Genomic DNA, 54,621 nt, shown 5'->3' with positions numbered 1-54,621 from the left:
TGATTTCGGCGACCGACGCCGGCGTCTTGAACGTCGTCCCGCCGTAGTGGGTGCGCGAGGCGGGGTGGCCTGCCGCCCGGAGTCGGCCGAGGAACTCCTCCATCGCGACGGCTGATACGCCCCAGTTCCCCGATAGTTCGTGTTGGTCGTAGTGGGTTGGGTCGTGGCGTTCGTCAGCAAGTCGGTCACAGAGCCGCTTTGCCTTCGTCGCCTCGCCCATCGACTCGTCGACCCGCTCGCCGACTGCGGCCGCGAACGCACGGTCGTGGGTCGCCCCGAGCCACAGCGGCCCGGCCGTTGTCGTCCCGGTCCCGCAGTTGGGACACGAGTCCGTTGGGGCAGCGATGAGCCCGCGCTCGTGGTCGCGCCAGTAGCAGTCGCGGCACCAGTCGACGTAGCCAAGCTCGCCGATGCGCTCGTCGGCCGCCTGTGCGCCCGACGTCACCGCGAGGTACGTGCGAACGTAGTGGCTCGTCGCATGGGTGAACACTGGCGTTGCGGCCACGTCGTAGCGAGCGGCTGCCCGGATGCACGCCGACAGTAGCACGCGCACGCCCATCTCCGGGTGGAACTCTGTGTTCCGGGGGACGGTGGCATATTTGCGGACACCGCTCTCGAAGTGGGCACCACACAGTGGTGCGGTGTCGGTGGCGGTCACACAGAGCAGCTCTGTCGTTCCGTTGAACGCCGCGTCGAGGAACGGTGCCGGCGTGCCGAACGGATCGAGATCGACCACATTGTAGTGGTGTTGGTAGAGGTGCGGCTTGGCGTCGACCTGTTCGCAGTTGCCGTCAAGCCCGTTTCGTTCGAGGTTCTCCGCTGCCAGCTTGACTGCCGTCTCATCCACGTCGGTGCACGTCACATCCCACCCCTCGGCGGCGGCTCGCACCCCCCTGACGCCGGAGGCGCACGTCGCATCGAGATACGTTCCCCGTCGGCCGCCACCGTCTTCGTACCCTCGGTCGGCCCACGTCCGGAGAACGGCGACAGTAAGATCGCGGTTGAGTTCCTGCGCAGGATTAAAAAACACCCCCTCGCCAGCCCCTTCGCTGGCGCCGTGCCGGACCTCCGGCACTGTTAACCGTACGCCTCCTTCCGTCAGTTCCATACACCACGTCGCGCATGGCCGGCGAAAAGCCATACGGATACCGTCCCGGATGGCGTCGGCCCCTGCAGTCACCGAACCCTTTTGCACCGGCCCCGAGAATCGGCGTCCGTGAACGCGGTCGAGGAGTGGCAGACCGCCCTTGCGGAGGCGGGCGAACTCACCCCCGAGATAGTCGACCGTATCCTCGCCACTCACGGCGAACGGGGCGCCCGCGCAATCGAGGCCGTCGCCGAAGAGCGAGTGAAAGAGTACAACGACTTCACCGTCGTCGTCGGCCACTCTGAGGAGCACGTCGTCGAGGACGGCGCTTGCCGGTGTCGTGACGCCCAGTACAACCTCGATGACGACGACCCGACTGAGCGGTGCTGGCACGCCATCGCGGTGGCCGTCGCCCAACGAGTCGATCGGGTCGACCGTCACGATATGTGGTACTCCGAGGTACGAGAGTTCCTCTGAGTGCCCCTCACAACTGATATTGTGGGCTTTCTCCGCGCTATCACTGCAGCTGTCCGCCGTCGGCCGACGGTGTGACCGGCCGAACTGCGGCGCTTCTCACTCGCGCAGATGCGACTCGGATGTGCGGCGTTCAGGAAACATATCGTCGCTGAACTATCCGAGCGCGAGCACCCGATTGGCGCTCGTCTCCGTCGCCGTCGCTGTCGATGTGGTCGTCGTCAGGTCGGCACGCAGTTCCGACTCGCTGTCCTCATACTTGACCGTCACCTCGAGTTCCTCGGCGTCCTCGGCCACCGCGAATGTCACCTCGCCGTTCGCGTCGGTCGTGTACGTCTCGCCACCGGCCTCGACGGTCGCGCCCTCAACGGCGGAGCCGTTCTGAGTCACGCGGACGGTGACGTTCTCGCCGGCGGTCACGTTGCCGACGAACGTCGCGTTCAGCGCGGCCGCCTCCTCGCCGTCCGTCTCGTCGTCCTGTTGTTCGTCGATTTTATTGATGGGCACATCCGTGCCGGACTCGCCGACGACTGGCTTGATGTTATATGCGCCCGACTTGCCCCGCTTCACGACCGTGATATCGTAGACGAACTCGACGGTGGCGTTCGCCTCGACGCTAAACGGCTGGTTCAGCTGGAGCTTCTCGGAGGGAAGCTTCACCTCGGCGCTCTCTCCGCTCGTGAGCGTCCCGTTCACCTCGCTCACGCTCACGTACACCTTCGAGTAGTTGCCGGCGGGGAGGTCGTACGTCTCAAGTAGTGTCGCGTTCGCGCCTTGGAGGCGAGTGAGATCGACCGTCCGGTTGTCGACGTTGTACGTCGTCCAGTTGCCGGACTCGCCGCCCCGCTGGAAGCCGACCTTCGAGACCGTCACGTTCAGATGCTTGAAATCGTCAATCGCATTCTGTTCGTCGCTCAGATAGAAGGCGACCGACCCCTGTGTCTCCGTTTCGGCGCCCCCATCGCTCCCGTCGCGTGCGGAGGCGCCAGCGCGGGCGTCAACCTCGTTAATCTCGACGTCCGTACCAGACTCGCTGGCGACCGGCCGGATGACATACATGCCGGAGCCGCCTGCCTTCGTCACCATGATGTCGTAGACGAAGTCGATATCTCCGCCGTCACCGACGGTGAAGTTCTGGTTGAGCTGGAGCCGCTCGGAGGGAAGCTTCACCTCGGCGGAGCCCCCGCTCTCGAGTTGGCCGTCGATCTCGCCTACAGAGAGGAACACCCTCTCGTAGTCGCCGCTCTCAAGCTCGTACTGCTCGACGAGCGAAGCATTTGCTCCCTCAAGCTTGGTGAGGTCAAACGTCGCGTTTGCCTGCTTTGTCGTCTGGTTCCCGTCTGCCCGCACGAACGTTACCTCGGTGACAGTAACGTTCAGATGTTCGAAATCCTCGAGGGCGCCGGGCTGGTCGCTCACGTAGAAGTTGACCGTTCCCGTGCCGCTGGCTGGGTCGACGCCGGTCGAACAGCCCGCGAGCGCGAGCAGTCCGGCCAGCAGTACCGCTGCAACTGTCTGTCTCATGGGAGTGAAGCGAGGTGTCTCGATGGCATAAAGGGGGGACGCCGTTCCGAACCGTTCGCGGGTGCTCACGGGCGTGAACGGTCTGAACGGTTCCGATAGCCGTTTACGCGGCCGACCGCTTCTCCCAACGATGACGCTCTCCGTGACCTTTCTCGGGACGAGCGGCGCCGTCCCTACGCCGGCCCGTAACACCAGCGCCGTGTTCGTCCGCCGGGAAGGCGATCGTCTCCTCTTTGACTGCGGCGAGGGGACCCAGCGACAGATGATGCGCTTCTCGACGGGGTTTGCCGTCTCGCACGTCTTCCTGACGCACACCCATGGCGATCACGTGCTCGGGCTCCCCGGTCTGCTCCAGTCGTGGGACTTCAACGACCGTGAGGCGCCTGTCGCGATCCACACCCCGAACGGCACCCGGCAGACGGTACGGAACCTTGCAAGCGCTACCGGCGCCAGCCCCTCCTACCCAGTCCGCATCAACGAAGTAGGCCCCGGGGATATCGCGCTGGACGCCGACGGCTACGAAGTCCGGGCATTCCACACGGACCACCGCACCCGGTCGGTTGGCTACGCACTCGTTGAGGCTGACCGGAAGGGGCGGTTCGACCGTGAGCGGGCTGAAGAACTCGGTGTGCCTGTCGGCCCAAAATTTTCCCGGCTCCACGACGGCGAGTCGGTCGAACTCGAGGATGGTACTGTTGTCCACCCGGACCAAGTGGTCGGCGACCCCCGGCCGGGCCGCCGTGTCGTCTACACTGGCGACACCCGCCCGACGGGCGCTACTGTTGAGGCCGCAACGGACGCGGATCTGCTCGTCCACGACGCCACCTTCATGACCGACCGCGAGGAGCGGGCCAGCAAGACTGGCCACTCGACGGCCGTGCAGGCGGCCGAAATTGCCAACCGCGCGGGCGCGAAACGGCTCGCGTTCATCCACGTCTCCTCGCGGTACGCCGGCCGCGAGGGCGATCTTGAAGCGGAGGGGGCAGCCGTCTTCGAAGGCGATGCATTCCTTCCCGACGACGGCGATGCCATTGACGTGCCGTACCCCGAAACCTGACGGCTGGGCAAGAAACTTATCAGCCGCAGCGACCAACCAGTAGCTGTGAGCACCCGCACGACTGCGCTTGACGCCCTCGTGTTCGGCGTCGACGTGCAGAGCGGCGATGTCCGGGGGGATGCTCCCTCGTATGCTGTGGTTGCCTTCGACGGCGAACGGGTCGACCGCGACGTCGTCTCCCACCGGAAGCTCCGGCGGCTTATCGACCGCGAGGAGCCCGATATCCTTGCGACGGACAACGTCTACGAACTCGCCGAGGACAAGGACGCACTCGTGCGATTTCTCGAGGAACTCCCCGCGGCAACGACGCTCGTGCAGGTAACTGGCGCTGAGCAGCCAGAACCGCTCTCGCGAGTGGCCCGGCGACACGGTGTTCCATACGGCAAAAAACCCATGAAGGAGGCGGAGGCGGCTGCCCGCCTCGCGGCCGCGAACGTCGGTCAGGAGGTGTCGGCGTTCGCCGACACAACCCGTGTAAAGGTGTCGCGAGGCCGCTCGACCGGTAGCGGCGGCTGGAGCCAGGACCGCTACACCCGCCGTATCCACGGCAACGTCCGCAAGCGTGCCCGCGAGGTGGAGGCACAACTCGAAGCAGCCGGACTCACCTTCGAGCAGGAGGCCACCGAGAAGTACGGCGGCTACTCGCAGGCCGTCTTCACCGTCGAAGCACCGCCTACGGACATTCCCGTTTCTGCGGAGCGGAGCGGTGACGTCCGCGTCGAGATTGACCGCGAACGACACGACGGCATCGAGTTCTCGCCGCTCGTCCACCGGCGTGATCATGTGCTCGTCGGCATCGACCCTGGGACGACAACGGCCGTCGCGCTGGTTGATCTCGATGGTACGCCGCTTGATGTCTACTCGACGCGGACAGACGATACCGCCGCGGTGACAGAGTGGATTATCGAGCGAGGCCGCCCGCTGCTGGTGGCCGCAGATGTCGAGCCGATGCCCGAGACGGTGGAGCAGTTCCGCCGCTCGTTCGACGCCGCGGGCTGGGTGCCGCCGACAGATCTTCCCGTTGACGAAAAGAAACACCGCACCCGCGAGACGACGTACGACAACGACCACGAGCGGGACGCGCTGGCGGCGGCTCTGTCGGCATTCGACGCCCACGCTGACCAGTTCGAGCGCATCGCGCGCAAAATACCTCCACAGTTCGACCGCGGCGAGGTGACCGCGGCTGTGCTTCGCGAGGAGGAATCCGTCGAGACGGTGCTCGACCGGATGGTTGTCGACGACGGCGACGACGAAGAGGAGACGGAGCCGCAGGCTCGCGAGCTTACCGCCGAAGAGAAGGAGATACGCCGGCTCCGCGAGCGCGTCGATCGGCTGGAGTCGCATGTTTCGGATCTTGAAGCGACCGTCGAGGAGAAAGACGCTGAAATCGAAGAGTATGAAGCGGAGCTGTCGGCCGCCCGCCGAGAGGAGCGTCGCGAGGCCCGCGAACGCCGTGAAGTGACCCGGCTCCGTCGCGAAAACGAGCGGCTTGAGGCGGAACTCGCCGACCAGCGCGAGGAGACTGAAGCCGTCGAGGCGAAGCTGGCCGAGCTGAAACGGCTCTGGAAGCTCGACCACTCCAACTTCGCCGATGTTGCCGGCGGGGAGACGGACCTTGTCCCGGTGAAGCCCGTCGAACAATTCACGACGAACGCCATTGAGGCGGCCGACGAGGCGTTTGGGCTCGCCGAGGGCGATGTCGTCCTGCTGCGTGACGCATCGGGCGCGGGCCGGTCCTCGGCTGAGCGGCTCGCGGCCGTTGAGCCGCGGGTCATCCTGAAGGACGGCACGCTTCCTGAGCAGGCGCGCGAGGTGCTCCACGAGCACGAAGTGCCGTACGGTCCCAGCGAGGACGTGACAATCCGCGAGATTGACGAACTGGCGGTTGCAGAGGAAGCGGCCATTGAGGCCGTCGTCGCCGACTGGAAAGAGCGGGCCGCCGAGCGCGAACAGGAGCGGACGGAGTCGATGGTCGACGAACTCATCAGCGAGCACCGCGCCGAGCGGAAGAAAGAACAGCGTGGAGACTGACGCCCGTAGCTCGAAGAGTTATACGTCACGACGCGCAAACCCCGGATATGAGCGATAACGAGGGACGCCAAGACCTCCGTATGCCGGATGACGACGAGGTGTTCGCCGTCGTCACGGAGATGCTCGGTGCGAACCGCGTGAAAGTACGGTGTATGGATGGCACCGAACGGACCGCGCGCATCCCCGGCCGGATGCAGAAACGGGTGTGGATACGTGAAGATGACGTCGTGCTTATCGAGCCGTGGGACTGGCAGGACGAGAAGGGCGACGTGACGTGGCGCTACGAGAAGAGCGAGGCCGACCAGCTCCGCGAGGAAGGACACATCCAGGCATGACCGGGCGGCCCGCATGAGCGAGTTCGACCTCGTCGACGAGGCCGATGTTCCCGGCGACGAGTGGGAGTCGCTCGATGTCTCCGACGATGAGGCCGACCGCATCGCCCGCCGACAGGACCGCGAGTTTCTGGAGTTCCGCAAGCGCATCAAAGACACGGAGCAGTTCAAGGTCACCGACTCCGTCTTCGATGACGCGACACTGGGTGCACTTTACAAGCTCGTCCAAGACGGACACGTGGCGGCCTTCGGCGGCCCGCTCTCGACGGGGAAGGAGGCGAACGTCTACCTTGCGGAAAATGACGATGGCGGCGACCTCGCGGTGAAGATCTATCGCATCAACGCCTCCGATTTCCGGGCGATGCGGGAGTACCTCGACGGTGATCCACGGTTCGAGGGAATCGGCTCGGACAAGAAGAAGGTAGTCGTCGCGTGGACGAAAAAAGAGTTCGCTAACCTCCGGCGGGCACAGGCCGCTGGCGTGCGAGTGCCGGCACCGGTCGCTGTCCAGCGGAACGTGCTCGTGATGGAGTTTCTCGGCCACGTAGGCCAGCGAGCCCGCCGGCTCAACGAGGTGGACGTCGAGAATCCCGAGACGGCCTTCGAGGTGGTCCGCGAGTACATGCGCCGGCTCTACCGTGCCGGTCTCATCCACGGCGATCTCTCGGAGTACAACGTCGTCGTCCACGATGACGCTCTCTACCTGCTTGATTTGGGACAGGCCGTCACTGTCCACCACCCGAACAGCCGAGAGTTCCTTGAGCGGGACTGCGAGAACGTCGCGGCGTTCTTCACCAGACAGGGATACGACGCGGCAGGTGAGGAGCTGCTGGAGTACGTCACCGAGCCGGAGCCAGAGCCGTAGGGAGAGTCGCTTTTGACCGTGGGGGGACACGTCGGCGTATGAGCGAGCTCACCGTCGAGCGTCGGCCGGCAGAGGAGGTGTTCGGCCTGTTGGGCAACGAACTCCGCGTCGATATTCTGCGCGCACTTGCCGACGGCGACGGGCTGTCGTTCTCACAGCTCCGCGACCGAGTCGGCGAGCCAGACTCGGGGAAATTCAACTATCATCTTAGACAGCTTCTCGGGACTTTCGTCCGTGACGGAGAGGCTGGCTACGAGTTGACGCTAGCAGGCGAGCGGATTGTCGGGGCGGTTATCGCTGGCACCTACACGGCCGACGCGGCACTGCCGGCGGTGGCCGTCGACGACCCGTGTCCTGTCTGTGGGGTCGCAGAGCTGTACGCCAGCTATGAAGATGAGCGAGCGCGCGTGGTCTGCCGAGCTTGCGACGAGTGGCAGAACACGTTCCCATTTCCGCCAGGAACGCTCGACCAGTATGACCCGGCGGAGCTACCAGCGGCGTTCGACCGCTGGATGCGGGCGCAGTTCGAGCAGGTGACCGCCGGCTTCTGCACGAACTGCGCCGGTCGGCTAACCGGCGAGCTCGAACCAGAAGACGCCCCGCCGACAGTTGTGTACCGCTGCGACCGGTGTGGCGACACCGTCCGGGCGGCCGTCGCGATGCCCGTGCTCTTTCACCCGGCAACCCGTGGGTTTCTCTACGACCACGGCGTCGACCCGAGTACGACTCCCTCTTGGCGACTCCTCACATGGGATGACCTCGAGCAGAGCGCAGACGCTGAGGGGGCGCTCGTCCGGCTCAGCCTCGATGGCGAGATGCTGTCCGGCCGGCTTGACGCCGCTGGCCAGGTGACATCCGTGGAGCGGGAAGGGACTGCCAACGCCCATTAGGCTGGCGCCGAACCGCCGGTATGAAGCTGAGACCGGCGACGCCGGCGGACGCCGACGCGATTCGGGCGGTCGCAGACGCCGCGTGGTGGGACGTCTACCCGGGCGTGCTCGGGCCCGACCGTGTCGAGACGGCGCTCGACCGGCTGTACGACCCCGATTTCCTCCGCGAGGTGCTCGCGGATGGTGAAGAGCTGTTGTTTGTCGTCGCCGAGCGCGGCGGCGAAGTTGTCGGGTTCGCCTCTGCGGCCCAGACGTTTGCCGACGAAGTGGAGTTGTACACGCTGTACGTCCACCCCGACCACCAGCAGGAGGGCGTCGGTACGGCGCTGCTGGCTTCGGTGGCCGACTCGGCCGATGAGGCCGGCGCCGGCCGGCTCCGCGCGGGCGTGCTCTCGGGCAACCACGTCGCGCGAGCCTTCTTTGAGGGACACGGCTTTGAGCGCGTCGAGACAGTCCAGACAGAGGTGGGTGGCGAGACCCACCCAGAGGACATCCTCGAGTCCCCTGTTGCGACTGTTCAGACTGTTCACGACGGGGAATCGGCCTAAAGCGTCCGAACGGCCGGTCCCGTTATTACCCATCCCGCCGATAGGGAGAGATGCGATGAACTTCCAAGCAAAGACGGTCGCGGTCGCGCTGGCGGCCCTGCTCACTGTGGTCGGCGGCGCCGCCGCCGTCTCCGGCGGGACAGGCGCACTGACCGACGCGGGTGCGGCCGCGTCCGGTGAGGTAAACGTAGAGACAACCTACACCAACGGCACCGTCACCGTCGAGGTGACACAGAACGGCAGCGCCGTCGAGGGTGCGGCCGTCGAGGTGGCTGGCGAAGAGTACACGACCGACGCGAACGGCACCGTCACCGCTGAAGAGGTTGAGGCTGAGAGCGGTGACGAACTCGATGTCGAGATTGAGGCCGACGGCTTCGAGGCGGAACTGTCGTACGTCCTCCAAGACGGCGAGCTGACGCTCCTCGAAGAAGAGTACGAGTACGAGCAGGCCGAGGAGCTGGACAGCGACGAGGCCGACGAAGAGTCGGAGACAGCTGACGAAGAAAGCGACGAAGCCAAGGACGACGCAGACGATTCCGACGAGCCGGAGGAATCTGACGACGAACCGGAAGAGTCCACCGAAGACGACGAAGATGAGGAGGCTGACGACGCGGACGACGAGGACGAAGCCGAGGACGACGACTGACGCGGTCCTTCGCTGACCGGCTCTCCACGCCGAACCAACGCGTGAACTACCCCACCCTACTCGCTTTGCTCGTTGCGTTACTGCTTGAGGATGGGGACTTAGCCTGTAAGAGTTAAATCTCTCCGGCAGGTAGCCGACGTATGCAACACGTGACGATTCCGCAGGACCGTATCGGTGCGCTCATCGGTGCGGGTGGAGAGACGTTACGCGAGATCGAGGAGCGTGCGGAGGTGCGGCTCAACGTCGACTCGGAGACCGGCTCGGTCGAGATTGAGACAGTCGGCGACCCGGTGGTGGGGCTGAAGGGACCGGATATCGTGCAGGCCATTGGCCGTGGCTTCCACCCCGACGACGCGCTCACACTACTGGACGACGAGATGCGGATGTTCGAGCTGGTTGATCTGTCGGCCGCAACCCGCAATAAGAACGACCTCCAGCGACAGAAGGGCCGGCTCATCGGCGAGGACGGCCGCACGCGCGAGCTGATGGAAGAGTTGTCGGGGGCGTCGGTTGTCGTCTACGGGAAGACTGTCGGCATCATCGGCGGGCCTCAAGAGGTCGAGGTGGTGCGCTCGGCAGTAGAGATGATTCTCGACGGCGCACCCCACGGCGCCGTCTACTCGTTCCTCGAGCGAAAGCACAACGAGATGCAACAGCAGGGGATGGGCTATCACCGCTATCCTGGCGGCGAAGGGCAGCCGGAAGCCGAGGCGGAATTCGAGGTGGAGACGGACCCCGACTCGGACGTGAGCTTCGAGGAGCCGGAGCCGTAGTATATCAACCCCGGCGTCTGTCACGGGATACCACGCCAGCGAGCCGCGACCCGTCTGGCGGTTTCCTGCCGCGCCGGTTCAAAGGCTTTATATAGAATCACGGACAATCTCTCTTTGACTATGGCTCAGCAGATGGGTAACCAACCCCTTATCGTACTCTCGGAGGACAGCCAGCGGACGTCCGGGCAGGACGCCCAATCGATGAACATTACGGCCGGCAAGGCCGTCGCCGAGTCCGTTCGGACGACGCTCGGCCCGAAAGGGATGGACAAGATGCTCGTGGACGACTCGGGTAATGTCGTCGTCACGAACGACGGTGTCACCATCCTTCAGGAGATGGACATCGAGCACCCCGCGGCCAACATGATTGTCGAGGTCGCGGAGACACAGGAAGACGAGGTTGGCGACGGGACGACCACAAGTGTCGTCATCGCCGGTGAGCTCCTCGCGAAGGCCGAGGACCTCCTCGAGCAGGACATTCACGCCACCATCCTCGCGCAGGGGTACCGGCAGGCGGCCGCGAAGGCCAAGGAGATTCTCGATGATATCGCCATCGAGGTTGACGCCGAGGACACCGAGACCCTCCGCCAGATTGCCGGCACCGCCATGACCGGGAAAGGCGCGGAGAACGCCAAGGACACCCTCGCAACGCTCGTTGTCGACGCCATCCGCGCGGTCGCCGACGAGGACGGCATCGACACGGACAACATCAACGTCCAGACGGTTGTCGGCGGCAGCGTCGCTGACTCCGAACTGGTCGAGGGCGTCATCGTGGGCAAGGAGCGCGTCCACGAGAACATGCCCTACTTCGTCGAGGATGCTGACGTGGCACTGCTCGACACTCCCATCGAGGTGAAGGAGACAGAGATTGACGCCGAGGTCAACGTCACCGACCCAGACCAGCTCCAGCAATTCCTCGACCAGGAGGAACAGCAGCTCCGCGAGATGGTCGACAAGCTCGTCGACGTCGGCGCGGATGTCGTCTTCTGCCAGAAGGGTATCGACGACATGGCCCAACACTACCTCGCACAGGAGGGTATTCTCGCCGTGCGGCGGGCCAAGAAGTCCGATATCAAGGCGCTCTCGCGGTCGACGGGCGCCCGTATCGTCTCCAACATCGACGACATCACGGCCGACGACCTCGGCTTCGCCGGCTCTGTCGCCGAGAAGGAGATTGGCGGCGACACCAAGATCTTCGTCGAGGACGTTGAGGAGGCCAAGTCTGTCACGCTCGTCCTGCGCGGCGGCACCGAGCACGTCGTTGACGAGGTCGAGCGCGCTATCGACGACTCGCTGGGCGTCGTCCGCACCACCCTCGAGGAAGGGCAGGTGCTGCCCGGCGGCGGTGCGCCTGAGACGGAACTCGCGCTCGGTCTGCGAGAGTACGCCGACTCTGTCGGGGGCCGCGAACAGCTGGCTGTCGAAGCGTTCGCCGACGCCATCGATGTCATTCCGCGCACGCTCGCGGAGAACGCGGGGCTCGACCCAATCGACTCGCTGGTTGACCTTCGCGCCCAGCACGCCGACGGCGACACCACCGCAGGGCTCGATGCCTACACTGGCGACGTAATCGACATGCAGGAGGATGGTGTTGTTGAGCCGCTCCGCGTGAAAACCCAGGCTGTTGAGTCCGCCACCGAGGCGGCCGTCATGATTCTCCGCATCGACGACGTCATCGCGGCTGGTGACCTCGTCGGCGGGAAGACCGGCGAAGATGACGACGAAGGCGGCCCCGGTGCCGGCGGCCCCGGCGGCATGGGCGGCATGGGCGGTATGGGCGGTATGGGCGGCATGGGCGGCGCGATGTAAGCCCGGCCACGACCCACCCGCCTCGTCCGCGGCCGAATTGCCACGCGACTACCTGCCGCGTCGACCCTTTCTTTTCCACTTTTCTGCGAATGTCTCTCTACGATGGGAGTGCCACGTCTCGCGTCACCACCACTATCGGTGGCTCATCTTCCCGTTCGCGATGCCGTGGAGCGTCGCCACGCACGGCTGATTGAAGCAACAGACAGAGAAGTTGGCCGGTGTTCCGAATTCCGCAGAGTCGACGCAGCGTGACGTGTCAGTCGTCAGCAGTAAGCGGCTCCTCGGTCTCTGTTGCGTCCTCGGTGGTCCGGTGATCGGCGTCTTCCTCTTCTTCCTTCTTCGCCTTGATCTTCTTCATCCGGAAGATCTCCTCTCGCTCCTGCTCTTCGAGCTTCTGCTCGATGTACTCCTGCGAGCTGTAAAGGTCAGGGAGCAGCTTGAACTCTAAAGCGTTGACCCGCCGCTTCGTCTTCTCGATTTCCTCGAGCATCTTCTTCATCGCCGTCTCAACCTCAGCAGCGAGAATGATAGTCTCGAGAAGGTCCTCGTATGCCTCTGCAGCCTCGTCGATACGCGCGCTCGTGCCGAGGACGCCGTAGCCCCGTTCGTCGAGGCTCTTTTTCACCTTCGAGGACTCGATTTGTGGGACGACTACGCCCATGATATTCTTTGACTCGGAGGTGATCTCCGGGTGCTCTTTCAGCGCGCTTGCGGCGCCGCGAACGGCCACGTCACCCTCCATCGCCCGCGCCATGTTGATGGCCTGCTGGGCTCGCTGGTACTGATCGTCGACATTCTCGCGGACCTCCTGGGCCTGGTCGAGGATGTCCATGAACTCCATGATGAGGCCATCACGCTTTTTCTCCAACGTGTCGTGGCCCCGCTCGGAGAGTTCGATGCGGTCCTCAATCGCCATCAGGTTTTTTCGAGTGGGCTTGACGTCCTTGGCCATTTGCGTGCTGCTAGCGAGGGGAGGGAGTTAGTCGTTTCCTTCGGGCGGCGCTCCGGCCGCCACAGCAACCTGGTAGTCAGTGACGACCGCCGGGCGAGTCGGCGCCGACAGGGTGTCCGGGTCGGCCGCGACAGCCGCATCGAACAGACCCGCGAGCGCGCGCACTGTTGACGGGCCGTGGGCCGCCGGGTCGAGATGGACGTGTGCCGGGACGCCGGCGAGCCAGAGCCGGCCAAGCAGGTCGTTGAGGAATCGGTAGGCGGCTGGCGGGTCGACGTACTGGAGCAGTGTGGTGAGTGAGTCGAGACAGAACACCCCCTCGCCGGCGAGCGGAAATGCCTCCGTCAGCGCAATCTGAATGCCGGTCAGGTCATCTGGGGCAGCCGTCCGAACGGCCGTCCCACCGGTCCCTCGGTCGGAATCGCCGCCGGCGTCGACGACCCGTGCACCTGCCGGCTGGCTCCCAAGCGCGCCTGTTGCGTCAGCGAGCCACTCCTTGCCCGAGCGGTCGTACGTGACCGCCAACAGGGTCGGCGACTTGTCCCCTCTCGCGAGCAGCGCATCACAGACCGCCTGCTTCCGGTCGTCAAGGCTGCCGGCGACGACAAGCGTGCTGCGTGCGTCGCCAAGCGCGTCCGCGAGTGGTTGGGAATCGGCCATTCGGCCGGTATACTGGCCGCAGCGACAAAGAACCGAGGGGGTAGTCAGTCGGCGGTAACCTCTTCGGCTGCCTCTTCGTCGTAGTACTCCTCGATGAGCTCTTCGTCGATACGGTTCAGCTCCGACTTGGGGAACATCGACAGCAGGTCCCAACCGATATTGAGTGTCTCCTCAATGTCGCGGTTGCGGTCGAAGCCCTGGTCGATGAACTCCTCCTCGAACCGGTCAGCGAAGTCGAGATAGCGGTTGTCGCGCTCGGAGAGCGCTTCACGGCCGACGATGTTCACCAGGTCACGCAGGTCTTCTCCTTCCGCGTACGCGGCGTACAGCTGGTCTGAAACGTCGCCGTGGTCCGCGCGGGTGAGCCCCTCGCCGATACCGTCGTCCATCAGCCGTGAGAGGCTCGGCAACACCTGAATCGGCGGCTTGAGCCCCTGGCTCTGGAGGTCGCGGTCGACGTAGATCTGTCCCTCCGTGATGTAGCCGGTCAGGTCTGGAATCGGGTGGGTGTCGTCGTCACCGGGCATCGTGAGGATGGGAATCTGCGTCACCGACCCCTCGCGGCCTTCGATACGGCCGGCCCGCTCGTAGAGCGTGGCAAGGTCAGTGTACATGTACCCTGGGTACCCACGGCGGCCGGGAACCTCTTCGCGGGCGGCTCCGATTTCGCGGAGTGCCTCACAGTAGTTGGTCATGTCCGTCAGGATGACCAGCACGTGGTAGTCTTTCTCGAAGGCGAGGTACTCGGCGGTCGTCAGCGCCAGCCGCGGAGTGATGGTCCGCTCGACAGCTGGATCGTCTGCAAGGTTCATGAACACGACCGACCGCTCGAGCGCGCCAGTGCGCTCGAAGTCGTCCATGAACTCGTTCGCCTCTTCCTGGGTGATACCCATCGCCCCGAAGATGACGGCGAACTCGGAGCCGCCTCCCTCCTCGTCTTCCTCCTCCGGCACGGTCGCCTGCCGGGCAATCTGAAGTGCGAGGTCGTTGTGCGGCAGCCCTGACCCGGAGAAGATGGGGAGCTTCTGGCCCCGGACGAGCGTGTTCATTCCGTCAATGCCGGAGACGCCCGTCTGGATGAACTCCTCGGGGTACTCCCGTGCCGTGGGGTTGATAGCTGCGCCGACGATGGACCGCTCCTCTTCAGGTTCGATATCTGGCCCGCCGTCGATGGGCTGGCCCGACCCAGAGAGGACGCGGCCGAGCAGTTCTTCCGTCAGCGGCATCTGGAGCGTCTCCCCGAGGAAACGCACCGACGACTCGCGGTCGATGCCGTCCGTCCCCTCGAACACCTGGATGGCGACGTATTCGGAGGTGGACTCCAGCACCTGGCCGCGGCGGATGTCGCCGCTGGGCGTCTCGATTTCGACGATCTCGTCGTATCCGACGGGCTCGTCAACCTCGGCGAACACCAGCGGACCGCTGATCTCCGTGATGGTCTTGTATTCCTTTTGCATTGTCAGTACTTCTCCCGCAGCTCAGCTGCGATATCCTCCTCGATCTGGTCGATGAACTCCTCGTACTCCTCGGTCGTCCCGATGCGGTTGAGCCGGGGCGCGGCGTCGATGTCGATAATCTCCTCGACGGGGACGCCCGCCTCCAGCGCCTCGAATGCCTCGTCGTTGAACGTCTTGATGGCGCCCAACATGCGATAGGTTTTCTCCGGCTCGCAGTAGGTGTCAACCTCGTGGAGTGCGTTCTGCTGGAGGTACGCCTCACGCAGGTAGCGCGCCACCTCTAGCGTGAGCTGTTGGTCCTCCGGCAGGGCGTCCTTGCCGACGAGCTGGACGATCTCTTGGAGTTCGTCCTCTTCGTCGAGGGTGTCGACGGCCCACTGACGCTGCTCGGGCCAGTCGTCGGCTACCTCCTCGCGGAACCAAGGGTCCAGCTGATCCTGGTACAACGAGTAGGAGTCGTTCCAGTTGATGGCCGGGAAGTGACGCCGCTCGGCGAGGTCCGCGTCCAGCGCCCAGAACGTCTTCACGATACGCAGGGTGTTCTGGGTTACCGGCTCCGAGAAGTCGCCGCCGGGTGGCGACACGGCGCCGATGACTGAGATGGAGCCATCGGTCCCGTTGATGTTTTCGAACTTGCCGGCCCGCTCGTAGAACTCCGAGAGCCGCGCCGCCAGGTACGCCGGGTACCCCTCTTCGCCGGGCATCTCCTCCAGCCGGGAGGAAATCTCCCGCATGGCCTCTGCCCACCGCGAGGTGGAGTCGGCCATCAGCGCGACGTCGTAGCCCATGTCGCGGTAGTATTCTGCGATAGTGATGCCCGTGTACACACAGGATTCGCGTGCCGCGACGGGCATGTTCGACGTATTTGCAATGAGACACGTTCGGCTCATCAGCGGATTCCCGGTAACGGGGTCCTCCAGCTCCGGGAAGTCCTCGATGACTTCCGTCATCTCGTTGCCCCGCTCGCCACAACCGACGTAGACGACAATGTCCGCATCGGCCCACTTGGCGAGCTGGTGTTGAGTGACGGTCTTGCCGGAGCCGAACGGGCCCGGGATGGCCGCCGTCCCGCCCTTCGCCAGTGGGAACATCCCATCGAGGATGCGCTGGCCGGAGACGAGTGGCGTCGTCGGCGTCTGCTTTTCGGCGGCAGGACGAGCCTCACGGACGGGCCACTCCTGGCGCATCTGTATCTCCTCGCCGTTCTCCAGCTCGACGACCGGTTCGTCGACGGTGAACTCGCCCTCTCGGGCCTCGGCGACGGTACCGCCCTCGTAGCCCGGCGGCACCAGCACCTTGTGGTCGATCTGAACCGTCTCCTCAACAACGCCGACGACATCGCCGGAGGCAACCTCGTCGCCCGCCTCGACGGTTGGCTCGAAGGCCCACTCCTTCTCGAGGTCAATCCCTGGCGCATCGACCCCGCGGTCGAGGAACGCGCCCATCTGCTCCTCGAGCACGTCCAGCGGGCGCTGGACTCCATCGTAAATGGAGTCCAGCATCCCCGGCCCGAGGTCGACCGTCAGTGGCTCGCCGGTGTTCTCGACCGGCTCGCCGGGCGCGACGTCCGACGTCTCCTCGTATACCTGGATCGTCGTCACGTTCCCTTCAATCTCGATGACCTCGCCCATCAGGCCTTCGTCGCCCACGTAGACGACATCGTTCATCCTGGCGGCGAGGTCCGTGGCGGTCACGACTGGACCGCTCACGCTCTCGATGACGCCATCTTCCGTAACGTCAGTTTCCTGTGCTTGGCTCATGTTAGTCTTCCTCCATCAGGTCGATCCCGATTGCTCGCTTGATCTGCTCGCGAAGGCCGCCCGCGGCGGCCCCCCCGCCCAGTGTGACGAGCACGGGCTCGACGCTCGTTTCGACATCCTGTCGCACGGTACGCGAGAGATGCTCGAGGTCATCATCGTGCATCACGACGATACCGACACCGTCATCGGCCAGCATCTCTTCGACGGCGTCGTCGAGCCGCTCCGGCTTCTCTTCCTCGGGGACGTTCGCGAAGCGCCGCACGCCCGCGAGCCGGAATCCCGTCGTGAACTCCGGACTGCCGATGACACCGATTTCCTGGCTCATGCGATTATCAGCTCCGCTTCAATCTCCTCGGCGTCGAGACCGGCCTCGCGCCCCCGGGCGATGGCCCGGATGTTGTCGACTTCGCGCTCCTTGGCGAGCACATACGCCAGCACCGGACACACGGACAGCGGATACCGGTTCGACAGCGTGTCCGAGTACTCCAGCAGCGCCGCGTCAAGCGCGTGCTCGAACCCGATGAGGTTCTCGGCGTCGGCCAGTTCATCGAGCGCCGCGTCGAGTTCGTCACCGTAGACGGAGTCACGCACGCGAGCGACTAATTCGTCCGGGTTCGCAGCCAGCTGGCGAAGCGTCCCCGCGTCGAACAGCCGCCCCCCTTCGATGTAGAACTCTGCCGGATCGATATCGGCGCCCGACCGCGAGATACGGAGCGCGTTCCGGAGGTTCCGGAAGTCGATTTCCGCCCGCAGGAACTGGATATACAGCTCCTCGGCACGGTTTGGCTCACTTGGGAGGTTGGCGATGAGGTCTGCGTAGTATGCGCGATCGATTGCGTTCTCCAGCGGCACGAGCACGGCCTCCTGCTCGTAGACCTCGTACGCCTCCGCGAGTCCGTCGGCGAACAGCGTCCCGCCGAGCAGCTCAACGACGTCTTCGATGGAGGTTGCCTCAACCAGACGGTCGAGCAGTGACTCCGACAGCTCGCCGGCTGTGATGAGGTCGTCCTCGATTTCCGCGGGGGCCGCGTCGGAGTAGATGCCTCGCAGCACCGTCTTCACGTTCCAGGCGTCGAACTTCCGCAGATAACGGGCGACGTAGTCGTACAGCGGACCGTCGGCCCAGCCCAGCAGGTCGTCAAAGTGCTTTGCGAGATTCCGGTTGAGCGCGTACTCGATGAGGTCGACGCCCGAGAACCGGGCCCCAAGCGCGTTCATCTCCATCTCGTACTCCGTCTCCTCCATGAAGCGCGCGATTTCGCCGGGACCCATCCGCACCAGCTTCCGGTAATCGTCCTCATCGAACAGCGACGCCCGCCGCGAACGGACCCGGGCCGTGACGTACTCGTAGTTAGCGGTGCCCAGCTCGGCGCTCATCGTTCCTCGAACAGTTCGTCGGATATCTCGCGGAGGTTCTCCTCCCAGACCTCCTCGAGCACGGAGTCGAAGGTGTTGTTGACGCGGACTCGCGATCCCTCGGCCTCAACGACGACACCGCCCAGACACTCCGTCTCGCCGGCCAGCTCGAAGCTCTCGTAGTCCGTGAGGATGTCTTCGAGAAGGTCGGCGTCGTCGGCGCGGCCGTACACGTGGACCGTCTCCGCGCCTGCGAACTCTGTAGCGGCCGCGTCAAGCAGCGCGCGGGTCAGCTCCTCGCGCTCCTCGCCGTCGATATCGGCGACGGCCTGCTCGACGCTCTCGTGTATCTCCTGAAGCGCTTCGCGACGGGCCTCAAGTCGGGCCTGCTTCGCCTCCAGTTTGGCCGACGAGAGCCGCTGTTCGCGCTCCTGTTCAATCTCCTGTTCTGCCTCCCGTTCGGCCTCCGCGACGATGTCGTCGGCGTCGGCCTCGGCCTCGGAGATAATCTCCTCGGCGCGGGCCTCGGCCTCCTCACGCAACTCTTCCGCACGCGCGCGGGCATCGTCCCGGATGTCCTCTACGACCGTATCAAGACTCATTGGTGGAAAAGGGGAGAGCGTTTAGACCACGAAGATGGTGACGAGCGCGAGGATGACGAGCGTCTCCGGCAGGACCGTGAAGATGAGCCCACGGCCGAACATCTCGTCGTCCTCGGCGACGGCACCGACCGCCGCGGCGCCGATACCGCGCTCGGCGATTCCCGCGCCCAGCGCCGCAAGCCCGACCGCGAGGGCCGCGCCGGCCGACCCGGTGATGCCGGGGGCGGAACTCTGGAGAATGGGTGCGAAACTGACGATACTGCTGAACAGCGCGAGTGTGGTTGCAAGCATTGTTGATAGTCCTCTGTAGTTGGCTCCGAACGGTCGAACCGTATCGCAGCCGACTCATAAAACTTCCCAAACGCGGCAGCGAGCGGCTCAGCCGCCCCTCAACAGACTGTTGCCACTCTGCGTCTGTGGACCGAAAATGGGCGACTGGCTACTCTTCGGTGGTGAACTGCCGCTCGTAGCCGAACGGCTGGTAGTCACGCCCGCCGCCCTCGTAGAACTTCCCGAAGAACTCCACGTACTCGAGACGCACCGCCTGTAGGCCGGCTGAGGTTACACCCAGCGCGAGCACGAGAGCGTGGCCCAATACGAGAATGACAATCCCCCCGAGGAAGGCTGCCACCCCGCCGTGGAGCAGGCCGCCGAACATAATCTCGACGACCTCGTGTCCGTGGACGGTCTCGCCCACCTTCGGCATGTGGCCCATCGCGAAGTGCCACGCGTTGCCGTGGTCGGTCTCGGTGACGTAGACGCCGAAGAACAGCAGATTGACGACGAACGCCATCCCTGCCTTCGCAAGCAGCACCGCCGCGAGCCGGGTGTACGACAGCACGTTCACGAGCACATTGAGGAACTCGATGCCCTCCAGCGGCTCACCGTACAGCAGGAGGATGAGCCCGACTGCGAACACCGCCAGCCCGATCGTACCCACGACGTCAGGGAAGCCGGCGAAGCCGAGCGGGAACGGGTGGCCGTTGAACACGGCCTTCGACGGATCAACGAAGATGTCGGGTGCGGAGCCAGATGCACCGGCAAACACCCACGCCCACAGCCCGAACATCATCAGCAACCACGAGCCGCTCTCGGTCATTGCGTCCTCGAGTCCGTGCGAGATGTTCTGATAGAAGTCGAACACCCACCCGACCGTCAGGTGAAGGATGCCAGCGAACAGGCTCAGCGTGAGCCAGCCAACTGCGTAGTCGGCGTGCTCGGGCGACAGCCCCTTGTGAAGCGGTGGTGACCCGCTCGGCCAGACGATCTCGCCGAGCTGGTGGAGGCCGAATATCTCGCCGTAGAGGACGCCGAACACTGCGGTGAACACGCCTGCCAGCAGCCCAACACCACCCAGCGACCGGATGACATCCGACTCGAAACGCGTCATCAGCAGATAGCCGATGGCCATGTAGAGGAGTCCGTACCCGAGATCACCAATCATGAACCCGAAGAATACCGGGAAGGTGAGGAACAGGACGATAGTCGGGTCCAGTTCCGAGTACTTCGGCTTGTTGATGATCTCAACGAGTGCCTCGAACGGCTTGACGACATCCGGGTTGTCTTGGACGACTGGCGGCGCGCCGCCGCTCATCGGCTGGTCGCCCGCACCGGCTGCGTGGCCGCCATCGGCCGCCACTGGTTCGCCGCCCTCGGTGCCGCCGGCGACATCCTCCGCCGGTCCGGTCGCGAAGCCGTGCTCGTCGTAATCAGCCCGTTCGAGTTCTTCGATTTCGACGCGGTCGCCCACGGCATCTTGGAGTCCCTCCGCGAGGTCAACGAACCGCTCGGTCGGGAGCCATCCCTCCGCGACAAAGGCGTTCTCCGTTGTCGCGAAGGAAAGGGGTGCCTCGCGCTTCTGGACCTCGACGGCCAGCTGCTCTTCGGCAGCCAGTAGGAAGCCGCCGACTTCCTCGCGGAGCCGCGCGAGGTCTGCTTCGACTGACTCGAGTTCGGCTTCCAGCTCCGAGTGGCGCTCGCGCAGCTCTGCCGCGTACGTCTCTGGGTCGCTGTCCGTCTCTGGCACCTCGAGACGCGTGAATGTCGCGCCAACGAGCACGTCGTCGAGAGCTACATCGCCGGGGTAGACGGCGACCGCCAGCACCTCGTCGCCGAATATCTCGTGAGCCTCGACGCCCTCGGCGTCGACGAGCGCGCGACTCACCGCCTCGCGGTCACCCTCGCCGACGACCACCGAGAGGTTCTCGTACCCGTGGAGCAGGTCGATGTCGATGCCGAGTTCAACGAACGGCTCGACGGCCTCAAGCTGTTCCTCGACGGCACGCAGCTCGTCGTCGAGGTCCTCGCGGCGCTCATCGAGCGCGTTTACTTCCTCGCGGACCTCGGCGAGTTCCGTCTCCAGCTCTCCGTCGTCGAGCACTCGGGTCGGCCCGTTGTACTCGTCTGGGTCGACCCCGAGGATGCTCTGGAGCGAACGAACAGTGACGAGCCGGCTCGAAGCATCGTCGGCGCCTTCGATGGGATCGCCGGGTGCAAAGCCGGGCCACTCGCCGTCGTAGTCTGTCATGTCGAACAGCCGGAGCTCGTGGACGGTCTCGATGACGTCGTCCATGACGCCCTTCGAGCCAGCCACCGAGACCCGGCTCATCCGCTCAGGCCTGAGCATGGACTGCCTCCGTGAACCGTTCGAGGACGTCCTCGACCACCTCCGATTCGCGCTCGGCCGCCCGGTTGCGGAGCCGCTCGCGCTCTGTCTCGCCCTCTTCGAGAATGGCCTCAACTTCGGCCTGTATCTCCTCGCGGGCGGCGGCAAGTCGCTCTTCTTTCAGCTCCGCGGCTTCGTTGCGGGCGTTTTCGCGAATCTCCTCGGCCTCGCGGCGGGCCTCGGCGATTCGGTCCTCGCGGTCCTGCTCGGCCTCTGCGACGATGTCGTCGGCGTCCTGCTCGGCCTCCTTGATTCGGTCTAGAACCTCTGGCCTCGCCATATTCGTATCACGCGAGCGTTGGACGACGGGCTATATGGTAGTTGCGAAAGGCTTGGCGTCGACTCTCCTGTCTCCCGTACGCGGGCGGAAGCGGCCCTCCACGCCCGGCGAGCCGCCCGAAACCGGGGAACTATCACCGACGGGACCGTACACAGCGTCAATGGGATTCCTCGAGAACAAGGCACGCGCGCGGCTGTTCTACAAATACTTCTCGACCCTCTACGACACGGTGAACCCGTTTATCTGGAACGAGGCGATGCGTGACCAGGCGCTCGAGTGGTTCGGTGTTGAGGCCGACGATCGGGTGCTCGATGTTGGCTGCGGGACTGGGTTCGCGACGGAAGGATTGCTCCAGCATACCAACGATGTCCACGGGCTCGACCAGTCGGACGGCCAGCTGTCGAAGGCATTCGCCAAGTTTGGAAAGGCCGGCGACGTGCGCTTCTACCGCGGCGACGCCGAGCGACTCCCGTTTCGTGACGACGCCTTCGACGCCCTCTGGTCGTCCGGCAGCATCGAGTACTGGCCGAATCCGGTCGACGCCCTTGCCGAGTTCCGCCGAGTGACCAAGCCTGGCGGCACAGTGCTCGTTGTCGGGCCGGATTACCCGGACTCGACGCTGTTTCAGAAACTTGCGGACGCCATCATGCTGTTCTACGACGAGGCCGAGGCTGATCGGATGTTCGAGGCCGCCGGCTTCGAGTCGTTCGAGCACCATATCCAGCAGCGCAAGCCAGGCACACCGCGGGCGATCACCACTGTGGCGACGGTACCCGAGCGTGGCGAGGAGGCCGCTGAGCCAGACCCCGTTGCCAACTAGGGGCTGTCTCGGCGCGCGCTACCGCCCCTACTCGATGTGGCCACGACCACGAGCCACGTGCTGGGCTCTGGCAGTTCATGTCTGTCGAGTGGGGGCCTTGTCCTCAGGAACTAACAGGCCGAGTGGAACGGTGGGTGATGCGGTAGGGCGGGAAACAACAACAACTCATCTTCTCGACTGGCTTCAGTACGATATGAAGATGGTGTCGAACAGCACCTACGGCAGCCGAGCCTAACTCGATTATACTGTCGCGGTAACGGTAACGTTCCCGTCCGGCGTTGATGCAGTGACCACGAACACACCGCGTGGCGCGATAGTCCACAGCCGGTCGCCGCCCGTTGTACCGAGTTGCTCCTCGCCGAGCCGGATGGTCGCGTTCACAGGCGTGCCTGTTGTCGCGTTGTACACCTGGACGGCAAGCGGTCCGCCCGGGTGAGTCGACCGCAGCCGCACACCGAGGTCGTCGCTGGTGGCCTCCGCGACAACTGGCGTCGGCGTTGCCGTGACGCTCTTCCGTTGGACCTCATAGAACACCGACTCCGTGTCGGCGTCGTAGTAGATAACGAGATCGCGGTCGCCAACGGTGCCGTGCGGATGATTGACGGCGACAGCGTAGACACCGGCGCGGAGGTACTGTGGCTCGCCGGTCAGAAGCGAGTTCGTTCCCCGGTTGTTTGCCCATGTCCACGGGTAGAGTTCGGAAACGCGCTGCTCGAACGTCTCGATGTTGAGCGGCCTGTCGGTGAACTGATTGTCGAACGCCGCACCGTTGAACGCCTCGCGAACATAGCGCGTAGTGAACTCGCCCGTACGGACGGCCGCGAGGGCGATGCCCGAGTCGGTCGTCGTCACATGGACGCGTGCGCCGTCGCCGGCGGCCATCCGCTCGGCGACTAGCGCGCGTACCGGCCCCTGCAGTGGGATGAGTCGCGCTTTCAGCCGGGCCACCGCCGATTGAGACACGGGCATCCCTGCCGCCCGGTCGAAGGTATACAACTGGTTGATGGTCGCTGTCGTCGCGTCCGCGGCCGCGTGGACAGCGACGAGTTCCCGCAGGAATGACTGGGTTGACAGCTCTCCGCGGCTGTATGCCGCCAACGCGGCCGCCTGTCTCTCTTCGAGCCGGTCGATACGGGCGTTGACTTGGCGGGTTGCGTTGACGATGACTCGGCGGCGCTCGGCGTCCGTCTCAGCAGCACGGAAGGAGGCACGGAGTTCAGCCGTCGCGTACCGGCCATGGAGCCGGGCAGTCTGAACCGCAGCGTGGCCAGCAGGGTCGAGTCTGACCGTCGTGAATCCACTCGTCCGGACGGAGTCGTCGGGGAACGAGAGGTACGCCGTCGTATTCGCCACCTCGGTGACAGGGGTTGCGACTGAGTCGGCCGACGGCTGCGACGGGCCGGCGGCAATCGGGACGGCTGCGGCTGTCGACCCGACCACGAGGATGGCGAGTACGACGGCCACAATTCGGCGGAGAGCAGCCGAATGGGGGGAGAGCAGCCGGTAACGAGACTCCCGGGGACCAGACATACCAGTCCGTGCGACCGGCCCGCACAAAAAGCCGACTCTCCAGGCGCGCGGATAGTTGCGGGAGGAACCCACCGATGGAAAGCGTTTTGCTGGCGGCCGGCGCACGCCGTGGTATGCGGCTCTGGCCGCGGTTGGCCCTCCTCTGTCTGCTCCTGCTGGCGGCGGCGGCCCCGCCCGCCGCCGGCGCGCCAGCCGCCGGACCCGCGCTTCAAGAGACGGACCTGCCGCCAGAGTCGACGACAATCACCATTCAGATGCGCGCAAACGGCGACGCGGAGTTGACCCTGAGTACCCGCTTCCGCCTTGATGACGAGAATGACAGTGCGGCGTTCGACCAGCTGGCGGCTGAGTTCAGGTCTGGCGACGCGGATATCGCCTACGATGTCGCAACGTTCGAGCGGGCCGCCGCTGCCGCCGCGAACGCCACTGGCCGCGAGATGCGGATTCGTGACGTCCAGTACAACACGACTCGGATGACTGAGGAGAACGTCACCTACGGCCGGCTGGCCGTTCATTTCCGATGGACGAACTTCGCCGAGCAAGCAGGCGACCGCATCCGGCTTGGCGACGCATTCAATACGACGACCGGGACGTGGCTCCCCGGGTTAGCGAGTGGACAGACGCTTATCATCCGGCCGCCGCCGGGGTATGCGGTGCTGAATAGCCCGCCGGATGTCGGTGTCCAGAACGGTGCCTTCCGCTGGGACGGGCCACGCGACTTCGAACCGGGCTATCTCGGCGCGATAACGTACACCGGTGCGACACCGACGCCAACGCCGACTACCACCGCACCGACCGATGAGGGCGGACTACCGATCGGGCTGCTCGGCGGCGGTGCGGTGCTGCTCGCGATCGCTGTTGTCGCGGCCGTCCTGCTGGTCCGACAGGGAGAGTTCGACGTCGACGGCGCCGGCTCGGGCTCAACCTCTGCCGACGGGGGGGCCGATGACGGTGGCGGCGACGAGCCGCCGGCCGCCGACGCTGACGGGGCTGCCAGCGCGGGCGCTTCTCCGGATCCCGAATTACTCTCCGACGAGGAGCGGGTCGAGCGGCTGCTTGAGCGGAACGGGGGCCGGATGAAGCAGGCGACCATCGTCGAGGAGACGGGCTGGTCGAACGCGAAGGTCTCCCAACTGCTGTCGGGGATGGCTGACGAGGGGCGGGTCGATAAGCTCCGCATCGGTCGCGAGAACCTCATTTCTCTGCCTGACGAAGATGTGACTGACCTCGACGACGAGTAGCCGGCGTCGAACGGTTGACGCCGAGACCGGCGTATCTACAGTTATCGGAAACGCTTAACCGGAAACCGCCGTCAATTGGAACCGACGAGCATGAAGATACTTGTTACCGTAAAGGAGGTGGCCGAAGTCGACGACGAGTTCGAGATTAGCGGACTCGATGTCGACGAGCGCTACCTCGAGTACGACCTCAACGAGTGGGACGACTACGCCGTCGAGGAAGCGGTCCAGCTATCGGAGGCCAATGATGACGTTGAGGTGGTAACCGTCACCGTGGGACCGGAGCGTAGCGAGGAGACCATCCGGATGGCGCTCGCGAAGGGGGCCGACCGCGCGATTCGCATCTGGGACGACACACTCGCGGACGCGGGCCTGCTCGACGTGTCTACGAAGGCCGAGCTGTTGGCGTCCGTCGTCGAGGCTGAAGAGCCGGACCTCGTACTGACAGGCGTGCAGGCAGCTGACGATTCCTTTGGCGCAACCGGCGTCGCGCTGGCCGAGCGGGTCGGCTTCGAGTGGGCTGCTGTCGTCAACGACCTCGAACACGATGTTGACGCCAACCGCTCCTCGGTGCGTCGCGAACTTGAGGGGGGTGTGGAAGAGTTGACGGACGTAGAGGGCCCCGCAGTGCTCACCATCCAGACAGGCATCAACGAGCCGCGCTACGCGTCGCTACGGGGAATCCGGCAAGCCCAGCGGAAGCCGCTGGATGTCCAGACGCTGGATGACCTCGGGCTTGATGCGTCGGTTGTCGATTCACCAGTCACGCTCACCTCAATGTATGAGCCGGAGTCGGAAGGTGACGCCGTCGTCTGGGAGGGGTCGCCCGACGAGACAGCTGACGAACTGGCGACGTTCCTCCGTGAGCAAGGGGTGGTCGAGGGATGAGCGTCCTCGCTGTCACTGAACACCGCCGCGGCGAACTCCGAACACCCTCCTTCGAGGTCATCACCGCTGGTCGGGACCTCGCCGACGCGCTCGGCGATGACCTCCATCTCGCGGTTATCGGGGGCGATGTCGACGCCTTCGCCGCAGACCTGAACCGGGAGGGGGTCGACGTCATCCACACCGTCGATGAAGGTGAGGAGTTCAACCACGACGTGTACACGCAGGCGGTGACGGCGTTAGCCGAGAACCTCGATCCCGCAGCGCTGCTGATGCCGAACACGGTCAATGGGCTCGATTACGCGCCCGCAGTGGCCGACCGGCTCGACCGGCCACTTGTCACTGATGCCGTCGCATTCGATCACGACGGCACACTGGCGGTGACACGCGAGCAGTACGGCGGCAAGGTCGAGACCACTCTTGATGTCGACGCCGCCGAGATTGCCCTCACGATTCGCCCGGCTGAGTGGCCCGCCGCCGAGGGTGACGGCGACGCTGAGGTGACTGCGTTCGATGTTGACATCGACGAGTCGGCTGTCCGCTCGGACGTCACGGGGTTCGAAGAGGTTGGCTCCGGCGACGTCGACATCACCGAAGCAGACGTACTCGTATCGATTGGCCGCGGCATCGAGGAAGAGGAGAATCTGCCGTTAGTGGAGACACTGGCGGACGCACTGGGAGCGACACTCTCCTCGTCACGGCCAATCGTCGACAATGGCTGGCTCCCGAAGAACCGACAGGTCGGGCAGTCGGGGAAGGTCGTTACCCCAGACGTGTACATCGCTATCGGCATCTCCGGGGCCGTCCAGCACGTCGCCGGGATGAAAGGGAGTGACACTATCATCGCGATTAACACGGACCCGAACGCTCCCATCATGGATATCGCTGACTACGCTATTGTCGATGACCTATTCGACGTGGTGCCGGAGCTCATCGAAGAGTTCGGCGGGCAGGTTCCGAGCTAGCTGGTCTCAGCAGCTCTCGCGAGCAGCAGCGCGCGAACGGGCGGGACGAGCGCGGCGAGTGCGACGACGGCCAGCGCCGTCCGCCCGCCTCCGGCGACGAGCAGGAGAAACGTTGCGGCAGCTCCAAGGATGACTGCCGGTGAATGCTCGACAAGTGCCCGACCGAAGCGGGCGATTCGCGGGGACTCGCGGCGGCGGCCGAGCAGGTAGCAAGCTGCGCCGACGAACACGTACGAAAGGCCAACGCCGAGTCCCGCGAGCACGACCCGGAACGGGAGCGCGTACACACCCGCGGTGCGGCCGGCGGGGGTGTCAATCCGGCGGTCGATGCGACTCCGTCACCTACAAACGCGGCGCTCCCTTTCCGCCGGTAATGGAGTACCTCGAGCGGCGACGCGAGCGGGTGGAGGACCGTCTTGAGGCGGTCCTCGCCGGCGTGGAGCCCGCCGCGCTGCGCGAACAGGTGGAGCACGTCTCGTTGTCGGGCGGCAAGCGGGTCCGCCCGACCGTCGCCGTGCTCGCCTACGAAGCCGCCGAGGGAGAAGTCGCACCCGACGCCGCTGATGATGCCGTTGACTTTGCTGTCGGCGTCGAACTCGTCCACAACGCTTCGCTGGTTATCGATGACATCATCGATGAGTCGGCCGTCCGACGAGGCGTGCCGGCCGCACACGCCGAGTACGGCCACGGCTCGGCCATCATCGCCTCTGACGGTCTGCTCGGAGAGGCGTTCGAGCTATTCTCCCGGGACGAGCGGGCGATGCAGACGGTGGCGGACGCGATGGTGGAACTCGGCGAGGGGGAGGCCACGGAGCTTGTCGCCCAGCCGACGACCGAAACGGAGTACATGGACCTCGCTCGGCGAAAAACAGGAGCGTTGTTCCGTGCCGCCGCCGAGCTGGGCGCCATCGCTGCTGACGCTGACCCGGAGGCTATCGACGCGTTCGGTGACTACGCCGAGCGAGTCGGCGTCGCGTTCCAGATTCGCGACGATGTACTCGACGCCACTGCCGACGCCGAAGAACTGGGGAAGCCGACCGGCCAAGACGCCGAGATGGAGCGGCCCTCGCTCGTGCAGGTGACTGACATCACGCCAGAGGCGGCTGACGAACGGGCCCGCGCAGAGTCAGAGGCGGCTCTCGACGCACTCGCGGCGACGGGCGCCCCTGAATCGCAGGCGTTGGCGTACCTGCGGGATCTCGCAGAGTTCGTTGTCGTCCGTGAGCGTTAGAAACTCATGGGCTGAGGCGTGATGATAGGCGAGTCGCCGCGCCGTCGAGGCACCTTCAGCCGCACGTCGCCGTCCTCACCGTCGATAGTGCAGACGGTGTCTGCGGCGGTGATGACCGCCTCTGCGTGTGAGGGGTCGTCCGTCGGGTGGACAACGTGGAGCCATGCGAGCGCCTCCGTCGCCTCCCGAACGGTCTCGAGCAGGTCGAGACAGCGGCGCGTCCCGTCAGCGTAGTCGGTGAAGTCATCGATGACGATGCCTGGTGGTATGTCACTCCGCTGCTGGAGCGTTGCCCTCAGCGACTCGAAGCGGTCCTCGCTGCGCGACTGTGTCGTGCCAGTCGCCGGACGGGTCGGCCGCTCGTAGGCAACCTCATCGTCCGTACGGTGCACCCTGACTGCCTCCTTCTGGCGGGCGTGACATACCCTCTCAACGCAGATTCCGAGACCGCCGTCCGTCGACGCAGCGACCGTCTCCGCGACCCACTCGGGATCACGCTTTGTTGTAAAGTAGAGCGTCTCCCGAGCGGCCGCGGCGTGGGCCAGCACCGCGTCGGTGGGCGCCCGCGGCGGGCCGACGACAGCCACGACACTTCCCGCGGGGAAGGCGAAGCGGTCGCGGTCAAGCAGAGGGGCGAGGCCGCTGTCGAGTCGTTGCTGGAGGGCCATGCTACACTGTAACACGAGATGAAGCAAAAGCTGTCCGACCGTTTATCCTGGCAGCGAGGCGAAAGCCACTGGCTTTCGCTGTGGGAAGAGGTCATCCCGTCGCCGGTGGCTCTCGTCGCCGGCGCGACTCCGCGACAGCGAACGCGAGCGTGCTCGCCACGCCAAGCAGCGTGCCGGCTGCGAGCGCGCCTGCAAGATACGGAAGCGTGGCGAACGGCCGGCCGAGGAGGAACGCTGACAGCGCGTGGACGACCACTGCGATGGCGATGACGTAAAACGGAGCGTTGAGATAGCGCCATCGAAAGCTGTCGGCAAGATACTCGTCGGCGATCCGGCCGAACGAGGCGACAACGCCTGCGGCGGCCACCCAGTCGACCGCGCCGTATGTGAGCGCGGCAGCGGCATCGAGCGGGCCGTCGGTCGGAATCTCCGCGAGCGTCGTCCGCCCGCTCACGACGCCGACAGCCACCAGCGCGAGCGCGGCGACGCTGGTGACGAGCGTCACCCGGCCAGTGTACAGTGCTGTGCGGATTCGCTCGGCCCCAGCATCGAGTGTCTCCTCAAGCCCCAGTCCGCGTGCGAGCACGTACAGGCCGAGGAGCGCGGAGACGAAGCCCAGCGATGAGCCGGGAAGGTTCAGCGCGTTTGCGACGACTGCGGCGGGGTAGATGAGGAGGAGGATGCCAAGTGGGACAAGCAGCGTCCCCCGTGTCTCGGGATCATCGAGCACCTGCTTGATGGTGTAGTACATCGATTCGAGGTCCTGCGCCTGTCGGACGACCACCCGGCGGACGGAGTCGACGGGGACCCGCGAGCGGACGACGGGAACGACCGACTCGTCCTGTGCGCCGTCAGTGACAACTACCGCGCGGACATCCTCGCCGGTCTGGAGCGAGGCGAGTACACGGTCGACCTCCTCGCCAACAGCGCGGTTTGCCGCCACGTCCCCGGCGGCCTCACCGGTGACGACGGCCACCTCGACGGACTCCTCGGGGGCGAATTCGTCGTAGAGGTGAATCCCTTGGAAAGCGACGTTCACATCGGAGTCCTCGGGGTCGGCCGTCGCAAGCGCAACCGCGGCGTCCTCGACGGCCTCGCGGCCGACGACCGGCGTATCGAAGCCGGTCTTGCGGCCTAAATCGTCGTCGAGGTCGACGCACAACACCAGCAGCATTCAGCGCGCGGTACGCAGTCACCGCTTAACTCTCTTCGGGCGAGAGCGGCCCCCATGTCCAGCGTGCATCCAGCAGATAGCGGTAGACTCCCGACGGGACAATTGCACAGAGGTTGGCGACGAGATAGCCAAGCCCGCCCCAGGTAACGAAGGCATACAGCAGCGCCGTCTGGAGCGGGATCGCCGACCCACGGACGAGATTGGTCCGGACCAATCCGCCGAGGAACGCGCTCCCCTCGTTGGCGCGGTCGGCGAACGTCCAGGCATTGTTGACGATGTACTGCGCAAGGATAGTTATCTCAATTGCGACGACCGCCCCCAGCAGGTAGTAGACGCCACCGATATCGACGAACAGCCACAGCAGGAGACTCTGGAGGCCGGCGGCGGCACCGCCGACGACAGCGAACCGGCCGACCCGCCCGGCCGTCGCGTCTCCGGAGCCGAACATATTACTCGATAGTTGCCGGCCTACATAGTAGCTGTCGGCTTGCCTCCCGCGTGACCGGCGCGGCCCGAACACACGACTTTTGCGTCTCGACGGGGTAAGACGGGTAACTGATGATTTCGAAGGGGTGTGAACAGTGCGCCGAGGGCGGCAAGATGGTGCTGTTCGTCTACGGCTACTGCGACCAGCGGGACTGCTTCTACTGTCCGCTCGGCGAAAACCGCAAGAACGTCACCCAGACATACGCCAACGAGCGACCTGTCGACTCCCCCGAGGACGTCATCGCGGAGGCGAAGCTGATGGACGCGCTCGGCACCTCCATCACCGGCGGCGAGCCACAAGAAGCCCTCGAGAAGACCTGTCGGTATCTCCGCCTGTTGAAAGACGAGTTCGGCGAGGATCACCATACCCACCTCTACACGGGTATCACCGGTGGTCGCGAGAACATGCGCCGGCTCAGCGAGGCCGGCCTTGACGAGATTCGGTTCCACCCGCCTCTCGAGCAGTGGGGTGACCTCCATGGCACCGAGTGGGAAGACATTCTGTACATCGCCCGCGACGAAGGGCTTACGCCCGCCTTCGAGATTCCCGGTATTCGCGCGGAACCAGAGTTCCTCGAATTCCTCGACGAGGGTGCCGCAGACTTCTGTAACGTCAACGAGTTCGAAATGTCTGACGGCAACTACCGGCGGATGCAGGAAGCAGGGTTCGAACTGAAGGACGGCCACATGAGCGCCGTCGAGGGGAGCCACGATGTCCTCGAGGTGATGGGCGATCACCCGAAAGTGTACTTCTGCACAAGCGTGTTCAAGGACGCTGCCCAGCACCGCTCGCGGCTGAAGCGGATGGCGAAAAACATCCGACGGGAGTTCGACGAGGTGACCGACGACGGCACGCTCGTGTACGGGAAGACCTGGGAGACCGAAGAGCAGTTGGCAGAACTGGGCGTGCCCGAGGAGTTTTACACCGTCAAGTCAGATCACGTCGAACTGGCGTGGTGGCTGCTGGAGGAGATGGTCGAAGCCGGCGATGTCGAGGAGGGGGAGATAGTCGAGCAGTACCCCACCTACGACGGGACGGTCGTCGAGCGGACACCGGTCGCCTGACGGGTCGCGTTCACAGCCCATCTCGGCCGGTCGAGCGTGGTCGTACCGACATTGATGTACCGGACCTTGCGGCTGACCCGAATTATCTCTCCATCACGCTCGACGGTGTAGGCAATTGTGAGACGGGCGATGAGACCCTGTTCTGTCACGACGAGCGTCGCCGTTAGGTTTCCTAGCGAGTCCATCAGCGTCGGGCTGAGCAGCGACCGGACAGCCGCACGGTCGGCAACAGCGTCTGCACGGAGCCGGTAGGCCGAGCGGCTGTCGAGGGGAGTTGGTGGGCCGAACGCGGCCCCGCGGGCCACGAGCGTCACCGTCCGGCCCGCGAACGGCGCCGCCAGCAGTCCCGTTCGGGGAACGGCTCCGGAAGGAGCCCTCCGGACGGACCGCGACAGGACTGTTCCGTTGGGTGCTCGGACAAGCCGAACAGTTCCGTTCGCGTCGCCGTACTGGAGGACGCGCTCGGCAGTGCCGATTCGATTGTGGGCTGGCCCCGCAAAGGTCCGCGCAACGTAATACCGGCCGTCACCAGGGAATCGGGCGACGAGTGTCGTCTGCGCACGGAGCGTCCCGTTGCCGTACCGTTCGGTTCGCACCCGCCGGAGTGTGAACCCCTCATTGGCGAGCCGATTGATGTGAGCATCTTGGAGCGCGGTCGGGTCGGCTACGCCCGCTTCAGTGACGCCGGGGGCAACCTCGACAGGGCCGGTCTCTGGGAGCGGTGCCGGTGTCAGCCGCGTCGGCGACCCGGGGTCGGCAGGCGCGTTACAGCCGGCGACAAGCAGTGCCAGCGCAAGTATGACCACAACACGGACGCGCACCAGTTCACCTCACCCCAATTGGCGCGGGCGTTCCCGCCCGAGCACGAGGTAGGCGCCGACAACGAGCAGTGCCGCCCCCACGAGCAGGCCGACCGTCGACCGGCCGGCGGCAGCGAACCCGACAATGGCGACGACGCTCCCGCCAAACGTCGCTGCCACGAGGCCGACCTCGACGCGTCGCGAGCGGCCGCCGCCACGGACGTCTTGGTAGTCAGCAGCCGCAAGTAGGAGGAGCGCGCCGCTGAGCACGCCGATGCCCGGCCGCCCGACCCCAACACCGAGGCCGACAAGGCCGACGGCAGCGACGATAGCGACGAGAAGCGTCTGGTCCGTGGTGAGCGGATTGAGTCGGTCGCCGTAGCGGGCGTGGTAGGCCGCCGCCGGCGCGGCCGCGCCGAGCCCGACGAGCAGGCCGACAGCCGCTTGGCCGACGATGATGCCGTAGCCTGTGAGGATGGCCCCGGCGAGCGCGCCAGCCGCAAGGACGGCGTCTGGAGGGATGGCCGCCGCGGGGTCTGACGAACGGACAATGCCATAGCCGGTGAGCCCGTACAGGAGTCCGAGCGCGAGGCCGGCCACGGCGAGCCGTGAGGCCGGTGGCGCGAACAGAAGGCCGAACCCCCCGACGCCGAACGCGAGGACGACCCCAAGCAGTGGGGCTGCTTCGGGGACGCGCCGGCCACGGCGTGACATACCTCCAGCAGGCGAGCGCCGGCAGAAAGGGTTGCGGTCCAGCGCAGTCCTCGGGCTGAGACGGCCGTTCGCGCGCGAACGCGGACCCACAAACGTTTAACCGGCTCCCGCGTACGTCCCGCTATGTCGGACTGCCCACTCGCGGACCAATGTCCCAGCTTTCAGGAGCGGATCGAAGGGATGGGGTGTACACACTACGGCGACCGCGGCGGCGCCGAGTGGTGTAACCACTACGGGCAGCCGATTCGCGAGCTGAAGGAACAGCCCGTCGAACTGGGAGAGGAGGTCGTCATTACGGTCGATGACATCCACGAGTCGGGCGCAGGCGTGGGCCGCACCGAAGACGGCTTTATTGTGATGGTCGATGGTATCCTTCCGGAAGCGCGCGCCCGCGTCCGCGTCACAAAGGTGATGGACAATCACGCCCGCGGCGAGGAGGTCGAGCGGCTCCCGCTCGAGGATGACGAGGACGAGGCAGCCACAGACGCAGACGCAGACGAGGGGCAGTCCGACGAGGAGCAGGACAGCCGCCGAGCGAGCCGCGAAGAGCGGCTGGGGAGCCGCGACAACTTCTGGGGGTCGTGAGCGGGCCGCCGGACCCCGACGAACTGCTCGCCGACCTCGGGTTCGACGAGGAGGCGAGCGTGCTCACGCGCCGGCAGGCACAGGTGCTTGCGCTCCGCGAGCGGGGCATCCCTCAGCGAGAGATTGCTGATGCATTCGGGACCTCCCGCGCAAACGTCTCTTCTGTCGAGGCAAGTGCCCGTGACAACGTCGAGCGGGCGTACGAGACGGTGGCATTCGCCGAAGCGTTGCGCGCCCCAGTGCAGGTGTCTGTCGATGCCGGCACCGACCTCTACGACGTGCCGAGCCGTGTCTTCTCGGCATGTGACGAGGCGGGTGTGAAGGTGAACCGCACGGCCCCCGAATTGATGAAACTCGTTGGCGACGCTGCCGGCGACGCCGTTGTCGGTCGTGAGGTAAAACGCGACCTCGTGGTCAACGTCACCAGCGACGGGCAGGTGCGGGTGCGAACCTGAGCCGGTTGCCGGCGGGAGAGCACCTTTTTGCCTGCCCGCGACACCACCCGACATGGATCTTGGACTTGACGGCGAGCGCGCACTGGTGACGGCCGGATCGAGCGGACTCGGGCTGGCGAGCGCGACAGCACTCGCCCGCGAGGGTGCCCACGTCGCGGTGTGTGGTACGACCCCCGCTCACGTGGAATCAGCCCGTGACCAACTCTCGGCGACCGGCGATGGTGATGTTCGCGCGGTCGAGGCAGACATCACCGACGCCGACGCAGTCGAGCAGTTCGTTGAGGACACTGTCGAGGCGTTTGGCGGCCTCGACCACGTTGTCACGAGCGCGGGCGGGCCGCCGTCAGGAAGCTTCCTGGATACTGACGACGAGGACTGGCAGCGGGCATACGACCTGCTCGTGATGAGCGTAGTCCGGACGACGCGGGCGGCGTACCCGCACCTCGCCGACGGCGGCGGCAGCGTCGTCAACATCACCTCTCGATCGGTGAAGGAAGTTATCGACGGCCTGGTACTGTCGAACGCGGTCCGGCGCGGCGTGCTCGGTCTGATGAAAACACAGAGTCGCGAGTGGGCTCCAGAGGTGCGAGTCAACGCTGTTCTGCCAGGTGCTCACGAAACCAGCCGTATCACCGACCTCGTGGAACAGGGCGTCGAACGCGGGGAGTACGACTCCTACGAAGCAGGCATGGCGGAATGGAGTGAGGGGATACCGCTGGAGCGGGTCGGTGACCCCGCCGAGCTGGGTGAGACGGTCGCATGGCTCTGCTCGGACGCCGCAAGTTACGTCACCGGAACCGCGATTCCGGTCGACGGTGGGAGCACGCGCTCCGTCTAATCGAGCGCGTCGACGACCTCGCGCACTCGCTGGGCCGACCGCTTCGGGACAACGACCGTCCGGCCATCGTAAGTGGCGACGACGAGATTGGAGACGCCGACAGCAGCAACATGGTCGTCCTCGCCGGCTGCAAGCACACAGTCATCACAGTCGAGCGCGAGGGTGTCGCCGAGCGCGACATTCCCTGCCTCATCGCCCGCGAGCACGCGCTCGAAGGCATCCCACGAGCCGAGGTCGTCCCACGCGAAGTCTGCGGGGAGCACATAGGCGTCGTCTGTGTTCTCCAGAATGGCGCGGTCGACGCTGACCGGGTCGACGGCCGCGAACGCTGCCGCAGGGTCTGTCGCGAGCGTCTCGAGGAACTCCTCGAGGCCCGTACCCTCCGCGGGTCGCGTGTCGCTCTCGCCGGTCACGTCTGCCTGCTCGGCCCGCTGGCTCGCGGCGATTGCCCGGGCGGCCGAGAGCAGTGCAGTTGGCTTCCATGCGAAGATGCCCGCGTTCCAGAGATAGCCGTGCTGGCGGTAGCGAGCGGCAGCGCCGGGATCTGGTTTCTCTTTGAACGCAGCGACTGCGTGGTAGTCACCGTGTGACTCGCCAGGCTTGAGGTAGCCGTACTCGACGGCTGCCCGCGTCGGCTCGACACCGAGGGTCACCAGTCCACCCGTCTCGCGGGCGACTGCACTCGCCCGCTCGAGAGCTGCGGGGTACCCGTCGCCGGTGTGGTGGTCGCTCGGCAGATTCACGAGGACGGGGTCGTCGTGCCGTCCGCGAAGTTCGTGGGCCGCGTACACCAGCGCCGGCGCCGTGTCCTTTGGCTCGGGTTCGACAAGCAGGTCGGCAGTCGGGGCGTGCTCGCGGGCTTCATCGGCGTAGGCCGACCGCGTGAGGACGTACACGTGGTCGGCGACGCTCTCGGCGCGGGCGACGGTCCGTGCGAGCAGGGACTCGCTCCCGCCGAAGCGCCGGAACTGCTTCGGTGTCTCGCCGGTGCTCGCCGGATACAGCCGCGTCCCGCGTCCGCCCGCGAGGACGACGGCAACCGTCTCGCTCATGTGGAGGAGAGACGGTCGCCGCGCAAAAACCTCACCTCATCGTTCCTCTCTCTCAGTCCCACGTCTCGACGACGCCGTCGCGCACGTCCGCGACACAGCCCTCGCAGTCGGGATGACCGGCCTCGAAGCAATCGGGATGGCCATCGGCGTCGACCGGGACCGCCCGCCGCTCTGCGTACCGGCGACAGACGATGCGGGCGTTGCCCGCTTCGTCTGTGGGGAGCCCGTAGGTGTCGGCCACGCCGGCATCGAATTCGCGGCGGGCCTGCTCGTAGCTCCGACCCGCCGCGCGGAGCTTCGAGCGCAGCAGCTGCGTCAGTCGCTCCCGGTCCATACAGGCCGCTCCGGCGGGCTGACACTACAATCCGTCGCCTGCGAGTTCCGCCACCGCTGCCGCGAACACACGTGTGGCGGCCGCACAGTCTGCAGGGTCTGTCCACTCGGCCGGCGTGTGCGAGAGCCCATCCTCCGAGGGAGCGAACAGCAGCCCAGCGTCGGTCACCTGCGCGACGTACATCGAGTCGTGTGCGGCTCCGGAGTGCAACTCAAGCGTCTCGACGCCGGCCCGCTCGCCACCCCGGCGAAGTGCCTGGCGACACCGCTCGGCCATCGGTGTCGGCGCAAGGTCGAAGCCACGCTCGAGGCTCGTCTCGACGCCGCGCTCGCGCTCCACACGGGCGAGTGACGCTCGGATGTCGTCAACGAGCGTCTCCATCGATGCGTATGTTGTCGAACGAATATCAACACCCAGCTCGACGTGTCCTGGGATGACGTTCGTCGCGTTAGGCGCGACGGCCTGACTGCCGACGGTGGCGACAGCGGCGGGGTCGGTCGGCTCGTTCCCTCCGGCGCCACTCAGCTCGCGGGCGGCCTGCTCGATGTCGAGGACGACCTCGCTCGCGGCCGCCAGCGCGTCTCGTCGCCCAGCCATCGGTGTCGAGCCCGCGTGATTCGCCTCCCCATCTATCTCGACCGCGAGGTGGGTGATGCCCGTGATGTCGCCGACGATCCCCGCCGGGACCCCTGCCTCCTCGAGTTCTGTGTGCTGTTCGATGTGGAGTTCGAGCCAGGCGTCCCAGTCGGCAGCGTCGAGCCGTCCCTCGCCGCGATACCCCGTGTCCTCGAGGGCAGCCGCGAGGCTTCGACCCTCGGCGTCCCGGAGCGTGAGTGCCGCCTCGACAGAGCGCTCGCCGGCCGCGACCGAGGAGCCGAGGAGCCCGTCCGCGAATGTGGCGCCCTCCTCTTCAGTAAACGAGACCACCTCGACCGGTCGTTTGGGGGTAACGTCGGCCTCACGCATCGCCCGCACCGCTTCAAGAGCGGCGTAAACGCCGAGCGGCCCATCGAAGATGCCGCCCGAGGGAACCGAATCGAGATGGCTCCCTGCCGCGACGGCCGGCGTCTCGGGGTCGACACCGGAGGGTGTCCACCGGCCGGCGACGTTACCGACGGCGTCGACGCGGACGGTACAGCCGGCCGCTTCCAGCTCGGCGACGAGTCGGTCGCGCGCACGGCGGTTCGCCTCCGAGCCGGTGGGAGCCGTCCGGCCATGCCCCTCGTCGTCAGTTGCCCCGAACCGGCCGTTCGCCTCGATGTCCGCCCACAGTCGGTCGGCGTCGACTGCGGCGGCAACGTTGGCGGCGTCCATACCGGGGGGTGCACACCAGCGGACAAGAAACCCTGCGACCGTCTGCTACTGGAAGGCCGCGATGACCTCGTCGAGGTCGGGAACGAGCCCGCGGGCAATATCCGCGGTGGTGAGTATCCCTACGAGTTGTCCCTGCTGAACGACCGGGAGCTTCTTTATGTCGTGGTCGGCCATCCGGACGACAGCGTCCTGCACCGTCGCGTCTGCGGGGATGGTGACGAGCTCCGTCGTTGCGAGCTCGCGTACCGGCGTCGTCTCTGGCTCGATACCGACGGCTACACCCCGCGTGACATCTGACTCGGTCAGTATCCCCGCACCGTCTTCAAGCAGTAGCGAGCCGATACGCTCGTCCCACAGCACCCGGGCGGCCTCAGCTACCGCGAGTGTCGGCTCGACGGTTCGCACAGGGGTCGTCATCTGCTCTGCGACCGGCGTGTCGAGACGATCTACATCCATGTGCCTGCCGGACAAGAGGGCTAATCTCCATTATAATTATTGTACGAATCGTGCCGACCGAATCCCTAAGACCATCCCCGCAGACTGTCGGGGCGATGGCACCGACCCACCACTACGTGACGATCGAGGACACCGAGATACATTACACGGCGTGGGGCGACCCAGATGCGACGCCGCTGGTCTGCGTCCACGGGCTGTCGCGACACGGCCGCGACTTCGATCCGCTGGCGGCCGCGTTGGCTGACGAGTACCGTGTCCTCTGTCCGGACATGCCGGGGCGCGGCGAAAGCGAATGGAATCCTGACCGCTATGACGCCGCCTCGCTGTCCTCGATCATCGTGGGCTTCTTCGAGGAGCTCGGTATCGAGTCAGGCCACTATCTCGGGCTCTCGATGGGTGGCCAGCTCGGCATCGGGCTTGTTCCCGGCCCGCTAACCGACCGAGTAGAGCGGTTCGTCCTCGTAGATGTCGGACCGGATCCGAGCGGCGACGATACGGCAGACGAGGGGGTCCAGCGCATCGTCGACTATCTCACCGACCCGCCGGCGTACGACCGGCTTACGGAATTGGAGGCGTACTTCCGTGATGTCTACGATACGTTCTCCGCGATGACGGACGCCGAGTGGCGCCGGCTTGCGCGCACCTCTGCTCGCCGGACGGACGACGGCCGATTCGCTCCCAACTATGATACGCGCATCGTGGAGCCGTTACTGCTCGCCGACGATGCTGATGACGGGCCCGACCAGTGGACGCAGTTCGAGGCTATCGACCAGCCGGTGATGACTGTGAAGGCCGCCGACTCAGACATCCTCACCGACGCTACGTTCGCGGAGATGCGCGAGCGGAAGCCGGAGATGGAGACACTTGTGGTCGACTGCGGGCACGCGCCCGCACTGAACGTTCCCGAGCAAATCGAGCCAATCCGGGCGTTCCTCGAGGGGTAGCCGACTACTTTCACCGCGGTCACGCAGGCTTGATGACGGTCGAGCACCAACCAACACATGTCTCCCACTGAAAACACGCGGAGACGGAGCAAACCATGACCGTGCAACAGCACGCCCAAGAGATACACGAGCAGTTCTCAGACCAACTTGATGTGTCTGTCGACGAGATCGAAGAGCGACTGGACACGCTAATCAACGAGTACAGCATCCCTGCCGACGAAGCACGCCGGTCGGTCGTCTCGAACTATCTTGAGGAGACCGGGATGGACCGCGACGAGCTGGGCGGCGGCTCGAACGAGTCCGTGCTCGTCGGCGAAATCGACGCTGACGAGCAGTGGGTTGACCTCCGGGTCACCGTCGCGGATCTGTGGGAACCCCGCTCGGACAGCGTCTCGCAGGTTGGTCTGCTCGGCGACGAATCGGGCACTATCAAGTTCGTCGCCTTCGAGACGAGCGACCTCCCGAAGCTCGAGGAAGGGGCCTCCTACGCGCTGGAGAACGTCGTCACCGACGAGTACGAAGGTGACTACTCAGTCAAGCTCAACCGAACGACGACCATCACCGAACTCGACGAGATGGTTGAGGTCGGTGACGACAGCGTCACCATTGAGGGAGCACTGGTCGATATCCAATCCGGCTCCGGGCTTATCAAGCGGTGTCCCGAGGAGGGGTGTACGCGCGTCCTCCAGAACGGCCGCTGTAGCGAACACGGCGAGGGCGAAGGCGAGTTCGACCTCCGCATCAAGGGCGTCCTTGATGACGGCGATGAGGTGAACGAAGTCATCTTCGACCAGGCAGCGACCGAACGACTCACCGGCATCTCGCTGGCAGAAGCAAAGCAGATGGCGATGGACGCGCTCGACACCACCGTCGTCGCTGACGAGATGGCTGAGGGCGTGCTGGGCCGTTACTACCGCGTGTCTGGGCCACGGCTCGGCCGGTACGTACTTGTAGACGAGATGGAGCGACTCGGGAGCGCGGATGCCGAGTCGACGCTCATCCGCGCGAGGTCGATATAATGTCGGTCCCAACCCGCGAGGTCGCCCGTCGGGCGTTCGCACGCGAGTTCAACGACGCCGGCTACACGTTCAAGGAATCCGACGATGAGCGTGCGCCGGTGTACGCGCTCCTCCCGACGGGCGCGCGCGCCAACCGCGTCTTCGTCGTCGGCACGCTCACCGAGACGGAGGATATCGGCGAGGACTCCGAGTACTGGCGCGGCCGCATCGTCGACCCGACTGGGACGTTCTTCACATACGCCGGCCAGTACCAGCCGGAGGCCGCGAACGCGCTGCGAGAGCTGGAATCGCCCGCGTATGTCTCGGTCGTCGGCAAACCCCGTACGTTCGAGACAGACGACGGCGGCGTCAACGTTTCCGTCCGGCCAGAGTCGATCAGCGTCGTCGACGCCGACACCCGCAACCGCTGGGTCGTGGAAACGGCCGAACGCACACTCGACCGTATTGAGGCGTTCGACGACGAAGACAACGAGTATGCCGCGATGGCTCGCGAGCAGTACGACCTCCCACTTTCCACCTACGAAGAGACCGTCGTCGAGGCGCTCCAGTCGCTCGAGGAGGATGGGGAGACGGCCCCAGAGCCGCAAGCGTAGGGGCATCCGAACGTCTTTGCCTCGCGGCCGCCCGGATGAGGTATGCGAGTAGACATCGGGAACGCCCTGCGTGAGGTGGCGACGCCTGGCGTCGCCGTCGACGCGCTCGACCGACTCGACGCCGAGGTGGCGACGGCCCATGAGACCATCGCCGCTGGCATGGCGAACGCGGAGTTCGGCTACGCAAGTCTGAACCTCCCCGAGACAACCAGCCCCACGGGCATCCGAGCGGCCGTCGCCGACGTCGACGCTGAAGCAGTCCTCACGGTCGGGATTGGCGGGTCGGCGCTTGGCGCGCGAACGGTCACCGCGGCACTTGGCGAATCGAATCACTACGTCCTCGACAACGTCGACCCCGAGCGGACGCGCCGACTGCTCGCGCGGCTCGACCTTGAGAAGACGGCGGTGAATGTCGTCTCGCGATCGGGGACGACCGCGGAGACGCTGGCGAACTTCCTGGTCGTCCGTGAGGCCTACGAGTCGGCCGGCGTCGACTGGACTGACCGGACCGTCGTCACCACTGGCGATGCCGGCCCACTGGCGCGGCTGGCCGACAACCGGGACCTCCCCCGACTGGCCGTGCCTGAGGGGGTCCCCGGCCGGTTCGCCGCACTGTCGGCCGTCGGGCTGGTGCCAGCGGCGCTGCTCGGCCACGATATTGAGGCAGTGCTCGCCGGTGCCCGCGAGGCCCGCGAGGGGCTGACGGGAAGCCTTCATGAATCGCCCGCGTACGCATACGGCGCCGTCACGACCGCGCTCGAACGGCGCGGCGCCCACATCAATGCCGTGATGCCGTACGCCGAGTCGCTGGAGCCGTTTGCAGAGTGGTTCGCACAGCTGTGGGCGGAGTCGCTCGGCAAGGATGGCCAGGGCCAGACGCCCGCCCGCGCGCTCGGTGCCACCGACCAACACTCACAGCTCCAGCTGTACCGCGCAGGCCGCCACGACAAGGTGGTGACGCTGATTCGCGCTCGCGAGCGCGCAGACCGGTCTATCCCCTCGACGGACGTTGAGGGACTCGCCTACCTCGGAGACGCGACCCTCGGTGATCTACTGGATGCCGAGTTCGAGGCGACGGAGGCCAGTCTTGCAGCCGCAGACAAGCCAAGTGTCCGTATCGAGATCGAGCGTATCGACGAACAGGGCCTCGGTGATCTGCTATTCTCCTGTGAGGCGGCCTGCGTGCTCGCGGGCGAGCTTATGGGCGTCGAAACGTTCACTCAGCCGGCTGTTGAGTGGGGGAAGTCGGCCGCGCGGGGGCTACTTGGGGCGGCTGACACCGAAGAGGCGGCTGCAGTCCGCGACAAGCGCACCTATCCCATCGAGTAAGAGGTATCCGACGGACTCACCTACGGCCGACCGTGTCACGTGATACTGCCGCGCTGGGAACGCGGGGCGCCCAGCTTCGGGCTGTCGTGACGAGCCTCGGACTTGGGTTCACTGGCTTCGTCGTCGGTACCGTCGTGTTTGCGCTTGTGGCGAACCTGCTGACGGCCGTCGGTGTCTCAGTCGAGGAGAATGTTGTCGTCCGCTGGGGGCTCAGTACTGTCGCCCTCCAAGGTGCCGGACTGCTCGTCACGTCGCTCGTCTTCTTCCGGGTGCGCGACCGGTTCGACCTTATCCGGATACGGGTGCCAACCCGGCGAGATATCGGGCTGATGGTCGCTGGACTGATTGTACTCGGCGTTCTCTTGGCGGCCATCACTGCTCTCTACAGCCGGTTCGGCGTACAGACGCCGACGACACCTCTCGTCGAGGACGGACTGGAGACGCCGGCACTGACGCTGTATCTCATCCCGCTTACCTACCTGTTTGTTGGGCCCGGCGAGGAGCTGATGTTCCGGGGAGCAGTGCAGGGGCTATTGCGCGAGTCGTATAGCGCGGTGCCGGGCGTCATCGTTGCGTCGGCCGTGTTCGCTGTCGCACACGCCGGCAGCGTGCTCGGTCAGCCCCTCGAGCAGAAACTGGCGTACTTCGCACTCATCTTCACGCTGAGTCTCGTCCTCGGCGCGCTCTACGAGGTGAGCGACAACCTCGCGGTGCCGATCGTCGTCCATGGGACGTACAACGCCCTCATGTTCCTCCAGCTATACCTTGCCAGCACCGGCCAGGTAGGCTGAGCGGCAGACGGCCGTCTGACGGGTCTTTATAGCGTGGTACCCGGTAGCATGGGCGTGCGCCGTTTCGAGTTCGTTGCCTCCGAGTCGACCGCCAGCGCGGTCGAGCGACTCGCGCGCGAGTACGGCCTTACCGAGCAGGAAGTGGTCGAACAGTTCGTGGAGTTAGGGCTTGCCGAACTCGATAGCGAGCGGACAGACGCCCGTGACGGCGAACCCCGACCGTAGCACGTTTACCGACCCCGACGGAAGCGGGGGCATGTACGACCGCCTGAAGGGGTTCCGTGATTTCTACCCCGAGGAAATGGCCGCGCGCCGGGAGGTCATCGACACCGTCGAGGCTGCGTGCCGCCGCTTCGGCTTCCGCGAGACCGCGAGTCCTCATCTCGAGCGCGCCGAGATGTGGACCGACAAGGCTGGCGAGGATATCGTTGACGAGCTGTACGCCTTCGAAGACCAAGGCGGCCGCCACGTCACGCTCACGCCGGAGTTGACACCCACCGTCGCCCGGATGGTCGCTGCCAAGACACAGGAGCTGTCGAAGCCGATCAAATGGTTCTCGACACGGCCGTTCTGGCGCTACGAACAGGTCCAGCAGGGGCGGTTCCGCGAGTTCTACCAGACAAACATCGACATCTTCGGCAGCGATGACCCACGGGCGGATGCAGAGGTGATTGCACTGGGTGCCCAACTGCTCGTCGACCTGGGACTCGACGCCGCCGATTTCGAGTTTCGGGTCTCTCACCGCGATATCCTGGGGGCTGTCCTCCGAAGCTTCGACGCCGACGTGGATGTCCGCGAGGCGATCCGCGCGGTCGACAAAAGCGAGAAGCTCTCGACGGCGGAGTACCACGACTTGCTCGCAGAGGCGGGCCTCTCGTACGACCAGGCCGCGCGGTTTGACGACCGGCTCACCGAGACGGACCGCGACTCGCTATCGGAGCTTGCGGAGTTCGCCGGCACCGACGCTGCCCACGACGCGGTCGAGAACCTGACGGCCGTCCTTGACGCCGTTGACCGGTTCGGCGCCGGTGAGTACTGTGAGTTGTCGCTGGAGACGGCTCGTGGCTTCGACTACTACACGGGTGTCGTCTTCGAATGCTTCGACGCAACCGGCGAGGTGTCCCGCTCTGTCTTTGGCGGCGGTCGCTACGACGACCTTATCGAAGGATTTGGCGGACAGCCAACGCCGGCGGTCGGCTTCGCCCCCGGCTACTCGACGCTCCCCCTGCTGCTCCAGCGGGCGGGCGTCTACCCGGACGAGTCGCTGACAACCGACTACTACGTGCTTCAAGTCGGCGATACCGAGCGGGAGGCAGCCGAACTCGTCGCCGACCTGCGCGGGCTGGGCCACGTCGTCGAGACAGATGTGTCTGGCCGGAGCTTCGGCGCACAGCTGGGATACGCCGACTCCATCAACGCCGAGACAGTGGTCATCGTCGGCGAGCAGGACCTCGCGAACGATGAGTACACCATCCGCGATATGGCGTCGGGCGAACAGACGACGGTGCCGGTCGACGAATTCCCGCCCGCGTCCGGTCGGCCGACGTACGACGACTACGAGTAGCGTGGTTCGGCGCGCGTTCCGGCTCGCGTACGATGGCACCGCATTTCGCGGGTTCCAGCGGCAGCCACACGCCGAGACTGTCGAGAATGCGCTGTTCGCGGCGCTGGCATCCCTTGATGTCGTCGCCGAGCCGACGGCGCCGCCGCCGGGATACAGCGCCGCCGGCCGGACAGATGCCGGCGTCTCCGCGGCCGCCCAGACGGTCGCCTTCGACTGTCCCGACTGGCTCTCGCCGGCCGCACTCAACGGCTCGCTCCCCGCCGACGTGCGGGCGTGGGCGAGTGCCGACGCGCCCTCAGACTTCAATGCCCAGTACGCCGCTGAGCGCCGCCGCTACGAGTACTATCTCCACGCGGCGACAGCCGGCGCTGACGGCGGCTGGACCGACCGTCGACGTGCCCGCGCCCAGACGGTTCTCGACCGGCTGTCTGGCCGTCACGACTTTCATAACCTCACACCCGACGAGACGGGCACCGAGCGCGACCTGACCACGGCCTGCGAGCGCGACCCACCGTTTCTGGTCTGTGCGTTTACTGCGAGTGGATTTCCTCGGGAGTTTGTGCGCCGCGCGGCGGGGTTGGTGACAGCCGTCGCGGCCGGGGACCGGACCCCTGGCTTTCTCGACCGCGTGCTGTCGACCGAACAACTGGACGGGCCAGCAGGAATTGCCGCGGCTGACCCGGAGCCGCTTGTGCTTGCGGCCGTCGACTACGGGGATGCCCTCGCGTTTGCCGTTGACGAGCCGGCGGCCACGAGTGCTTGGACCGTCTTCGAGGAACGGCGGGTTACCCGGCGAACTGGCGCGCGCGTCGCCGAGCGGCTCCGACCGGAGCGACCAGAAGAATGACCGATATCGGCGCCATACACGTGAGAGACTGCCCTATCCCCAGTCGTCGGGCCAGACGCCGGCCGCACGCATCCCCGGCTCGGCATCTTCGGCCTCGAGTTCTGCTCGGAGCGTCGCGGGGTCGCGTCGAGGCACATCTGTCTGGGTCAATTCGCGGACGAGCAGCGCTGTGAGGACGGCGTGGTCGCGGAGGGTCCGCTGGTCGACCTTGTCGCGGGTATCAGCAGCGGTGTGGCCCCAGCCGCGGCCTCGCTCATGGCCGCTCGCGGGTTGACTGTGGAGCTGGATGGCGGGGATGCCTGCCCGGAGGAACGGCCAGTGGTCACTGTATGGGTGTGGCGTCTCCGAGACAGCCAGCGGCTGGCCGGCTGCCTCAACGACCTGCTCGGCCAGCGACGCGAGCGAGTCACTGCCGTGGACAAGTGCACGCAGGTTGCGATGGCGGCCTGCGCCGTCTACGTTGACAACCGCCCGAATTCGGTCGAGGGTGAGGTGGTCGGCGAGGGCCTCGGCGCCGAGCAGCCCCGTCTCCTCACAGCCGACCCCCGCGACCCACACCGGCGCAGCAAGCGAGAGGTCGGCAAGGTAGCGAGCCGCCGTCGCGACGGTTGTGATGCCACAGCCGTTGTCGAGGGCACCCTCCGCGATATCGTGGGCGTCGAGATGGCCAACCACGAGGATGCCGTCCGCTCGTTCGTCGTCTGCGGGCCCAAGCTGTCCAAGCACATTACGGGAGGTGCCCGGCTCGGTGGTCGCGTCGACCCGGAGTCGGACCTCGGCGTCCGTGTCGGCGTACTCGCGGAGCCACTCGCCGGTCTCGTGGGAAACACCGACGGCCGGCACTGCGGCCTCCCGACCGAATCGGAGGGTCCCCGTCGGGGCGAGTTGACCCGGCTCGTGGTGGGCAAACACGAACCCCGATGCGCCTGCCTCGACAGCGTGTCCGTATTTCTCCATCCGATGGACGTAGCGGCCGTCTGCCGGTGAGGCAGTGTCTGCGAGCGCGACGGTGCCCGCCACGTTCTGCTCGTCCGTCTCTGTGGGTGTCCCATGTCCCACGTCGGTCAACGAGCCGTGGACGTCTCCGGGCGGCGAGTACGGAAGCGCAATCGCGTCGAACGACCGCTCAACGAGCCGGCCGTCCCGTTCCAGCCGAACGGCCACCGTCGCATCGCCTCGCTTCCAGCGAGGCATCTCGAACGGGAGCGTCTCGGGGGCGGCGCCAGCCGTCTCAAACGCCTCGGCGACGAGTTCGGCCGCGCGACGCTCGCCGGGGGAGCCGCCGAGCCGCGGGCCCGCCTCGATGAGGTCGGTGAGGAACGACCACGGGAACGGATCGTCGTACGCGCGGCCGGCGAGTCGCGTCGTCTCGTCCATGCCGGCGGGTCAGTTGCCCGGCACAAAAGCCCCCGGTCGGGTCGGAGCGATGCGTTTAGGCCGGCTGACCCGCAATCACGGGCGATGAGTTCGGTCCCGGAACGCGGCGATATCGACGAGGAGTACACGTGGGCGCTTGAGGAGATGTTTGCGACCGACGAGGCGTGGGAAACAGCCTACGAGGAGGTGGAGTCGCGGCTGGCGGATCTGCGTGCCTACGAGGGGCGAGTCACCGAGAGCGCGGCGACGCTACGTGACACGCTCCAGCTGCGCGAGGAGCTGATGCGGACGGTTGCGAACGTCACTGCGTACGCACGGATGCGCTCGGACGAAGATACCCGCAACCAGGAGTACCAGGCCCTGAAGGCGCGCGCACAGTCACTCGCGAGTGAAGCCTCTTCAGCGGCGTCGTTCATCGAGCCAGAGCTCCAACGGACGGATCGTGACCGGCTCGACGAGCTCGTGGCCGAGGAGCCCGAGCTCGAACGGTACGACCACTACCTCGACGACGTGATGCGCATGAAGCCGCACACCCGTTCACCGGAGGTCGAGGAGGTGCTCGCGGAGCTGTCAGAGGTGACCGGCGCGCCGTCCGACATATACGGGATGCTATCGAATGCGGACATGGAGTTTCCGGCTGTCGAGGGGCCGGATGGCGGCGAGATACAGATTACACAGTCGAACTTCACGACCAAGCTGAAACACCCGGACCGATCGTTCCGCCAACGGGTGTACGAGCGCTACTACGACGAGTGGGGAGGCTTCCGCAACACGGTCGCCTCGTCGCTGAAGAACGCGGTCAAGGCTGACGTGAAGACTGCCCGCGCCCGTGACTACGACACTGCCCGCGAAGCGGCACTCGACGAATCGAACATCCCCACGACGGTGTACGACACCCTTGTGGACACTGTCGAGGCGAATCTCGACGTGCTCGGCCGGCACGTTGACCTGAAGCGCGACCGGCTCGGCGTCGACACCCTGGAAATGTACGACCTGTATGCGCCGCTGGCCGACGAGGAAGCCCCCGGTATCGACTATGAACAGGCGAAAGAGTGGGTGATCGAGGCCGTCGCACCGCTGGGCGAGTCGTACCAGTCACGGCTCGCCGAGGGACTTGAGTCGCGGTGGGTCGACGTGTACGAGAACGAGGGGAAGCGCTCAGGCGCCTACTCTGGGGGCACCTACGATAGCCAGCCGTATATCCTGATGAACTACCAGGAAGATGTCGCTTCGGTGTATACCCTCGCACACGAGCTGGGCCACTCGATGCACTCCGAACTGGCGAGCGAGACACAGCCGTACGTCTACTCCGACTACGGCATCTTCGTCGCGGAGGTAGCGAGTACCGTCAACGAGGCGTTGCTGACCGAGCACCTGCTCGATACCCTCGACGACGAGCGGCTCCGGCGGCATGTCCTCGACGAGTATCTCGAGCGGTTCCGGTCGACACTGTTCCGCCAGACGCTGTTTGCCGACTTCGAACACCAGATTCACACTATCAGCGAGGAGGGTGGCGCGCTCACGCCAGACCGGCTTGACGAGGTGTACGGCGAGTTGAAACGCGAGTACTACGCGAACGCCGCCGTAGACGACCGCATCGAGCGCGAGTGGATGCGCATCCCGCATTTCTACTACAACTACTACGTCTACCAGTACGCGACGGGCATCTCGGCAGCGAACGCCATCGTCGAGGCGATTACGGAGGAGGGGGAGCCAGCCGCCGACCGCTACCGCGAGTTCCTGCGGACCGGTTCTCGAGAGTATCCGCTGGCTGCGCTTGAGACGGCGGGGGTCGACATGACCGACTCGGCACCGGTTGAGGCGGCTATCGACGCCTACGACCGCCACCTCGCCACCTTCGAGTCGCTGGGCTAGCTGGCAGGACCCAAAGACACATTTACACACGCGCCCGAACCTGTACCAGCTAGATGTCCCGTAGTCCCTCGCTCCCCGAGCGACCACAACTCGATCTCGACCCCGACATGTCACCCGCAGAGCGACTCGAAGCCCTCCGCGACCACTTCGAGGAGATTGTCGGCGTCCACGACGAGCTGGCCGACCAGCTGGAGTCGGCCCGCGCGCGACAGGACGAACTCCGTGAAGATGTCGACAAGCTCCAGCGGGAAAACGAGGCGCTGAAGACCTCGTCGCTGTACATCGCAACGGTCGAAGAGCTTAACGACGACGAGGAGGTCGTCCTCAAGCAGCACGGCAACAACCAGGAAGTGCTGACGGACGTCTCCCCACGGCTCGCGGAAAAGCTCGAGGCAGGTGACCGCGTCGCTATCAACGACTCGTTTGCTGTCCAGCGCATCCTCGACGACGAGACGGACGCCCGCGCACAGGCGATGGAGGTCACCACCCAGCCGTCGGTCACCTACGACGACATCGGCGGCATCGACCAACAGGTGACCGAGGTCCGCGAAGCCGTCGAGGACCCGCTCACGAACCCTGAACAGTTCGCCGAGGTCGGTATCGAGCCGCCGACGGGCGTCCTGCTGCACGGACCGCCCGGGACGGGGAAGACGATGCTCGCGAAGGCCGTCGCCAACGAAACCGATGCCACGTTCATCAAGATGGCCGGGTCCGAGCTCGTCCAGAAATTCATCGGCGAGGGCGCACGGCTCGTTCGCGACCTGTTCGAGCTTGCCTCCGAGCGCGAGCCAGCTATCATCTTTATCGACGAGATCGACGCCATCGCGTCCAAGCGGACGGAGTCGAAGACGTCGGGCGACGCAGAGGTCCAGCGGACGATGATGCAGTTGCTCAGTGAGATGGACGGCTTCGAGGCCCGTGGCGATATCTCCATCATCGCGGCCACCAACCGGTTCGACATGCTTGACCGGGCCATCCTTCGGCCCGGCCGGTTCGACCGGCTTATCGAGGTACCCGAACCCGATGCCGAGGGACGCGTCCAGATTCTCGACATCCATACCCGCGGGATGAACCTCGCTGACGAGGTGGACTTCACCGACCTTGCCGAGCACACTGAGGGCTTCTCCGGCGCGGAAATCGAATCGCTGTGCACGGAGGCGGGGATGTTCGCTATCCGAGAGGGCCGTACCGAGGTCCGCACCGAGGACTTCGAGGCTGCCCTCGAGAAAATCGACCGCGAGGACTCAACGGGTACGCCCGTCGCGTTCTACTAGTCCCCCGTTCTATCGCCCGTGGGGCGCTGAACGGCCTGCGTAGCACACTTTCTCGCCGGAACGCAGTCGCTGCTATCTCGTGTGGACCCCGGCCGACTACGAACGACCACACTCCTGTCCGGCCGCCCCGTCTGGTGATGCTGGCATCCGTCGAATCCCGACCTCACCAGGACAACGCTTAACCGGACCGATTTGGTAAGTATACACATGGTCTGTCGCATCCGGTGTGACGCATGTGCGCTCGATCGGGAGTTCGAGGACTGCGTCACCGCTCACGAACGCGCAAAGGAACACGAGACGGTGCACCCAGGCCACTTCGTTAGCCTACAAAACCCCGCTTAGACAACCGGTAGCAGCAGTCCGACTGCGTCTCCCAGCACCCCGACGATGGTCTCCCAGACGGAGACGCCGGTCACCTCCGCCTGGAGCGTGTCGAGCCCGAAGAAAGCGAACAGTGCTGCGCCCGCGAAGTGTGCCTTTCGGGCGTCGAACCGGTGACTGAACCGGTAGAAGAACAGGGCGTTCGCCAGACTCACCGGGATAATGGCGGCCATCTCGCCGACCCAGATGGCGCTCCCGTGGGCGTACTGGGCGGCAAGACCGATGGTGACAAGCTGGGTCTTGTCGCCGAATTCCCCGAGTGCCATCAGCGCGAAAATGGGAAGAAAGCCGCCAAGCACGTCTGGCACCCGCCAGCCGACGAGCGGGAGCCGCACGTCAAGTTCGCCGCCGTCAGTGAGCCCTGCTCGTTCAACGTCGCCGCCGTCCGTCGACGGTTCGTCGGCCATCGCGACCGGTGCCGATCCTGGAGAGGGAGCGCTCCGCAAGAGAAGCACCGCGAACAAAAGAAAGAGGAGCCCAGTCCCGACATCCAGGTACACGGCGGGGACGGCTGTCTGCAGGAAGCTCCCAAACGCAATCTCAAGGGCGGTCCACCCGGCGAAGGCGGTGCCGGCAGCGCTGACGACCAGCAGCGGGTGATACTGGGTCGACAGCCCGGCGATGATGAACTGTACCTTCTCGCCTGGGAGGACCGTCAACTGGGCGAGAAAGGCGATGGTCGCCACTTGCAGCCACGGCTCCACTACGCCCCCACCCCCGGCTCGTCGCTCAGATTCATCCGTCTCACCTATGGTTTAGACACGGCTAATGTTAAGCGTGGGTGGTTCCGGAATGTTATGACTGTCGTCCCCGTACGCCGGCCGTGGCCAGATTCGGGGTTGTGCTCGTGCTCGTCGGACTGTTCATCCTCGCCGGCTGTAGCGGCGCCGTCGATACCGCACCTAACGACGCGACGGCGCGCGCGTCGGCCCCTCCTGTGCCGACCCCGGCGGCGACAGTGACGGTCACTCGAGCAGTCGACGGCGACACCCTTGAGATACGCTTCGACAACGGCACCACGGACACGGTCCGGCTGATTGGCGTCGACACGCCGGAGGTCCACGCCGAGAACTCCCCCGACGAATTCGAGGGGGTCCCTGAGACAGCCGCTGGCCGCGACTGTTTGCGCCGGTGGGGTGAGCGAGCCAGCGACCAAGCGAAGCGGCTCGAAGGGGAAACAGTGGGCATCGCCTTCGACCCGAACCTCGACCGACGGGGCTACTATGGCCGACTGCTCGTCTACGTCGTTGAAGACGGCGTGTCGTTCAACTATGATCTCGTGGCCCGTGGCTACGCTCGGATGTACGAGTCACCGTTCACGCGGGCAGACGCCTACGCAGCGGCCGAGACAGAGGCGATGAACGCCGGAAGGGGAGTGTGGGAGTGTGCGACCGACTCGCCGCCGACGGCCACTCCCACTCCGGCGGCCGAGGGCGGTCTCGTGGTGTCTGTCCACGCCGACGCCGCGGGGAACGACAACGAGAACCTCAACGACGAGTACGTGACCCTCGCCAACCGTGGCGAGACCTCGTTAGAACTGGACGGATGGACGGTGACGGATGCAGCGGGCCACCGCTACGAGCTCGGCACACTGAGGCTTGGGGCCGGCGAGGCGGTCACGATCCACACCGGGACGGGCAACGATACCACCAGTGATGTCTACTGGGGGCGAGCGAGCGCGGTGTGGAACAACGGTGGCGATACGGCGACTGTCCGGGCGGCAAACGGGACGGTCGTCGCAGAGCAGTCCTATTAGCTTGGGTTCTTCCGTTCGAGGCCGGTGCCGCACACTTCACAGCGCTCGCGGTGGGTATCGTACACCCGGCCACAGCCCTGACACTGGTAGTCCCAGTCGCGCCGCTCGTCGATTCCCTCTTGCGAGACGCCCTCGGTAGGGACGTCGAGTTCGTCGGCGACGTTCTGCATCGCGTAGTCATCGGTGACGAGCACCGCACCGAGCTCGAAGGCGGCCGCCAGCAGCCGGGTGTCAACATCCGACAGCTCGGTGCGATCGCCGGTGGCGCGGGCAGCCTGCTCCACCTGTTCGAGCGGCCCCCGCCCGGGGACGTGCAGCTGCATCCCCGCGCCTTCGAGGGCGTCGAACCGGTACCCAGAGGCATCGTCGGTGAGCTCCTCGCGGACAGCTGGTACTGTCGCCACCTCGTCGTCGGTGGTGTAGTCGTCGATGAAGGCCGAGGCGTCCAGAACGCGCATCTACCGGGCGACGACGATGTGGTCTTTCACAGCCTGCACGCGCGAGACAGGAATCCGATACCGGCCGCGGTCGTCCGTCTCGAAGTCGGCGTTCGCGCGCTCTGCGGGCTCGACAAGCAGGTTGTGGAGACTGCCGCTCGCGTACTCCATCGTGACGTTGTACAGTCGGCCGATTTCGGCACCGTCAGTGCCGACGACGTTCTTGTCGGAGAGATTCTCTGCGAGTATCTCTGCCATGCGAGCGCGTACGCACTCCAGCACATAAACCGTACGGCGGCGTCCGACATGCGTCTGCCGCTCACGCCGGACCAACTGGTTTACGTCAGCCACCCGTCCCAGGCCGTATGGAGCGACGGGACTTCCTGCGTGCCCTCCCGGTGGGAGCGGTCGCGCTGGCCGGGTGCAGCGGCGGAGGGACAGACACGGAGACGTCAACGGCGACACCGACCGAGACACCTACTCCGACGCCGACCGCGTCGCCGACCCCCGACGCCGATCTTACGGTTATCGTCGGCCCGGACGGGAACCTCGTCTACGACCCCGAGCAGGCAACTGTTGATGTCGGGGCGACCGTCGCGTGGGTCTGGGACTCGGGTGGCCACAGTGTCACGGTCGAGTCGACGCCCGACGGGGCAGACTGGTCTGGCACCGGCACCACGCTTCACGACGCGGGCTACGTCCACGAACACACCTTCGATACCGAAGGCGTCTACGACTACTACTGTAACCCACACCGAAGCGCCGGAATGATTGGGCAGCTAACGGTGGGTGACGCGACGCCGACACCGACGGAAACAGAGACCGACACGCCCACCGAGACGGAGACGGCGACTGCCACCGCGTCGGCCGACATGACGGTGACCGTCGGGCCGGGTGGGTCGCTGGCGTTCGACCCGGAGACGTTTACCATCAGCACAGGCGACACCGTCCGCTGGGAGTGGGACTCTGCAGGCCATAACGTCTCGCCGGAGCAGACCCCGAGCGGGGCCGACTGGTCGGGGAAAGACGACGACACCTATGACGCGGGCACGACGTACGCGTACACGTTCGATGTCGCCGGCGAGTACAAGTATCACTGTGACCCGCACCAGTCGATCGGGATGGTCGGCTCGTTCACGGTCGAGTAGTCGTCTCACGGCCGCTCGCCACCGGGTGATGAAAGAGTTATGTGCGGGCGCGGGCGAAAACCAGTAAGGGATTTCTCATGTCTGACACCGACACCACCGGGTCGACGGAGTCGACCGCCACGGGACTCCGGACGCCGATTGTCGCCGTCCTCGGCCACGTCGACCACGGGAAGACGACGCTCCTCGACAAGATACGCGGCTCGGCGGTCCAAGAGGGAGAGGCCGGCGCCATCACTCAGCACATCGGCGCGACGGCCGTCCCGCTCTCGACAATCGGTGAGATGGCTGGCGGCCTCGTCGACCCTGCCGATTTTGACCTCCCGGGGCTGCTGTTCATCGACACACCGGGCCACCACTCCTTCTCGACGCTCCGGTCGCGCGGCGGCGCGCTCGCGGATATTGCTATCCTCGTCGTCGACGTGAACGACGGCTTCCAACCGCAGACGCTGGAGGCGCTCGATATCCTCAAGCGGACCCAGACACCGTTCGTTGTGGCCGCCAACAAGGTGGACACGGTCCCCGGCTGGAACCCACAGGGACGGGTCCCCATCCAGCAGTCTATCGACGCCCAGTCCGACCGCGCGGAAGGCGACCTCAACGACCGACTATACGCCCTCATCGGCGAACTGTCGGATAACGGCTTCTCCGCAGACATGTACTGGCGAGTACAGGACTTCCGATCGAACATCGGCGTCGTCCCCATCAGTGCCGTCACTGGCGAGGGACTGCCGGACCTGCTCACTGTGATGATGGGCCTCTCCCAGCGCTACCTGAAAGAAGACATGTCCGTCGACGTCGCCGGGCCCGGCGCGGGGACAGTCCTCGAGGTAACTGAGGAGCGTGGCTTCGGGACCACTGTCGACATCGTCCTGTACGACGGGACGATACGTGCGGACGATACGGTAGTT

60 protein-coding genes (2 of these 60 running past the window's edge) are annotated in these 54,621 nt (G+C 65.5%); 33 read left to right on the top strand and 27 right to left on the bottom strand.

The genetic code is table 11. The annotated features are described in order from the left end of the window. A protein-coding gene (locus ABEJ63_RS10225) for a tRNA (guanine(26)-N(2))-dimethyltransferase (protein WP_375796268.1) crosses the window boundary here: on the bottom strand, positions 1–1,108 show its 5' portion. 17 nt of this gene lie to the left of the window's left edge; only the first 1,108 of its 1,125 coding nucleotides appear in the window; it begins with the start codon at positions 1,106–1,108; its stop codon lies off the left edge, out of view. A gap of 108 nt (positions 1,109–1,216) precedes the next feature. Here ABEJ63_RS10225 and ABEJ63_RS10220 point away from each other — a divergent pair, with 108 nt between their 5' ends. Beyond that, positions 1,217–1,564 (top strand): hypothetical protein, encoded by a 348-nt coding sequence (locus ABEJ63_RS10220; RefSeq protein WP_375796267.1) that lies wholly within the window; start codon positions 1,217–1,219, stop codon positions 1,562–1,564. A gap of 153 nt (positions 1,565–1,717) precedes the next feature. Here ABEJ63_RS10220 and ABEJ63_RS10215 read toward each other — a convergent pair whose 3' ends face one another. Continuing rightward, on the bottom strand, positions 1,718–3,085 hold the full coding sequence (locus ABEJ63_RS10215) for a DUF4382 domain-containing protein (RefSeq protein WP_375796266.1): 1,368 nt from the start codon (positions 3,083–3,085) through the stop codon (positions 1,718–1,720). 130 nt (positions 3,086–3,215) lie between these two features. On the opposite strand from ABEJ63_RS10215, the gene rnz reads away from it, so the two are divergent. The 9 genes from rnz to thsA all read left to right on the top strand — a co-directional run bounded on the left by rnz (position 3,216) and on the right by thsA (position 12,036). After that, complete coding sequence (gene rnz, locus ABEJ63_RS10210) at positions 3,216–4,142, top strand: ribonuclease Z (protein WP_375796265.1); 927 nt, start codon at positions 3,216–3,218, stop codon at positions 4,140–4,142. A 45-nt stretch (positions 4,143–4,187) separates the two neighbouring features. Continuing rightward, positions 4,188–6,173, top strand: coding sequence for a DUF460 domain-containing protein (locus ABEJ63_RS10205; RefSeq protein ID WP_375796264.1), 1,986 nt, complete (start codon positions 4,188–4,190; stop codon positions 6,171–6,173). A gap of 47 nt (positions 6,174–6,220) precedes the next feature. Continuing rightward, complete coding sequence (gene eif1A, locus ABEJ63_RS10200; RefSeq protein ID WP_375796263.1) at positions 6,221–6,508, top strand: translation initiation factor eIF-1A; 288 nt, start codon at positions 6,221–6,223, stop codon at positions 6,506–6,508. A 13-nt stretch (positions 6,509–6,521) separates the two neighbouring features. Then, on the top strand, positions 6,522–7,370 hold the full coding sequence (gene rio1 / locus ABEJ63_RS10195) for a serine/threonine-protein kinase Rio1 (RefSeq protein ID WP_375796262.1): 849 nt from the start codon (positions 6,522–6,524) through the stop codon (positions 7,368–7,370). Positions 7,371–7,408: 38 nt separating this feature from the next. Then, positions 7,409–8,260, top strand: a complete 852-nt coding sequence (locus ABEJ63_RS10190) for a winged helix-turn-helix domain-containing protein (protein WP_375796261.1) — start codon at positions 7,409–7,411, stop codon at positions 8,258–8,260. Between the two features lie 20 nt (positions 8,261–8,280). Continuing rightward, the gene (locus ABEJ63_RS10185; RefSeq protein WP_375796260.1) at positions 8,281–8,808 is read left to right on the top strand and encodes a GNAT family N-acetyltransferase; all 528 of its coding nucleotides are present in this window, start codon (positions 8,281–8,283) and stop codon (positions 8,806–8,808) included. 55 nt (positions 8,809–8,863) lie between these two features. Then, positions 8,864–9,454 (top strand): hypothetical protein, encoded by a 591-nt coding sequence (locus ABEJ63_RS10180; protein ID WP_375796259.1) that lies wholly within the window; start codon positions 8,864–8,866, stop codon positions 9,452–9,454. Between the two features lie 140 nt (positions 9,455–9,594). Continuing rightward, the gene (locus ABEJ63_RS10175; RefSeq protein WP_375796258.1) at positions 9,595–10,227 is read left to right on the top strand and encodes a pre-rRNA-processing protein PNO1; all 633 of its coding nucleotides are present in this window, start codon (positions 9,595–9,597) and stop codon (positions 10,225–10,227) included. 132 nt (positions 10,228–10,359) lie between these two features. Next, a complete protein-coding gene (thsA, locus tag ABEJ63_RS10170; RefSeq protein WP_375796257.1) occupies positions 10,360–12,036 on the top strand; it encodes a thermosome subunit alpha in 1,677 nt (558 codons plus the stop codon). Positions 12,037–12,292: 256 nt separating this feature from the next. Here thsA and ABEJ63_RS10165 read toward each other — a convergent pair whose 3' ends face one another. The 10 genes from ABEJ63_RS10165 to ahaH form a co-directional block, all read right to left on the bottom strand. Next, on the bottom strand, positions 12,293–12,988 hold the full coding sequence (locus tag ABEJ63_RS10165) for a V-type ATP synthase subunit D (protein WP_375796256.1): 696 nt from the start codon (positions 12,986–12,988) through the stop codon (positions 12,293–12,295). 27 nt (positions 12,989–13,015) lie between these two features. Then, the gene (locus tag ABEJ63_RS10160) at positions 13,016–13,648 is read right to left on the bottom strand and encodes a hypothetical protein (RefSeq protein ID WP_375796255.1); all 633 of its coding nucleotides are present in this window, start codon (positions 13,646–13,648) and stop codon (positions 13,016–13,018) included. A gap of 44 nt (positions 13,649–13,692) precedes the next feature. Continuing rightward, positions 13,693–15,105, bottom strand: a complete 1,413-nt coding sequence (locus tag ABEJ63_RS10155) for an ATP synthase subunit B (protein ID WP_375796254.1) — start codon at positions 15,103–15,105, stop codon at positions 13,693–13,695. A 2-nt stretch (positions 15,106–15,107) separates the two neighbouring features. Then, positions 15,108–16,865, bottom strand: a complete 1,758-nt coding sequence (locus tag ABEJ63_RS10150; protein ID WP_375796253.1) for an ATP synthase subunit A — start codon at positions 16,863–16,865, stop codon at positions 15,108–15,110. A gap of 1 nt (position 16,866) precedes the next feature. Beyond that, positions 16,867–17,190, bottom strand: coding sequence for a V-type ATP synthase subunit F (locus ABEJ63_RS10145; RefSeq protein ID WP_375796252.1), 324 nt, complete (start codon positions 17,188–17,190; stop codon positions 16,867–16,869). Continuing rightward, positions 17,187–18,242 (bottom strand): V-type ATP synthase subunit C, encoded by a 1,056-nt coding sequence (locus ABEJ63_RS10140; protein WP_375796251.1) that lies wholly within the window; start codon positions 18,240–18,242, stop codon positions 17,187–17,189. The genes ABEJ63_RS10145 and ABEJ63_RS10140 overlap by 4 nt, the downstream gene beginning before the upstream one ends. Further along, positions 18,239–18,823, bottom strand: coding sequence for a V-type ATP synthase subunit E (locus ABEJ63_RS10135; RefSeq protein WP_375796250.1), 585 nt, complete (start codon positions 18,821–18,823; stop codon positions 18,239–18,241). The genes ABEJ63_RS10140 and ABEJ63_RS10135 overlap by 4 nt, the downstream gene beginning before the upstream one ends. A 21-nt stretch (positions 18,824–18,844) precedes the next feature. Further along, positions 18,845–19,114 (bottom strand): F0F1 ATP synthase subunit C, encoded by a 270-nt coding sequence (locus tag ABEJ63_RS10130; RefSeq protein WP_375796249.1) that lies wholly within the window; start codon positions 19,112–19,114, stop codon positions 18,845–18,847. Positions 19,115–19,262: 148 nt separating this feature from the next. Further along, entirely contained in the window at positions 19,263–21,449 is a 2,187-nt protein-coding gene (locus ABEJ63_RS10125) for a V-type ATP synthase subunit I (protein ID WP_375796248.1), read from the bottom strand. Then, the gene (ahaH, locus tag ABEJ63_RS10120) at positions 21,436–21,768 is read right to left on the bottom strand and encodes an ATP synthase archaeal subunit H (protein ID WP_375796247.1); all 333 of its coding nucleotides are present in this window, start codon (positions 21,766–21,768) and stop codon (positions 21,436–21,438) included. Before ahaH ends, ABEJ63_RS10125 begins: the two co-directional genes overlap by 14 nt. Positions 21,769–21,928: 160 nt before the next feature. On the opposite strand from ahaH, the gene ABEJ63_RS10115 reads away from it, so the two are divergent. Continuing rightward, positions 21,929–22,588 carry a methyltransferase domain-containing protein gene (locus tag ABEJ63_RS10115; protein WP_375796246.1) on the top strand — a complete coding sequence of 220 codons (660 nt, stop codon included), beginning with the start codon at positions 21,929–21,931 and terminating at the stop codon, positions 22,586–22,588. Positions 22,589–22,828: 240 nt separating this feature from the next. On the opposite strand, the gene ABEJ63_RS10110 is transcribed toward ABEJ63_RS10115, so the two are convergent. Next, positions 22,829–24,118, bottom strand: coding sequence for a hypothetical protein (locus tag ABEJ63_RS10110; protein ID WP_375796245.1), 1,290 nt, complete (start codon positions 24,116–24,118; stop codon positions 22,829–22,831). 113 nt (positions 24,119–24,231) lie between these two features. On the opposite strand from ABEJ63_RS10110, the gene ABEJ63_RS10105 reads away from it, so the two are divergent. The 3 genes from ABEJ63_RS10105 to ABEJ63_RS10095 all read left to right on the top strand — a co-directional run bounded on the left by ABEJ63_RS10105 (position 24,232) and on the right by ABEJ63_RS10095 (position 27,206). Further along, positions 24,232–25,359: a helix-turn-helix transcriptional regulator gene (locus ABEJ63_RS10105; protein ID WP_375796244.1), complete on the top strand. Its 1,128-nt coding sequence runs from the start codon at positions 24,232–24,234 to the stop codon at positions 25,357–25,359. Between the two features lie 90 nt (positions 25,360–25,449). Continuing rightward, a complete protein-coding gene (locus tag ABEJ63_RS10100; RefSeq protein WP_375796243.1) occupies positions 25,450–26,244 on the top strand; it encodes an electron transfer flavoprotein subunit beta/FixA family protein in 795 nt (264 codons plus the stop codon). After that, positions 26,241–27,206, top strand: a complete 966-nt coding sequence (locus ABEJ63_RS10095) for an electron transfer flavoprotein subunit alpha/FixB family protein (RefSeq protein ID WP_375796242.1) — start codon at positions 26,241–26,243, stop codon at positions 27,204–27,206. The genes ABEJ63_RS10100 and ABEJ63_RS10095 overlap by 4 nt, the downstream gene beginning before the upstream one ends. Here ABEJ63_RS10095 and ABEJ63_RS10090 read toward each other — a convergent pair. Then, positions 27,203–27,493 carry a hypothetical protein gene (locus ABEJ63_RS10090; RefSeq protein WP_375796241.1) on the bottom strand — a complete coding sequence of 97 codons (291 nt, stop codon included), beginning with the start codon at positions 27,491–27,493 and terminating at the stop codon, positions 27,203–27,205. The two genes, ABEJ63_RS10095 and ABEJ63_RS10090, sit on opposite strands and share 4 nt — an antisense overlap. Before the next feature lie 86 nt (positions 27,494–27,579). On the opposite strand from ABEJ63_RS10090, the gene ABEJ63_RS10085 reads away from it, so the two are divergent. After that, on the top strand, positions 27,580–28,437 hold the full coding sequence (locus tag ABEJ63_RS10085; protein ID WP_375796240.1) for a polyprenyl synthetase family protein: 858 nt from the start codon (positions 27,580–27,582) through the stop codon (positions 28,435–28,437). Here ABEJ63_RS10085 and ABEJ63_RS10080 read toward each other — a convergent pair. The 3 genes from ABEJ63_RS10080 to ABEJ63_RS10070 form a co-directional block, all read right to left on the bottom strand. Beyond that, entirely contained in the window at positions 28,434–29,105 is a 672-nt protein-coding gene (locus tag ABEJ63_RS10080) for a hypothetical protein (RefSeq protein WP_375796239.1), read from the bottom strand. The genes ABEJ63_RS10085 and ABEJ63_RS10080 overlap by 4 nt on opposite strands. Positions 29,106–29,196: 91 nt before the next feature. After that, complete coding sequence (locus ABEJ63_RS10075; RefSeq protein WP_375796238.1) at positions 29,197–30,279, bottom strand: DUF373 family protein; 1,083 nt, start codon at positions 30,277–30,279, stop codon at positions 29,197–29,199. Between the two features lie 25 nt (positions 30,280–30,304). After that, positions 30,305–30,727 carry a GtrA family protein gene (locus ABEJ63_RS10070; protein ID WP_375796237.1) on the bottom strand — a complete coding sequence of 141 codons (423 nt, stop codon included), beginning with the start codon at positions 30,725–30,727 and terminating at the stop codon, positions 30,305–30,307. 110 nt (positions 30,728–30,837) lie between these two features. Here ABEJ63_RS10070 and ABEJ63_RS10065 point away from each other — a divergent pair, with 110 nt between their 5' ends. Then, a complete protein-coding gene (locus ABEJ63_RS10065; protein WP_375796236.1) occupies positions 30,838–31,830 on the top strand; it encodes a radical SAM protein in 993 nt (330 codons plus the stop codon). On the opposite strand, the gene ABEJ63_RS10060 is transcribed toward ABEJ63_RS10065, so the two are convergent. Both ABEJ63_RS10060 and ABEJ63_RS10055 read right to left on the bottom strand, forming a co-directional pair. Beyond that, positions 31,791–32,651, bottom strand: coding sequence for a hypothetical protein (locus tag ABEJ63_RS10060; RefSeq protein WP_375796235.1), 861 nt, complete (start codon positions 32,649–32,651; stop codon positions 31,791–31,793). The genes ABEJ63_RS10065 and ABEJ63_RS10060 overlap by 40 nt on opposite strands. A 9-nt stretch (positions 32,652–32,660) precedes the next feature. Then, positions 32,661–33,344: a hypothetical protein gene (locus ABEJ63_RS10055; protein ID WP_375796234.1), complete on the bottom strand. Its 684-nt coding sequence runs from the start codon at positions 33,342–33,344 to the stop codon at positions 32,661–32,663. A 123-nt stretch (positions 33,345–33,467) separates the two neighbouring features. Here ABEJ63_RS10055 and ABEJ63_RS10050 point away from each other — a divergent pair, with 123 nt between their 5' ends. The 3 genes from ABEJ63_RS10050 to ABEJ63_RS10040 are packed head-to-tail and all read left to right on the top strand — an operon-like array spanning position 33,468 to position 35,222. Continuing rightward, entirely contained in the window at positions 33,468–33,929 is a 462-nt protein-coding gene (locus ABEJ63_RS10050; protein ID WP_375796233.1) for a TRAM domain-containing protein, read from the top strand. Then, positions 33,917–34,384 carry a Tfx family DNA-binding protein gene (locus ABEJ63_RS10045; RefSeq protein ID WP_375796310.1) on the top strand — a complete coding sequence of 156 codons (468 nt, stop codon included), beginning with the start codon at positions 33,917–33,919 and terminating at the stop codon, positions 34,382–34,384. Before ABEJ63_RS10050 ends, ABEJ63_RS10045 begins: the two co-directional genes overlap by 13 nt. A gap of 52 nt (positions 34,385–34,436) precedes the next feature. Beyond that, complete coding sequence (locus ABEJ63_RS10040; protein ID WP_375796232.1) at positions 34,437–35,222, top strand: SDR family oxidoreductase; 786 nt, start codon at positions 34,437–34,439, stop codon at positions 35,220–35,222. Here the strand turns inward: ABEJ63_RS10040 and ABEJ63_RS10035 are convergent. The 4 genes from ABEJ63_RS10035 to ABEJ63_RS10020 are packed head-to-tail and all read right to left on the bottom strand — an operon-like array spanning position 35,219 to position 38,378. Further along, complete coding sequence (locus tag ABEJ63_RS10035; protein ID WP_375796231.1) at positions 35,219–36,274, bottom strand: mannose-1-phosphate guanylyltransferase; 1,056 nt, start codon at positions 36,272–36,274, stop codon at positions 35,219–35,221. The two genes, ABEJ63_RS10040 and ABEJ63_RS10035, sit on opposite strands and share 4 nt — an antisense overlap. Positions 36,275–36,326: 52 nt before the next feature. Beyond that, positions 36,327–36,608, bottom strand: a complete 282-nt coding sequence (locus ABEJ63_RS10030) for a hypothetical protein (protein WP_375796230.1) — start codon at positions 36,606–36,608, stop codon at positions 36,327–36,329. 24 nt (positions 36,609–36,632) lie between these two features. Beyond that, a complete protein-coding gene (locus ABEJ63_RS10025) occupies positions 36,633–37,922 on the bottom strand; it encodes a M20 family metallo-hydrolase (RefSeq protein ID WP_375796229.1) in 1,290 nt (429 codons plus the stop codon). 45 nt (positions 37,923–37,967) lie between these two features. Continuing rightward, positions 37,968–38,378: a cyclic nucleotide-binding/CBS domain-containing protein gene (locus ABEJ63_RS10020; RefSeq protein WP_375796228.1), complete on the bottom strand. Its 411-nt coding sequence runs from the start codon at positions 38,376–38,378 to the stop codon at positions 37,968–37,970. Between the two features lie 95 nt (positions 38,379–38,473). Between ABEJ63_RS10020 and ABEJ63_RS10015 the strand changes: the two genes are divergently transcribed. The 8 genes from ABEJ63_RS10015 to truA all read left to right on the top strand — a co-directional run bounded on the left by ABEJ63_RS10015 (position 38,474) and on the right by truA (position 45,465). Next, positions 38,474–39,322 carry an alpha/beta fold hydrolase gene (locus ABEJ63_RS10015; protein ID WP_375796227.1) on the top strand — a complete coding sequence of 283 codons (849 nt, stop codon included), beginning with the start codon at positions 38,474–38,476 and terminating at the stop codon, positions 39,320–39,322. A 95-nt stretch (positions 39,323–39,417) separates the two neighbouring features. After that, entirely contained in the window at positions 39,418–40,341 is a 924-nt protein-coding gene (locus tag ABEJ63_RS10010; RefSeq protein ID WP_375796226.1) for a replication factor A, read from the top strand. Beyond that, a complete protein-coding gene (locus ABEJ63_RS10005; protein WP_375796225.1) occupies positions 40,341–40,934 on the top strand; it encodes an RPA family protein in 594 nt (197 codons plus the stop codon). Before ABEJ63_RS10010 ends, ABEJ63_RS10005 begins: the two co-directional genes overlap by 1 nt. 42 nt (positions 40,935–40,976) lie before the next feature. Beyond that, positions 40,977–42,263, top strand: coding sequence for a glucose-6-phosphate isomerase (locus tag ABEJ63_RS10000; protein ID WP_375796224.1), 1,287 nt, complete (start codon positions 40,977–40,979; stop codon positions 42,261–42,263). Positions 42,264–42,295: 32 nt separating this feature from the next. Next, positions 42,296–43,054 (top strand): lysostaphin resistance A-like protein, encoded by a 759-nt coding sequence (locus ABEJ63_RS09995; RefSeq protein ID WP_375796223.1) that lies wholly within the window; start codon positions 42,296–42,298, stop codon positions 43,052–43,054. A 54-nt stretch (positions 43,055–43,108) separates the two neighbouring features. Beyond that, a complete protein-coding gene (locus tag ABEJ63_RS09990; RefSeq protein WP_375796222.1) occupies positions 43,109–43,279 on the top strand; it encodes a CopG family transcriptional regulator in 171 nt (56 codons plus the stop codon). A 31-nt stretch (positions 43,280–43,310) separates the two neighbouring features. Further along, a complete protein-coding gene (hisS, locus tag ABEJ63_RS09985; RefSeq protein WP_375796221.1) occupies positions 43,311–44,618 on the top strand; it encodes a histidine--tRNA ligase in 1,308 nt (435 codons plus the stop codon). A 1-nt stretch (position 44,619) separates the two neighbouring features. Next, positions 44,620–45,465 carry a tRNA pseudouridine(38-40) synthase TruA gene (truA, locus tag ABEJ63_RS09980; protein ID WP_375796220.1) on the top strand — a complete coding sequence of 282 codons (846 nt, stop codon included), beginning with the start codon at positions 44,620–44,622 and terminating at the stop codon, positions 45,463–45,465. A gap of 33 nt (positions 45,466–45,498) precedes the next feature. Here truA and ABEJ63_RS09975 read toward each other — a convergent pair whose 3' ends face one another. Then, on the bottom strand, positions 45,499–46,842 hold the full coding sequence (locus ABEJ63_RS09975) for a M28 family peptidase (RefSeq protein WP_375796219.1): 1,344 nt from the start codon (positions 46,840–46,842) through the stop codon (positions 45,499–45,501). Positions 46,843–46,926: 84 nt separating this feature from the next. Between ABEJ63_RS09975 and pepF the strand changes: the two genes are divergently transcribed. The 3 genes from pepF (at position 46,927) to ABEJ63_RS09960 (ending at position 50,333) form a co-directional block, all read left to right on the top strand. After that, positions 46,927–48,717, top strand: coding sequence for an oligoendopeptidase F (pepF, locus tag ABEJ63_RS09970; RefSeq protein ID WP_375796218.1), 1,791 nt, complete (start codon positions 46,927–46,929; stop codon positions 48,715–48,717). Positions 48,718–48,770: 53 nt separating this feature from the next. Next, a complete protein-coding gene (locus ABEJ63_RS09965) occupies positions 48,771–49,991 on the top strand; it encodes a proteasome-activating nucleotidase Pan2 (RefSeq protein WP_375796217.1) in 1,221 nt (406 codons plus the stop codon). A 207-nt stretch (positions 49,992–50,198) separates the two neighbouring features. Next, entirely contained in the window at positions 50,199–50,333 is a 135-nt protein-coding gene (locus ABEJ63_RS09960; RefSeq protein WP_375796216.1) for a hypothetical protein, read from the top strand. Here the strand turns inward: ABEJ63_RS09960 and ABEJ63_RS09955 are convergent. After that, positions 50,330–51,076, bottom strand: coding sequence for a TMEM165/GDT1 family protein (locus ABEJ63_RS09955; RefSeq protein WP_375796215.1), 747 nt, complete (start codon positions 51,074–51,076; stop codon positions 50,330–50,332). The two genes, ABEJ63_RS09960 and ABEJ63_RS09955, sit on opposite strands and share 4 nt — an antisense overlap. A gap of 119 nt (positions 51,077–51,195) precedes the next feature. On the opposite strand from ABEJ63_RS09955, the gene ABEJ63_RS09950 reads away from it, so the two are divergent. Continuing rightward, positions 51,196–52,128 (top strand): lamin tail domain-containing protein, encoded by a 933-nt coding sequence (locus tag ABEJ63_RS09950; RefSeq protein WP_375796214.1) that lies wholly within the window; start codon positions 51,196–51,198, stop codon positions 52,126–52,128. Here ABEJ63_RS09950 and ABEJ63_RS09945 read toward each other — a convergent pair. Both ABEJ63_RS09945 and ABEJ63_RS09940 read right to left on the bottom strand, forming a co-directional pair. After that, positions 52,125–52,586: an NOB1 family endonuclease gene (locus tag ABEJ63_RS09945; protein WP_375796213.1), complete on the bottom strand. Its 462-nt coding sequence runs from the start codon at positions 52,584–52,586 to the stop codon at positions 52,125–52,127. The genes ABEJ63_RS09950 and ABEJ63_RS09945 overlap by 4 nt on opposite strands. Beyond that, positions 52,587–52,823, bottom strand: a complete 237-nt coding sequence (locus ABEJ63_RS09940) for a PRC-barrel domain-containing protein (RefSeq protein ID WP_375796212.1) — start codon at positions 52,821–52,823, stop codon at positions 52,587–52,589. A 107-nt stretch (positions 52,824–52,930) separates the two neighbouring features. On the opposite strand from ABEJ63_RS09940, the gene ABEJ63_RS09935 reads away from it, so the two are divergent. Both ABEJ63_RS09935 and infB read left to right on the top strand, forming a co-directional pair. After that, positions 52,931–53,713 (top strand): plastocyanin/azurin family copper-binding protein, encoded by a 783-nt coding sequence (locus ABEJ63_RS09935; protein WP_375796211.1) that lies wholly within the window; start codon positions 52,931–52,933, stop codon positions 53,711–53,713. Between the two features lie 77 nt (positions 53,714–53,790). Further along, on the top strand, positions 53,791–54,621 hold the 5' end (the start) of the coding sequence (gene infB / locus ABEJ63_RS09930) for a translation initiation factor IF-2 (RefSeq protein WP_375796210.1). The gene runs 984 nt beyond the window's last position; only the first 831 of its 1,815 coding nucleotides appear in the window; the start codon lies at positions 53,791–53,793; its stop codon lies off the right edge, out of view.

Origin of the sequence: Halosegnis sp. (genome assembly GCF_042216475.1) — an archaeon.
Classification (GTDB): Archaea; Halobacteriota; Halobacteria; order Halobacteriales; family Haloarculaceae; genus Halosegnis.
This window is presented reverse-complemented; position numbering and strand designations above follow the sequence as displayed.

Excerpts from the sequence above, each read along its gene's own strand:
- ABEJ63_RS10215 (WP_375796266.1), bottom strand. The coding sequence starts at position 3,085 with ATGAGACAGACAGTTGCAGCGGTACTGCTGGCCGGACTGCTCGCGCTC.
- rnz (WP_375796265.1), top strand. The coding sequence starts at position 3,216 with ATGACGCTCTCCGTGACCTTTCTCGGGACGAGCGGCGCCGTCCCTACG.
- eif1A (WP_375796263.1), top strand. The coding sequence starts at position 6,221 with ATGAGCGATAACGAGGGACGCCAAGACCTCCGTATGCCGGATGACGAC.
- rio1 (WP_375796262.1), top strand. The coding sequence starts at position 6,522 with ATGAGCGAGTTCGACCTCGTCGACGAGGCCGATGTTCCCGGCGACGAG.
- ABEJ63_RS10190 (WP_375796261.1), top strand. The coding sequence starts at position 7,409 with ATGAGCGAGCTCACCGTCGAGCGTCGGCCGGCAGAGGAGGTGTTCGGC.
- ABEJ63_RS10185 (WP_375796260.1), top strand. The coding sequence starts at position 8,281 with ATGAAGCTGAGACCGGCGACGCCGGCGGACGCCGACGCGATTCGGGCG.
- ABEJ63_RS10180 (WP_375796259.1), top strand. The coding sequence starts at position 8,864 with ATGAACTTCCAAGCAAAGACGGTCGCGGTCGCGCTGGCGGCCCTGCTC.
- ABEJ63_RS10175 (WP_375796258.1), top strand. The coding sequence starts at position 9,595 with ATGCAACACGTGACGATTCCGCAGGACCGTATCGGTGCGCTCATCGGT.
- thsA (WP_375796257.1), top strand. The coding sequence starts at position 10,360 with ATGGGTAACCAACCCCTTATCGTACTCTCGGAGGACAGCCAGCGGACG.
- ABEJ63_RS10165 (WP_375796256.1), bottom strand. The coding sequence starts at position 12,988 with ATGGCCAAGGACGTCAAGCCCACTCGAAAAAACCTGATGGCGATTGAG.
- ABEJ63_RS10160 (WP_375796255.1), bottom strand. The coding sequence starts at position 13,648 with ATGGCCGATTCCCAACCACTCGCGGACGCGCTTGGCGACGCACGCAGC.
- ABEJ63_RS10155 (WP_375796254.1), bottom strand. The coding sequence starts at position 15,105 with ATGCAAAAGGAATACAAGACCATCACGGAGATCAGCGGTCCGCTGGTG.
- ABEJ63_RS10150 (WP_375796253.1), bottom strand. The coding sequence starts at position 16,865 with ATGAGCCAAGCACAGGAAACTGACGTTACGGAAGATGGCGTCATCGAG.
- ABEJ63_RS10145 (WP_375796252.1), bottom strand. The coding sequence starts at position 17,190 with ATGAGCCAGGAAATCGGTGTCATCGGCAGTCCGGAGTTCACGACGGGA.
- ABEJ63_RS10140 (WP_375796251.1), bottom strand. The coding sequence starts at position 18,242 with ATGAGCGCCGAGCTGGGCACCGCTAACTACGAGTACGTCACGGCCCGG.
- ABEJ63_RS10135 (WP_375796250.1), bottom strand. The coding sequence starts at position 18,823 with ATGAGTCTTGATACGGTCGTAGAGGACATCCGGGACGATGCCCGCGCG.
- ABEJ63_RS10130 (WP_375796249.1), bottom strand. The coding sequence starts at position 19,114 with ATGCTTGCAACCACACTCGCGCTGTTCAGCAGTATCGTCAGTTTCGCA.
- ABEJ63_RS10125 (WP_375796248.1), bottom strand. The coding sequence starts at position 21,449 with ATGCTCAGGCCTGAGCGGATGAGCCGGGTCTCGGTGGCTGGCTCGAAG.
- ahaH (WP_375796247.1), bottom strand. The coding sequence starts at position 21,768 with ATGGCGAGGCCAGAGGTTCTAGACCGAATCAAGGAGGCCGAGCAGGAC.
- ABEJ63_RS10115 (WP_375796246.1), top strand. The coding sequence starts at position 21,929 with ATGGGATTCCTCGAGAACAAGGCACGCGCGCGGCTGTTCTACAAATAC.
- ABEJ63_RS10110 (WP_375796245.1), bottom strand. The coding sequence starts at position 24,118 with ATGTCTGGTCCCCGGGAGTCTCGTTACCGGCTGCTCTCCCCCCATTCG.
- ABEJ63_RS10105 (WP_375796244.1), top strand. The coding sequence starts at position 24,232 with ATGCGGCTCTGGCCGCGGTTGGCCCTCCTCTGTCTGCTCCTGCTGGCG.
- ABEJ63_RS10100 (WP_375796243.1), top strand. The coding sequence starts at position 25,450 with ATGAAGATACTTGTTACCGTAAAGGAGGTGGCCGAAGTCGACGACGAG.
- ABEJ63_RS10095 (WP_375796242.1), top strand. The coding sequence starts at position 26,241 with ATGAGCGTCCTCGCTGTCACTGAACACCGCCGCGGCGAACTCCGAACA.
- ABEJ63_RS10085 (WP_375796240.1), top strand. The coding sequence starts at position 27,580 with ATGGAGTACCTCGAGCGGCGACGCGAGCGGGTGGAGGACCGTCTTGAG.
- ABEJ63_RS10080 (WP_375796239.1), bottom strand. The coding sequence starts at position 29,105 with ATGGCCCTCCAGCAACGACTCGACAGCGGCCTCGCCCCTCTGCTTGAC.
- ABEJ63_RS10075 (WP_375796238.1), bottom strand. The coding sequence starts at position 30,279 with ATGCTGCTGGTGTTGTGCGTCGACCTCGACGACGATTTAGGCCGCAAG.
- ABEJ63_RS10070 (WP_375796237.1), bottom strand. The coding sequence starts at position 30,727 with ATGTTCGGCTCCGGAGACGCGACGGCCGGGCGGGTCGGCCGGTTCGCT.
- ABEJ63_RS10065 (WP_375796236.1), top strand. The coding sequence starts at position 30,838 with ATGATTTCGAAGGGGTGTGAACAGTGCGCCGAGGGCGGCAAGATGGTG.
- ABEJ63_RS10055 (WP_375796234.1), bottom strand. The coding sequence starts at position 33,344 with ATGTCACGCCGTGGCCGGCGCGTCCCCGAAGCAGCCCCACTGCTTGGG.
- ABEJ63_RS10050 (WP_375796233.1), top strand. The coding sequence starts at position 33,468 with ATGTCGGACTGCCCACTCGCGGACCAATGTCCCAGCTTTCAGGAGCGG.
- ABEJ63_RS10040 (WP_375796232.1), top strand. The coding sequence starts at position 34,437 with ATGGATCTTGGACTTGACGGCGAGCGCGCACTGGTGACGGCCGGATCG.
- ABEJ63_RS10035 (WP_375796231.1), bottom strand. The coding sequence starts at position 36,274 with ATGAGCGAGACGGTTGCCGTCGTCCTCGCGGGCGGACGCGGGACGCGG.
- ABEJ63_RS10030 (WP_375796230.1), bottom strand. The coding sequence starts at position 36,608 with ATGGACCGGGAGCGACTGACGCAGCTGCTGCGCTCGAAGCTCCGCGCG.
- ABEJ63_RS10025 (WP_375796229.1), bottom strand. The coding sequence starts at position 37,922 with ATGGACGCCGCCAACGTTGCCGCCGCAGTCGACGCCGACCGACTGTGG.
- ABEJ63_RS10020 (WP_375796228.1), bottom strand. The coding sequence starts at position 38,378 with ATGGATGTAGATCGTCTCGACACGCCGGTCGCAGAGCAGATGACGACC.
- ABEJ63_RS10015 (WP_375796227.1), top strand. The coding sequence starts at position 38,474 with ATGGCACCGACCCACCACTACGTGACGATCGAGGACACCGAGATACAT.
- ABEJ63_RS10010 (WP_375796226.1), top strand. The coding sequence starts at position 39,418 with ATGACCGTGCAACAGCACGCCCAAGAGATACACGAGCAGTTCTCAGAC.
- ABEJ63_RS10005 (WP_375796225.1), top strand. The coding sequence starts at position 40,341 with ATGTCGGTCCCAACCCGCGAGGTCGCCCGTCGGGCGTTCGCACGCGAG.
- ABEJ63_RS10000 (WP_375796224.1), top strand. The coding sequence starts at position 40,977 with ATGCGAGTAGACATCGGGAACGCCCTGCGTGAGGTGGCGACGCCTGGC.
- hisS (WP_375796221.1), top strand. The coding sequence starts at position 43,311 with ATGTACGACCGCCTGAAGGGGTTCCGTGATTTCTACCCCGAGGAAATG.
- ABEJ63_RS09975 (WP_375796219.1), bottom strand. The coding sequence starts at position 46,842 with ATGGACGAGACGACGCGACTCGCCGGCCGCGCGTACGACGATCCGTTC.
- pepF (WP_375796218.1), top strand. The coding sequence starts at position 46,927 with ATGAGTTCGGTCCCGGAACGCGGCGATATCGACGAGGAGTACACGTGG.
- ABEJ63_RS09965 (WP_375796217.1), top strand. The coding sequence starts at position 48,771 with ATGTCCCGTAGTCCCTCGCTCCCCGAGCGACCACAACTCGATCTCGAC.
- ABEJ63_RS09960 (WP_375796216.1), top strand. The coding sequence starts at position 50,199 with ATGGTCTGTCGCATCCGGTGTGACGCATGTGCGCTCGATCGGGAGTTC.
- ABEJ63_RS09945 (WP_375796213.1), bottom strand. The coding sequence starts at position 52,586 with ATGCGCGTTCTGGACGCCTCGGCCTTCATCGACGACTACACCACCGAC.
- ABEJ63_RS09940 (WP_375796212.1), bottom strand. The coding sequence starts at position 52,823 with ATGGCAGAGATACTCGCAGAGAATCTCTCCGACAAGAACGTCGTCGGC.
- ABEJ63_RS09935 (WP_375796211.1), top strand. The coding sequence starts at position 52,931 with ATGGAGCGACGGGACTTCCTGCGTGCCCTCCCGGTGGGAGCGGTCGCG.